Source organism: Allokutzneria sp. NRRL B-24872 (assembly GCF_002155965.1).
GTDB lineage: Bacteria > Actinomycetota > Actinomycetes > Mycobacteriales > Pseudonocardiaceae > Allokutzneria.
The window spans coordinates 57672-111856 of the sequence record NZ_MUMH01000085.1 but is presented as its reverse complement, the minus strand read 5'-3'; the positions used below and the strand labels follow the sequence as shown (position 1 = coordinate 111856).

The window sequence follows — 54185 nt, the reverse complement described above, 5'->3', positions numbered from 1 at the left end:
TCGGCGATCTGCTGCACGCTCGTCGCCCCGTAGCCGCGCGCGCCGAACAGCCGCCCCGCGACCGCGACGATCTCCGCCGTGAGCTGTTCCTGGGTCTGTCGTGGCACCCCGGCCCCCTTCCGTTGGGGGCCAAGCTACCTGACCACATGGTCAGCTTTCAACCAATCGGTCAGTCCAGAAGATCCGTTGGGCGGCGAGCCCGACGCGGACTGGTCGACGTTCGCCATGTGCCCGGTTCCGCCGAGCAACACGGCCCGCGCGGACGGGATCAGCTCCGCCGCCCGCCCGGCCGAACACCCACCGAGTCGTCCTGCTCGGTTCTCCACCGGCGACGCAGCCACAGGCTGACGTACACGAGGCCGACGAGCACCGGCACCTCGATGAGCGGGCCGACGACCCCGGCGAGCGCTTGGCCGGAGGTGACGCCGAAGACACCGATGGCCACTGCGATGGCGAGCTCGAAGTTGTTGCCCGCGGCGGTGAACGCCAACGTGGTGGTGCGCTCGTAGGTGAGGCCGCTCGCCTTGCCGAGGGCGTGGGAGCCGCCCCACATCACGATGAAGTAGACCAGCAGCGGCAGCGCGATCCGGGCGACGTCCAGCGGCTGGGAGGTGATGGTTTCCCCTTGCAGCGCGAAGAGGATGACGATGGTGAACAGCAGTCCGCAGAGGGCGATGGGGCCGATGACGGGCAGGAACTTCTGCTCGTACCAGTCCCGACCTCGCGCGCGCTCGCCGATGCGGCGGGAGAGGTAGCCGGCGAGCAGCGGGACCCCGAGGAAGACCACCACGTTTCCCGCGATCTCCCACGCGGAGAACTCGATCGCCGCGGTGTCCATGCCGAGCCAGCCGGGCAGCAGGTCGAGGTAGAACCAGCCGAGCACGCCGAACATCACGACCTGGAACACGGAGTTCAGTGCGACGAGCACGGCGGCGGCCTCGCGGTCGCCGCAGGCGAGGTCGTTCCAGATGATGACCATGGCGATGCAGCGGGCGAGCCCGACGATGATCAGCCCGGTGCGGTACTCGGGCAGGTCCGCGAGGAAGATCCAGGCGAGGGCGAACATCAGCGCCGGGCCGAGGATCCAGTTGAGCACCAACGACAGCACCAGCGTGGTCTTGTCGCGGGTGACGGTGTCGAGCTCGTCGTAGCGGACCTTGGCCAGCACCGGGTACATCATCAGCAGCAGGCCGAGCGCGATCGGCAGCGAGACCTCGCCGATCTTCACCGCCTCCAGCACGCCTTGCAGCCCGGGGACGAACCGGCCGAGCAGCAGGCCGGCGCCCATCGCCACGCCGATCCAGACCGGCAGGAACCGGTCGAGGAAGGACAACCGGTGCAGCACCGCCTCGTCGCTCAACAGGGCCTCCTGGTCGCGGTGTTCGCACGGGCACGGGCCGCGAGGTCGGCCAGGGACGAGCTCGCCCGCTCCACGACCTCGGGGCACAGGCGGTAGTAGGTGAAGCGACCGCACGGCTCGGCCCGCACCAGCCCGGCGTCACGAAGCAGCTTCAGGTGGTTGGAGACGTTGGCCTGCTTCGCGCCGGTCTCCTCGACGAGGTGGCAGGTGCACAGCGCGCCGCCGGCCAGCAGCTCCACGATCCGGGCGCGCAGCGGGTCGGCCAGCACCCGCAACAGCTCTGTATCGATTGTCATCGAATCAGAGATTACATCAGCCGAGGCTGATGAGATGGCCCGACACCGTCGGATTCCGAGGAGAACCCGCATGAGCGCCACCCCCGAGGTCCTGTTCGTGTGCGTGCACAACGCCGGCCGTTCGCAGATGGCCGCCGCGTTGTTGGAGCACTACGCGCTGGGGCGGGTGCGCGTGCGCTCGGCGGGGTCGGCGCCCGCCGACGGGGTCAACGCGGCCGCCGCCCAGGCCCTGGCGGAGCTCGGGCTGGACATCAGCGCCGAGGTCCCCTCGAAACTGTCCACCGCCGACGTCGACGCGGCCGACGTGGTGATCACGATGGGCTGCGGGGACACCTGCCCGGTGTTTCCCGGCAAGCGCTATCTCGACTGGCAGCTGGAGGACCCCGCCGGGCAGGGGCTGGACGCGGTGCGGCCGATCCGGGACGAGATCGACCGCCGGGTCCGTGCGCTGCTGGCCGAACTGCTCGACCGGGTGGCGACGGCCGACGGAGATGTGCGACGGTGAGCCGGTGGCGCCCTCACCCAGTCCCACCACCTCCAGCCGCACCGAGGAGTCGCTGACCGTCGCGCCCTTGTCCGCGGAGCGCGCCGCCTCGGCGGCCGTGGTGTTCAAGGCGCTGGCCGACCCCGCGCGGTTGCGGCTGCTGAGCATGATCGCCTCCGCGCCGGGCGGGGAGATGTGCGTGTGCGAGCTGACGGGCGGGTTCGAGCTGACCGCGCCGACGATCTCCCACCACCTCAAGGTCCTCAAGTCCGCCGGGCTGATCGACGGCGAGCGCCGGGGCACCTGGGTCTACTACCGCCCGCTGCCCGGCGCGCTCGCGGAGATGTCCGCGCTGCTGAGCCCCTGAGCGTCAGCCGCAGCAACCGCTCGGCTCCGGAGCGCGTTCGTCGAAGACACCAGATCCGCCGCACACCCCGGTTTCGGGCAGCACAAGCTCCACGCGCTCGGCGGCGGCGCGGTCCCCGGCGATGGCGGCGACGACGGAGCGGGCCTGCTCGAAGCCGGTCAACGCCAGGAACGTCGGCGCGCGACCGTAGCTCTTCATCCCGACCAGGAACACGTTGGGCTCCGGGTGGGACAGCTCCTTCACCCCGTGCGGGTAGACCGTGCCGCACGAGTGCGCGTTCGGATCGATCAGTGGCGCCAACGCGACCGGCGCCTGCAACGTCGCGTCCAGGTCGAGGCGCAGCTCCGACAGCCACGACAGGTCGGGGCGGAACCCGGTCAGGGCAACGACTTCGTCGACCGCGTCGAGCTTGTGCCCGTCGAAGGACTCCAGCAGCAGACGACCGTCCACGGTGGACTCGACGCTGGCGGCGCGGAACCCGGTCACGGTCTCAACGTGCCCCGCCTCTGCCGCGGCCTTCGCGCGCGAGCCGAGTGCGCCGCGCGCGGGCAACTGGTCGGAGTCGCCCCCGCCGAAGACCGTGCCGACCGCGCCGCGCCGCAGCAACCACACGATCCGCGTGCCAGGCGCCCGCTCGGCGAGTTCGGCGAGCGCGACCAACGCGGTGAGCGCGGAATGCCCGCTACCCGCGACCGCGATCCGCTTGCCCGCGTAGCGCTCCCGCACCGCCTCGTCGGTGAGGTCCGGCACCCGATAGGAGATCCGGTCGGCGGCCGCGTGCTCGCCGATCGCGGGCAGACCGTCTCCCCCGAGCGGGTTCGGCGCGCTCCAGGTGCCGGAGGCGTCGATGACCGCCCGCGCGGTGATCCGCTCTTCTCCCTCGGCGGTCCGCACGTGCACGGTCAGCGGCTCGCTCTCGCGCCCGGCGTCCACAACGCGATCCCGACCGCGTCGCGCGACCCCGACCACGCGCGCTCCGTAGCGAACCCGCTCCCCGAGCGCTTCGGCCAGCGGTCGCAAGTACTGCTCGGCCCACTGCCGTCCCGTCGGATAGGCGGGCCGCTCCGGGCGCTGCCACCCCGTCGGCTCCAGCAGCCGGACCGCGGCGGGATCGACCAGTTCGGGCCACGCGGAGAACAACCGCACGTGGTGCCACTGCGCCACCGCCGCCCCCGCCTGAGCACCGGATTCCAGCACCAGCACGGGGATCTCGCGCTCCACCAGGTTCGCCGCCGCGGCCAACCCGACCGGACCCGCACCCACCACGACCACGGGCAACTCGTTCACGAGCCCACTCCTTGAATAGACGGTCATCGAAGTAATGGCCCGGACTGTATCGACGAGCATCGATTGACGCAACCATCGACGCCGATCGATACTGTTCGCATGAGCGCCCTGCCCGTCGAGACGGCGACGACCTACGCCGAGTGGTTCGCCTGCCTGGCCGAGCCCACGCGCGTCCGCCTCCTGCACACCGTCGCCGTCGCCGGGCGCTCGATCTCCGTCGGGGAGCTGACCGAGCGCACCGGCATCAGCCAGTCCACGTGCTCGCACCACGTCCGCAAGCTCGCCGACGTCGGTTTCGTGCTGCTGCGCAAGGAAGGCACCACCACGCTGGTCTCGGTCAACCCGAACTGCTGCACCGGCCTCCCGCACGCCGCCGACGTGGTCATGGGCACCCTCGCGCCCCGCCCGTGCTGCCCGGGCGAGCTGCCCGCCGACGTCTCCGTCCGCGCGCTGCGCGAGCAGGACTGGGCGGCGGTGCGGCGGATCTTCCGTGCGGGCATCGACACCGGCGACGCCACCTTCGAGACCGAGGTCCCCAGCCGTTCCGCGCTGGATTCCAGGTGGCTGGCCGGACACCGCTGGGTCGCCGAACTCGACGGCGCGGTCGTCGGCTGGGCCGCCGCGTCCCCGGCCTCACGCCGCGAGTGCTACTCCGGAGTCGCCGAGACCTCCGTCTACGTCGACGCGGGCCTGCGCGGTCGAGGCATCGGGAAAGCGTTGCTGCACAAGCAGGTCACCGCCGCCGACGCCGCCGGGCTGTGGACGTTGCAGACCTCGGTCTTCCCCGAGAACCGCGCCAGCGTCGGCCTGCACCACTCAGCGGGCTTCCGCACACTCGGCGTCCGCGAACGCATCGCCCAGCAGCACGGCGTGTGGCGGGACACCGTGTTCCTGGAACGCCGCCGATCCACCGACTGAACTCCAGGAGGAGCAATGGGACGAGTGCTGCTGATCGGGCTCGATCCGGCCACGATCCCCGAGTGGGACCCGGTGCCGGTACTGGCCGCGCTCGCCAGGGGGCACGCGCGCTTCGAGAGGCACGGCATCGAGTTCGACGAGTGCCTGCTGGCGATGGAGGAGATCGAGGACGCCGACGACCTGGTCGTGCGGGCGCTGTCGGCGCGCGACTACGCGTGCGTGGTGATCGGCGGCGGAATCCGGATGCACGCGCCGCTGCTGGAGTTCTTCGAGAAGCTGGTCAACCTGGTCCGCCTGCACGCCCCGGGCGCGGCGATCGCGTTCAACAGCAACCCCGAGGACAGCGCCGACGCGGCGCTTCGCTGGCTGCGCTGACTCCGGCGCGGCGGACGCTAAGGTGGTCGCAGGTGTGCCGGGAAGTCTGGTCGGCGTCGGTGTTCACGCTGCCCTGGACGGAGTCCCGTTGTCCCCTCTCCCCTCTCGTGGTGCCGCCTCGATCTACCGGAGCGCGTCAGGGCGAGCCGCCGTCGCCGAATGGTGCCGCGGTCAGCTCGACGCCTGGCCCCTCCCCCACGAACGCGCCGTGATCACCGCACGCGGAGCGCGAACGCACGTGGTCACGGCGGGAACCGGCGAGCGCACAGTGGTGGTGGTACCGGGCACCAACTTCTGCGCGGCCTCGTGCCTGCCGCTGCTCTCCGTCCTGGCGGCGCGCTGCCGTGTCGTGGCCGTCGACCTCCCCGGGCAACCCGGCCTCAGCGCAGCCGATCGCGTTCCGACGAAAGGCCGTCTTGCCTGGTACGGCCGCTGGCTGGAGGACGCGGTCGGCCAGATCACTACTGCCCCGGTGACGGTGTTGGGGCACTCGTTGGGCGCCGCGATCACGCTGGCGTGCGCGTCCCCGCTCGTGAGCGAGCAGGTGCTGGTGTCCCCGGGCGGGTTGATGCGGCTGCACATCACGCCTCGCGTCGCGCTCGCGTCGGTGAGCTGGCTGCTCGCTCGCAGTCCCGCGGCCAGCGCCCTGCTGCTGCGCGCCATGCACGGTCGCGCTCGTCGTCCGCGGCCGGAACTGGTGGAGTGGATGACGCTCGTGGCTCGCCATGTGCGCACCAGCACCGATCCGGGCGCCGCGGTGATCGCCCGCCACGACGTCCGGCGCACCGTTGTCGTTGGGGATGAGGACGCGTTCCTCCCAGTACGGACGCTGGCCCCGGTGGTACTCCGTTCGTTCGGCGTGGAACTCGGCGTCATCGCCGCCGCCGGGCACCTCATCACCGACGAGGTTCCCGAAGCACTTGCCGACGCTGTGCTGTGAAGGACGTCCGGTCCTTCATCGTGGTGGCGGCGATCAGCGTGCGCGGGCGGGCCGTCAGGAGGTCGGCGGCAGCTTGGCGGCGACGGCGGTGGCGAGCTTGGTGGTCTGCTCGCACGCGATCGCCGCGTTCTCGGGCGTCGCCCCGTAGAAGAAGGACACCGCCTCCAGGTACGGGTGCGTGTCGTCGGCGGGCGGATCGGTCACGATGTGGCCGAGTTCGATGACGCACTGCCCCCCGCTCAGGTTCTCGGTCGCGGAGCGACCGGCGATGGTCGTCGCCCTGGTTCCCGGCATCGGCGGAAGGCGGCCCGGAACGATCATGTGCTGCACGCTGATCAGCAGGATGCCCTGGCCGGGTCCGCCGAAAGCGCACGAGAACGCGCTGACCTGCGGGCTGACCTTGAAGTCCGGGGAGTAGGCGGTCCGGACCATCTCGGGCGTGACCAGCGCGCACGGATCGAGGTTCGCGATCGAGCCGACCACGGTGAGCCGCCTGGGGATCTCCACCGACGCGGCGGCCAGCACCGCGCCGAGGGCCGTGCCGGCGGTCGCGCACGCGTCGCCCTGCGCTTGCGGGGTGCGCTTCTTCACCACGACTTGGAGCTGTCCCGTGTCGGCGTTCGCCATGCGCATGCAGGCACCGTCAGCGCTCGTGCCCTGGTAGGTGGTGGTCGCCCCCCGCTTGCCCTCGGCGAACTCGGTGGGATAGCTCTTCCTCAGCCACTCCGCGCCCTCGCTCGGCGACTTGAGGCTGAGCGTGTAGTCGAGCACGCCCAAGGTCTCCTTCTGCCCGCCGCCCACGTCCCGCTCGATGTGGATCGTCCGGTGGCAGGAGTTGATGCCGGAGGTGGAGGCCCTGTTCTCCAGTCGCCCGACCTTGCCCAGCACCTCCTTGGGGGTCAGACCGCACACGTCGATCGTGCGGACGTCGCCGAGCGCGATGACCGGCTGGCTGTCCTTGGCGCCGCTGCTCGGCGCGCCCGAGGGCTCGGCGACACCGGCGACCACGCTGGAGCAGGCCGAGGAAACCACGGCGGAAAGGGCCGCGAGGAGCACGGGAAGGCGCTGGCCACGAGTACGCACGGCGGAATACTAGAGAGCGATCCCGGCTCAACAGGCCATTTCAGTCCCGGATGAAACCTGACATTTCACAGCGCAGCAGAACACCACCCGAAAGGTTGACCTCATTTCGGAGACCTCACTCAGCAGCTGCGTTCGGAGCGCGGAACCCCAGGTCCACCTCTGGTACGCCGTACCGAACCAGCTTCCGCGAGCGACACGGGGCTGACATACCCGAATCATGAACGCAGCACATTTCATGAAATCCGTTCTGACCCTCACCACGGCGATGGCCGCCTTTTCCTCGGGCGTCACCGCGCCCGCCGCCGAGGCCGCCTACAAGTGCACGGGAAGGGCGTCCGGGTGGCCGGGCGCGTGGGGCTCGGTCTCCAAGCAGTGCGTGAACTTCGCGCCGAACGACCCGAAGTGGCGCGGCTACGTCATCGTCGGCTGGGGCGTGCAGCCGGGCACCGCCCAGCAGGCGTGCGTGGAGGGCCGGATGTCCCGGTACACCAACCCGGACAAGTGGCAGTCCCTGGGCTGCGGCAAGGGGAACAAGGCAAGGTGGCCTGGCCGAGGAACAGCGCGTCCATGCTGGAGATCAGGGTGAAGAGCGCCAGCATCGGCGTCGCGCTCGTCGAGTACGGGATCTGACGGGAGCCGGGCCCGGCCACCAGCGGTGCTGGTTGACCGGGCTCGGCGTCGCTCAGCCGGTGAACCACCCCGCGCGGAACACCGGGGCCTGACCGGCGACCGCGCGGCGGCACCAGTCGGCGACCTCGGCGCCGACCTGCTCCGGACCGAGCGGCGAGGTGTCGATGACGGTCATCGCCCACTCCGGGCCCGGGCCGCGCCCGATCCAGCGGTCCCAGCGCATCTCGGCCCAGGCGTCGTTGGTGACCGCCTCGGTGACGTGGCCGGGATCGGTGGCGTGCGCGCGCAGCCACGCGGCGAAGCCCTGGTGCAGCGGGATCAGCTCCTGCGGCTCACCGCGCTTGGCGAGGCGGGCGAGGTGCGCCCGCTCGTCGACGTCGAGCAGGCAGGCGGCGATGTCGACCCGGTCGGCGCTGGGCACGGCCAGCGCCTCGCCGAGCGGGACCGGGTCACCGGCGAAGAGCAGGTGCTTGCCCTCGGCTTCGAGGGCGATCGCCCGCACGACCGCGGCCTCCACCATCTCCTGGCGCCAGGCGACGGTGGGCACGGCCGGGATCGGGCCGAGCGTGAAGAGTTCGGCGTTCTCGAAGGTGTCGTCGAGCAGGTGCCGCGCGTGCAGACGAGCGGTGGACTTGCCGACGGCCGACGCGCCGGAAACGAGCAGTAGCACGGTTCTCCCTCAGGGAATGACTCAGGGGACGCCGAGCGCGGAGGGCGCGGCGCCGGGACTCGGAGGACGAGTCAGCTGAGGCGGAAGAAGAACTGCTGCATCATGCGGACCAACGTAGAGCCTCGCCGCGACGATCTCCACCCGGTTTCCGTTCCTGGCTACAGTCGGCTGAGTGACAGCCACGGGAAGAAAGAAGAACCTCGGACAGCACTACGAGGTCTCGGACGGGTCGATGCTGCTGCACAGCTCCGGTACCGGCGGGCCGTCAGTGGTGTTCCTGCCCGGTGGCGGGATGTTCGGGCTCTACTACTGGAACGTGCACAACCTCGTCGCCGAGTTCACCACGAGCGTGGTCTACGACCGGCTCGGCACGGGCTGGAGCGAGGCGGTGGACCTCCCGCGCACCGGCGAGCAGGTGAGCGACGACCTGCGCGAAGTGCTGCGTGCCGCAGGGGTGCCCGGCCCGTACGTGCTGGTCGGGCACTCGCTGGGCGGCCTGTACGCGCGGCTGCACGCGAAGCGCTTCCCCGATGAGGTGGCCGGACTCGTGCTGCTCGACCCGACGCACGAGGACGTCGTCGACTACCTGCCGGAGGCGGAGGCCCAGCGGCTCAGGGACTGGAACACCGACGCCCTCTCCCCCGCCCCCGAGCAGCTGGAGGCGATGCGCTCCACCTACCGGGCCGTGTTCGAGCGCGCGCTCGCCGAGTGGCCCGCCGATATCCGCGAACCCTTGCTGGAGCGGGGTTTCGACACCGAGGTCTACCGCCGCTCGCTGCTCGAAGCGAAGAACCTGCCCGAGCTGTTCGCCGAGGTGCGCGCGGCCGGACCAGAACTCGATGTGCCGACGTTCTTCTTGTCCGCCATGGGTTTCGACGCTTTCGCCGAGCACTTGGTGCCGCCCGCCGCTCGGGCGGCCGCGGTCGAGTCGCAGAAGGCAAGGCACCGCCTCTGCACGGACCTGGCCGCCGCACTCCCCCGCGGCGAGGTGCTGCGCCTGGACGACGCCGGGCACTCGGGGATCGCCTGGGTCCGGCCGGACGCCGTCGTCCAGGCGATCCGCGGTGTGCTCGCTACTTCGTCAGCGGCGTAGCGGGAGACACCTCCGCGCGGTGGACTATGACGTCGAACCACTGCGCGGGGGTGCCGCCGCTCATCGTGGAGGCGAGCCCGGCCTCGGGATAGCCGCGCGCGTGTCTCGGCGCGTCGAGCCACGCGCGCACCGCCGGGCTCGCCGGGCCGCGCAGATCGACGACGTACTGGTCACCACGGGCCTTACCCAGCTCGTGCTCGAACCACTCCGCCGGGGGCCTCGGCAGGTCGATCACGCCCTGCGCCGCCCCGTACGTGCCGTGGTGATAAGTGAATCCGACGGAGAGGTACCGGAATTCCTTGCGCAGGAAGGAACCCACGCTCGCGAAGGAGACGGGCGGGCCCTGTGGCTGCGAGATCGTGAGCGCGGGCAGGTCGGCGGTGTGCGCTGACGCCGCCCAGTACACGATCTTGCCGGTGTCGTTCTTCCGCAGCCAGCTCAGGTTCTCCGCGGCGCGCGCGTCCCGGAACGCCGGCGTCTTCGCCAGATCGACGAACGCGGAGTAGAACGACCGGATCTGCCGCGCGCCGTGCTCGGCGACCGCGTCCCCCTGGGGAAGCCCGCGCACGAGGTCGTAGAGCTGTTCTGCTTGGCGCACATAGGGTTTCTTGTCGATCTGCGCCATGTACCACCGGAGGTGCTTGCCGATGTCGTCGGACTTCGGCTTGAGCGCGGCCAGGTACGTGCGAGCCGTCGCCAGCGAGGACGGCGCGTGGCGGGCGATGTGGGCCTCGATGTCGTCGTAGACGAACGGGCGCGTCGCGTAGTACTCGACGCCGAAGAAGCGGACCTTGTCCTGGTGAGTCCGGTTGTAGTCGCGAATCCAGTCCACGAACTCGGCGATTTCCTTGAAGCGCCAACCAGAACTCATCTGGCCGATGAGCGCGTCGCGGTCGTGGCGCCTGCCGTGGACGTAGTCGTCGATCTGCGTGCCGAGGCTCCAGTCCTCCTCCCAGGCGATCGTCCTGAACCCCAGCTCCTCCACCAGGTAGCGCGCCGCTCGGTGCTTCAGCCGGGTGATCTCGGCCAGGCCGTGCGCGTGCTCACCGAGCCCGACGATCTCCGCGCTCCCGACCGTTTTCCCCAGTGCCGCAAGCTCTTCGACCGATTCACGGGGGTCGGTGCCGCGCAACGGCGTGCTCCGCGAGTCCAACCACTCCGTGACGCTCTCGTTCGCCGAGTCCGCGCCGCACCCGGCGAGCACCGCCCCCAAGGCGATCGCGGCGATCATCTTCACGATGTGTGCTCTCATGAGGAAAGCCTCGTTGTCCCAAGCACTTCGCGAATCCGTTCCCGAGCGACACCCCGCCTACGTCCGCTGACGCAGCGGCTACGGCGCGGGGGTGGGCAGGACCGCGCGGACGGTGAACGCGTCGGCGTGGGTGACCTCGAACTCGCCGTCGAGGCGCTCCACGCGGCGCCGCATCCCGCGAATGCCGAAACCCTCCACCACGGGCGAGCCGTCGTGCGGGCTGCTGATGGTGAGCGCGACGGACTCCGGCCGGTAGTCGATCCGAACACCGGCTCGCGGCTCGGCGGCGTGTTTCACCACGTTGGTCAACGACTCCTGCACGAGCCGGTACGCGACCACATCGGTGTCCGGCGGCAGGCTCCGCCGTCGGCCGGCGAAGGAGAGCGCGACGTCGACCCCGGCTTCGCGCACGCGCTGACAGGTCTCCTCCACGCGCGCGAGCCCGGGCGTGGGCGCGTGGAGGCCGCTGTCCTCGCGGGGAGCGATCGCGCTCAGCGTCGCGCGGAGTTCGGCGAGGGCGGAAGCGCTGGCGGAGCTGATGGCGCGCAAGGCCGTCCGCGCCTGCTCCGGCTTGGTGTCGGCGAGGTGCAGCGCGATGTCGGCCTGCATCTGGATCGCGGCGAGGCCGTGCCCCACGATGTCGTGCACCTCGGTCGCGAGCCGCAGGCGCTCGTCGTCGAGCTTGCGCAGCTCGGTCTCGGCGCGTTCGCGCGCCTGTGACTCCGTGACGAGTCGCCGCGCGATGCCGATCGTCAACGGCACCGCGATCCACGCGGCGGCGAAGATCATTCCACTGAGGTCGACGGGGAACTTCCCGGTGAACATGTTGACCGTGAGCGCGGCGAAGGCGACGACGCCGAGCGCGACCGCGCGGACGGTGGGCTGACGCCTGCCGATCGCGTAGACGACGACCGTCAACGGCAGGAACACCGGGCCGTAGGGGTAGCGCTGGATGAGGTAGATCGACACCGCCGCGGTCGTCACGGCCAGCGCAGCGAGCGGGAAGCGCCCGCGCACCGCAACCGGTGCGCAGGCGCTGGCCAGGAGCACGTAGCCGAGCAGGTCGACCTTCTGCTGCCCTTCGAGCCAGACGGGCAGGAACGGGGCGGAGCACAAGCAGATCGCCATCAGCGTCGCGGCGAGCGCGCCCGAGGTGATGGTGGAGCGCCGCCCTGGTCGTGTCGTCACCGGCATTCGCCCTTCCTGGGAGGACTCAGGCTCGCACACCGCGTCCCCGAAGCAGGCTCACACCCGCCGTGACGAGCGCGATCATCGACAGGACGCGGCCGAGCGGCAGCAGGATCGACGCCATGAACCACACCGTGGAGCTGATCGACAGCATCGCGGGAACGGCACCGACCCACGCGGTCACGCGCACCGCCTTCGTCCAGCCGCCCGCACGGGCCACCTCAACGAGCAGGAACACACCGAGTGCCACGACGTGCACCACGCCGCCCAGTGTGAAGCTGATGCCGCGAACGGTGCTGGCCAGCTCCGGTGAGAGCGACGGCGCGAAGCTCCCGAGCACGATCATGAGCACCGCCGTGAGCACCATCGACACCACGGCGGTCCAGCCCGCGAAGGCGCCGAGGGGCTTCGTCGAGACGCGGCGGAAGAACAGCAGAAAGCCGATCACAGAAGCGAATTGCAGGATTCCGCCGACGATCGACGACGCGCTGTTGTTCACCAGGAACTCGTAGACCTCGGGCACGGGAGCGCCGGGCAACGGCATGTCGCCCTCGCGCAGCGGCGAGGTCGCGAAGTCCACGGACAGGTAGAGGGCCAGGAAGCTCGCGGCACCGACCAGCGGGGCGGCGGGGCGGATTTCGGTGGTGGTCATGGTGGTTTCCTTTCGCTCGGCCACAACCCTCGCGAAATCGCCGCGCCGCGTCGCCGGTCCGGCCGCGTACTTCCGACTACGCCCGTGAACGTAGGAACAGGGCCGCCGTGGTGCGGATGTCGACCGCGGTCGCGTCGAGCACGATCGGACTCCTCCACCAGACCGGGAGGAAGGCTCATGTTCCCCAGGCTCTCCGCGCGCACGCGCAAACTCACGCTGACCGTGCACATCGCCGCGGCGGGCGCGTGGCTCGGCATGGACGTCGTGCTCGGTGTCCTCGTCGTCACCGCGCTCACCGCCGACCCCTTCGGCTCCGGCGCGGCGGCCGCGAGCATCGCGACCTTCGCCACGTGGCCGCTCGCCGTGGTCGGTGTGCTCACGTTCCTGAGCGGTGTCGTGCTCGGGCTCGGTTCGAAGTACGGGCTCGTCCGCTACTGGTGGGTCGCGGTGAAGCTCGTGCTCAACGTGGTGCTCGTCGTCCTCGTGCTGTTCTTGCTCGGGCCGGGCGCCACCGAACTCGCCGCGCTCGCGCGGACCGGCTCGCTGCCCGACATGTCGTCGATGCTGTTCCCGCCGCTGGTGTCGTCGACGGTCGTGCTCGTGGCGATCGTGCTGTCGGTGTTCAAACCGAGGGGCCGCGTCCGTACGATGACCGCCGTGACCACTGCGGCTGCCAAGGGAATCCGATGATCGACGTGCTGGTCGTCGACGACCAGGACCTCGTCCGGATCGGGCTGCGCACCCTGCTCGAGCACACCGACGGCTTCTCCGTCGCCGGGGAGGCGGCCGATGGGCTCGCCGCCGTGGAGGCCGCGCTGCGCACCCGCCCCCAGGTCGTGCTGATGGACATCCGCATGCCCGGCATCGACGGCCTCGAAGCCGCTCGGCGCATCTTCACCCACGCCGAGCTCGCCGAGACCAAGGTGATCGTGCTGACCACCTTCGAGCGCGACGAGTACGTGTTCGAGGCGCTGCGCGTCGGCGCGAGCGGCTTCCTGCTGAAGGACACCAAGCCCGCCGCGCTGCTGGAGGCCATCCGCACCGTCGCGGACGGCGGCGCGCTGCTCGCCCCCACCGTCACGCGGACCGTGATCGCCGAATTCCTCGCCGCGTCCCCGCGCACGCGCACCCCGCACCCGCAGCTCGGCCAGCTCACCGAACGCGAGCGCGAGGTCCTGGTGCTCGTCGCGGAGGGCCTGAACAACCACGAGATCGGCGAGCGCCTGCACGTCAGCCCCGCGACCGCCCGCACGCACGTCAGCCGGGCCATGATCAAGCTCGGTGCCCGCGACCGCGCCCAGCTCGTCGTCTTCGCCTACCAGTCCGGCCTCGCCTGAGCGCCGGGAATCCCTGTGAGAGAACAGAGAGCATGACCGACCTAGCCGCATTCCCGCTGCCCTTCCTCGTCGCGCACAAGGTGCCGGTGTCCAAGCCGAGGACGTTGCGCGAGCTGGAGATGACGCGCCTCAGCGCTGAGATCCGCTCGAAGCCGCGGTGGTTCGAGAAGATGCATGACGCCGACATCGTCGCCAGGTGGAGCCGGGAAGCGGCCGACGCGGGCCTGACGGAGGCCCAGATCCGTTACGTGCTCGCGGAACTGGCGCACTACGCCGCGCTCCGGGACGAGCGGACCGGCATCGAAGTGTCCTCAGTGGACGGCGTGTGGCAGTCGGACTCCCTGATCGACGAGGAGCTGCGATCCCGGCTGCGCGAGGCGGTCCGGGCGCTGGAGGAGGTTCCCGACGCCGAGCTGGACTGGCACCCGGGCTCCGACGAGCAGGTGCTCGACCTCGTCCACCCCTCGCTGTTCTGCCTGGTGCGCAAGGTGAGCCCGGTCGAGGACTCGGTCTGGCAGAACCCGGAGGCCGACGGAGCGCGCTACGCGTGGTCGGAGAAGTTCCAGTGGCTGCCGACGGATGTCGACGTCAACGCCGAAGGTGAGGCCGTTTTCCGTTCCTACGTCAACAACGTCCACCCCGAGGACCACCGCGACCTCGCCGACGTCCTGCCGCCGCTCTTCGCGCGCGTGCGCCCGCTGTTCGAGAAGGTGCTCGCGGACCTGCGCAGTCCTCGACCGCTGAGGATCGAGGCCGATCCCTTCTCGTGGTACTCCGACGAGCCGGTCCGACCGCCCGCCGGAGACCAGGAAGCCTTGAGCACGTACTACACGGCCATGGACGAGTGGTGGGACAACCGCCTCCCGGTACTGCCGGACGCACCCGCCTTCACCCCGCCCGGCGAGGTTGTCCCGCTCGACCTGCGCGGCCGTCAGCTCCAGGTGATCGTCAAGCTCGCCTCCATCCACCTCACCCCGGAGAAGCCCGAGTACGCCGGCGGCAGCTGGCACGTGGAGGGGATGATGAACGAGCGCATCGTCTCCACCGTCATCCACTACTGGGACAACGAGAACATCACCGACAGCGAGCTGGGGTTCCGCGCGGCGGTCGACGACCCCGACTACGAGCAGAACGACGAGCCGGGCATGCGCGAGGTCTACGGCCTCAACAACGAGGACCAGCTGAACCAGGCGTTGGGCGCGGTCGAGACCCGCGCGGGCCGCTGCCTGGCGTTCCCGAACATCCTTCAGCACCGGGTCGCCCCGTTCCGCCTCGCCGACCCGACGCGGCCGGGTCACCGCAAGGTCTTGGTCTTCTTCCTCGTCGACCCCTCCGCGCGGATCACCTCCACCTCTGACGTGCCGCCGCAGCAGCCGTGGTCGCCGACCTCGACCATGTCCTTGGCGCAGGCCAAGGAGTTCCGCGAAGAGCTGATGCGCGAGCGGAAGTTCTTCGTCGACGAGCACAACGAGGAGCTGTACGAGCGGGAGTTCTCCCTCTGCGAGCACTGAGACCACTCGATCGCGGCTCGTGCCCTCGGGTGCGAGCCGCACTAGCATGATCACATGAGATCGTCTGACCGCTCGTGGTCCGTCTTCTGGCTGATCGACGGCGCGATCGGGTTCGCGGCGGCGTGCTACGTCACCGTCGCCCTGATCAGGATGGACGAACCGATCGTCTGGTGGCACGCCGCGCTGGCCTACGGCGCCTGCCTCGCCGTGGTCGGCCTGCTCGCGCTGTGCTACTTCGCGCTGAGCCTGTCCCGTCAGGAGAAGGTGCTCGGCGAACGCTGAGCCAGCAGGGCGAGCACCGCGTCGTAGGTCTCGTCCGGGCCGAGGTCGTCGGCGTGCACCACCAGGTGTTCCGGGCGGGTTTCGAGGTAGGCGGAGAGCTGGTCGTGGATTCGCTCCAGCAGCACCGGCCCGCCGCCTCGCGCGACCACCTCGTCGACGCGGCGGTCCAGCTCGGAGGCGTTTTCCCTTGCCCGGCACGAGAACCGCTCGTGCATCCGCTGCTTGTCAACGGCCAGCACGACCTCGCGGTACTCCGCCCCGGCGCGCTCGGCGGCCGCCTCGAACTCCGCGATCTCGTGCGGGCCGGTCACCAGCTGCGGCATCACCACGTCGTGCCCCGTCCGCAGGTGCGTCTCCGCCATGCCGACCGCCAGCCGCCGCCCGGCCTTGAACGCCGTCCAGAAGTCCTCGCGCCAACCGCCGACCATGCTCACCACCTGGTCGATGTCGAGGTTGAGCACGCCCGGGTGCCGGTCGGCGTAGGCCCGCGCGAACGTCGACTTCCCGGCACCGGAGGGACCGTTCACGTGGATCAGCAGCGGCACCCCGGAAACGCTCACACCTCGTCCTCGAAGCTCGCGAGCACCTCTACCCGAAGGTCCTCGGCGATGAGGCCATCGCGAATCAGCCGCGCCAACGCGATCTGCGACTCCCAGGTGACGTTCGGGCCGATCACCGGCATCACCTGGACCTCCCACGCGAAGTAGAGGAAGTCGTCCTCGCCCGCCGCGGCGCGGACCGGGTCGGCATCGTCGTTCTCCCGCACGTCGACGTGGTTCCCGCGGAGCACGATTCGGCCGTACTCGCCGGACTCGGCGCCGTCGAGCCCTTGAAGGGCCGCGACGACCCGGTCGCCGGACGCCCCCTCGACCATGACGAGGAACTTCAGTTCGTCAACGTGGTTCATTGGCTCCCCGGTTGAGCGAGCAGTAGGGCGGTGTGTCCAACTTCCCGCCAATCCTCAGCACCGAGAACTGAACGGAGAAGGACACTCGCTCATCCACCAGCTCGATACGGTTGGCGGTGAACTCGACGCCCAGGTCGAAGGAGGATAGCTGGCCGTTCCCGCGTATCCGGGACAGCGTTCGCTTGCGCAGCTCGGTTCCGGGGCGCGCCCGCGCCAGGCACTTCTCCGCGAGCTCGAAGAAGTGCTCCTCCGCCACCCGCAGCGCGATGTCGACATCCGATCTGCCCGACCCTCGCCGTGCGCCGCACCCTGCGGCCCTGCATCACCGGGTCACCCGGTGGAAGGCGCTCCAGCCGCACCAGTTGGCGCACCGCTCTGGCGAAGGACTTGATCGTCCGCTCGGTGAACCCCTGGGGAATCGCGACGGTCACCGCTGGGTGTGGGTCACCGACCACCTTCGCTTCAGGTACGACGACCTCGCCCGTCCCGCTGATGGCGGAACGGAATCGCTTGAGGCGCTGGATGACCGAACACCGAATCGCGAACGCAGAGCGCAGGTGCTCGTTCGCCTCCACCGTGTGCGCTTCGTATTCGAGTGCGGCGGTGTCGAGGAGCGCACGAGCCCGCTCCGAGTCGGTGACGGCGTTGTCGACCAGAACGAGCACTTTCGCGACCGAACCCGGCGCAACACCCTCCCCAGAGCTTCTGGATTCTCCCGTCCACCCGGAGCTCAGCCCCGCAGCGGCGGGTCGCCGGGGGTGGGGGCGGGGGCTCGGCGTTCCTGCTGCACCTGGATCTCGACGCGGGTGCGGGCGGCTGCGGGGTACCAGATCTCCTCGAACGGGCCGAAGAACTCAGCTCCACTGCCCCGGCGGCGGACGCGGGCGGCGAGCCAGGGCAGCCCGGCGAAGGTGGCGCCGAAGGACACCAGCAGCACCAGGGGGATCACGAGGTCAGCCACGAGCCACCGCCGCGATGTCGTCGGCGAAGGCGGACCACAGGCCGGGCGGTAGGTCGTGGCCGAGTCCGGGGTGGACGACGAAGCGCGCTCCGGGGATGGCGTCGGCGGTGGCCTTCCCGGCGCGCGGCGGCTGCACGGGATCGGCGCCGCCGCTGAGCACCAGGGTGGGCGCGGTGATCGTGGCCAGCTCGGCCCGCCGATCGCCCGAGGCGCGCGCGGCGGCGGCTTGGCGGCGGGCGGCGGCGAAGTCGGTGCGGTGGGCGTGGCCCGAGCTGCCGATGCGGCGCGCCCACTGCTCGTCCTGCGGGAAACCACGGGAACCGACCAGCCGCAACACCTTCACCAGCCGCTCGCCCGAAGCGTCCGGAGTGGACGGTGCCCGCCAGGTGAGCAGTGCGAAGCGGATCAGGGTGCCGAGCTTGGAGCGCCGGAAGGAAGCGTCGGGGGCCGAGCACATCGACGTCAGGCTGAGCACGCGGTCCCGGTGTCGCGCGGCCATGACCTGGGCGATCATTCCGCCGAGGGACACGCCGACGACGTGCGCGGCGGGCCAGCCCAACGCGTCCAGGACGCTCAGCGAGTCGGCGGCCATGTCGTCGAGCGAGTAGGGCTTGGCAGCGCGAGAAGAACGGCCAGCGTCCCGGTTGTCGCAGCGCGCCACGTGGAACCCGCGTTCGACCAGGGTCGAGCAGAACCCGTCCGGCCAGCCCTGCATCGGAGCGCTCGCACCCTGGACCAACAGCAGCGGACGACCGCCGGCGGAGCCGAAGGTCTCGTAGGCGATCTCGACGTCTCCGTTGCGCGCCAAGCGAATGCTCATGCCGCGAACACAGCCTCAAGGACGCCGGTGGCAACAGCGCGCACATCTGTCTCGGCGTCCATCGCGCTGCGCAGGGCGAGGCTGCCACCGAGCGCCCCGACGAGCACGACGACCTCAGCCAGCGGCATGGTCGCGCGCACTCCCAAGCGCGAGCACGCGCGCTCCAGCATCGCGGTGATCCGCTCCTCGCGCTGGCGCTGGGCGGCGATGACAGGTGCGGCGACCTCGGGTTGCCCGGCGATCCAGGCCGTGAACTCGTAGACCGCGCGGAGCGCTCCGCCGCCGAACACCGCCCCGGCGGGCACCAGCGCGGCGACCAGAGCGTCGCGGTCGGCCACGCCGTCGAGGCGCTTCTCCAGCTCGGCGAGGTGGTCCTCGGCCTGGGCGTCGGTGATCGCCAGCCAGAGCCCTTCCCGACTGCCGAAGTGCTTGTACAGCGCGCCCCGCGTGTAACCGGCCTCGGCGACGATCTCCTCCACCGTCGCCGCCAGGAACCCCCGCCGCGCGAACACCGCCCGCCCGGCGCCGAGCAGGCGGTCGTGCGTGACCCGCTGCTGCTCGGCCCGCGTCAGCCTGACCATCCGCTCTCCCCACAAATGAGTAACACCGCGCTTCTGGAATCAGGCTACATCCAGACACGCGGTGTTACCAAGTGGGTCAGCGGTGGATCTTGAAGCTCTCCGCCTCGTTGTCGAAGCCGAAGCTGTTGAGGTTGCTGATCGGGAGGTCCGCGGCGACGACGTAGGTCGGCCCCGTGCAGCCGTCGTTGGCGTACAGGGTCACCCGGAGCGACCGGCTGTGGTTGTAGACCGCGCTGATCTCGTTGTCCCCGTTCCACCAGTCGATCTCGTGGCACTGGTCGCTCGCCTGCGCCGCGGCGTTGATGTAGCGGGTGCCGTCGAACTCGGTGTCCTCCCACATGCAGATCCGCTCGAGCTCGCAGCTGGGCTCCCCCCGCTCCGTCGCCGAGGCGGGCGCGGCACCGACCAACGCCGAGATACCGATGCCGACCAATCCGGCCGCGATGCCGCGAGCAATTCCCTTGCGCATACTTCTCCAATCCCGTTCAAACAGGACAACGGGCGGAAAGGTAACCGAGGGAAATGTGAAGACTCTTATCCGGCTCGCAAATGTCCCCGCTTTCCGGGACAGATATCAAAACCATTGAACGCAGTGCGGAAGCACATCCGAGCGGAGCAGTCGATCTGCCAGAGAAGCTGCGTCCGAATGGTGGGCGCGGATGTGGCCCGCTCGGACGAGCGTGCTCGGCGCAGTGCCGCCGAGGTAGACCGCGCCCAGGTCGCGCACGTCCAGCGACAGGTCGGGCGCACGCTCCGTGAGCACGCACCCACCCTGGCCGTCCCGCACGGTCAGCAGGTAGCGGGCTTGATCACCGAGGAACGGGTCGGTGACGTCCAGGACCAGGTCACCGTCGGTGAACCACCGGCGCGCGGCCAGGGCGCGCGGGACGTCGAGCAACCGCACCCAGAGCCATTCGGTGTGCTGGCTGGCCTCTCCTGCGCTGAAGTCGGCCAATTGCCAGCGCAGTGGGTGCTCGTGCGGAACGTGCTTGAACATCACCTGAGTGACCAGATCGTGACCGAGCGCGAACGTAACGAGAGCGGTAAAGACCGCGTCGTCGAGCGCAATTGTCTCGTCGACGGTCAAAGTGCCGTCCTGAAGTGAATAGCTCGCGTAGCCATTCGCATTCCCGTCCCCATCGCGGTGCACGGCGACATAACGCGGCGCGGCGGCGATCGGGGGTTGCCCGGCGCGCAGGGCCCACCAGCGGGGCGGGCGCGACAGCGCGCCGGGCTGCGCGCGGCGGTAGCGGTCGTAGACGTCTTCGAGGACGTCGACGCACTCGTCCCGGCGAAGCACCTCGATCGAGCCGGACGCCCCACCGCCGCCCGCCCTGGGCTCAGCGAAGACGGCGCGGTGCCGCTGCACGGTCAGCCGCCCCGTGTAGGTCGCGGGCCCGTAGCCGAAGCGGCCGTAGATCACCGGCTCGGAGGCCAGCAGGACGGAGAGGAACTCCCCTCGCTCACGCAGATCGGTGAGCTGGTGCCGCATCATCGCGCTGAGCACGCCCCGGCGCCGGTGCGAGGGCAGGACGCCGACGGAGCTCACCCCCGCCACCGGAACGACGACCCGGCCGGGCAGGGTCAGCTCGAAGGAGTAGGAGCCCGCGGTGCCGACGGGCCGGCCGTCGTCGGTCTCGGCGAGCAGGTTGCGGTCCATCTCGGTCGCCGACCACCAGCACCCGCCGCCGTCCTCGGCCGGGGTATCCGGGAAGCGCCCGAACGCGGTGTGGACGGTGGAGACGAAGACGTCGAGGTCCTCGTCGGTCGTGGCACGGATCTTCATGCTGCCGCCTCCCGGGGTGCGCGTTGTCGCGCACAGTGCAGCCCAGCGCCGGAGGGGCCTCAACCGAATTGCGGCGGATGATCAACCCGGACGGCCCAGCGCGAGCACACGATCCGGGTCTGTGCGGGCGCGCGCGGACTGCCAACAATCGAACGATGCCCGAAGAACAGGATCTCCCCAGCGTGGTGGTCATCGGGGCCGGGATGGCGGGCCTCGCGGCGGCGCGCACCCTGAGCCGGCTCGGCCATCCCGTCATCGTCCTGGAGGCGCGCGAGCGCGTCGGCGGGCGGATCTGGACCGACTCCGAGGGCGTCGACCTCGGCGCGCACTGGATCCACGGCACGGACGGCAACCCGATCACCGAGCTGGTGGAGGACCTGGGCATCCCCTACAGCTACGTGGGCGGTGACAGCGCCTACACGGGCGGTTTCGACAGCCTCGACCTCTTCGGCGCGGACAACCGCATCGCCAACCACCGCACCAAGAGCCGCACGCTGGAGCTGGCCGACGACGTGCTGCACGAGCTGGAGCAGCGCGCCGCGATCGCGCGCAAGGAACACCGGCCGGACATCTCCCTCGGCGCGGCGCTGCGCCAGATCCTCGCCGACCGACAACTGTCCACAGAGGACGAACAGGCGGTTCGCTACCACCTCAACGTGATCCTGCGCGAGGACGTCGGCGAGGACGCGGACAAGCTGTCGCTGAAGTACTGGGAGGACGGCTACCTGGTCTACGGCTACGGCGACAGCACGCTGCACCAGGGTTACCAGTCGGTGGTGGGCGCGATCGCCGACGGGCTCGACATCCGGCTGGGCCACGTGGTCACGCGGATCGACAGCACGGCGGCGAGCACGCGGATCACGACCGACCACGGGGACTTCGAGGCGGACAAGGTCCTGGTGACCCTCCCCCTCGGCGTGCTCAAGGCCGGGGCGGTGCGCTTCGAGCCCGCCCTGCCCGAGGTCAAGCGCTCGGCGATCGCGCGGCTGGGCTTCGGCACCCTCAACAAGATCGCCGTGTACTACGCGGAACCCTTCTGGCCCAAGGACCAGTACGTCTTCGGCTACCTGTGCCGCGACACCGACCGCTACCCCACCGTCGTCATCAGCATGTGGAAGTCCCACGGCAAGCCGATCCTGGTGATGCTGCTCGGCGCGTCGCTCGGCCGGGAGGCGGAGACCTGGTCGGAGGAGGAGGTCTCGGCCTACGCCACCACCGTCGTGCGGGACGTCTTCGGAGCCGACGCGCCCGCTCCGGAGCACATCTCGCGCACGGCGTGGTCGACCGACCCCTTCGCGCTCGGCTCCTACACGTGCATCGGGGTCGACGCCTCCTCCAAGGACATCGCCACCCTCGCGGAGCCCGTGGGCGACAAGGTGTTCTTCGCCGGTGAGGGCACCAACAACTACCACTGGGGCTGCGTGCACAGCGCCTACGAGTCCGGCCTGCGCGAAGCCGCGCGCATCAGCGGGAACTCCGAGGTCTACACCCCGCCGAGCGCGGGGACCTCGCGGCGGCAGAACCGCAACACCGACCGGATGCTGCGCTTCGTGCGGATGCGCATGACCCACATCAGCCAGCGCGAGCTGACCGAGCGCGTGGCCTGTCTGCGCGAGAGCGTCGACCCGCACGGCGTGCGGCTGTTCACCGCGCTCGTGGACTCCGAGCTGGAGACGCTCGCGTCGATGTTCGACGAGATCCCTTACGCCGCAGGCGATTCCCTGTTCCGGGAGGACGACGCCGCGCACGGGGTGTTCCTCGTCGTGAGCGGTCAGGTCGAGGTCGACTTCGGCGGGATCTACGAGCGCGCGGTGCTCGGGCGCGGCGCGCTGCTGGGCCACCACGACCTGTTCTTCAACGCCCGCACCACCTCCGTCACCGCGCTCACCGACGATGTCGTGGTGTTCTACCTGGACCACTACCGGTACCAGAGCTTCCTCTACGCCTTCCCCGACGTGCTGATGCTGATGATGTCGGACCTGGTGACGCGGTGGGAGCAACTGGAGACCGCGCTCGGCTCGGAGACGCTGGCCAGGGCCCGCCGCGACACCGGAGCCGCCTGATGGGTCGAAAGTGGTATTTCTCCGGTCGCCGCCCCGTCGCGGTGCGGCGACGTGATGGGCTGAGCCGGTGAAGATGACGTCAGCGCCCGCGCTCCGCGCGCGTCAGCACGCGCGCTTGGTGGCACCACGCCCCGGCGACGTCCTCCTGTGCAGCTCGATCGGGCCTTCCGGCGAGGTCATCGCGCTGTGGGCGGCGGAGGAGGCCACGTCCGACGCGTGCGTGACCGTACAGGCCAGGGGAACGACCACGACGACACCGATCGCGTGGCGGCCCGTCGCGTTCCCTTCGGTGCAACCGCTGCCCGACGGCAAGGTCCTCGTCGTCGGCGCGCGCTGCCGGTGGCGCCCGGAAGGCCCGGAGCGCAACGCGATCGTCTACGACGCCCGCGGCTCGGCGGTGCTCGAACAGACCCTCGGGGACGGCATCTCCCACGTGCTCACCACGCCTCGGGGTGAGGTCTGGGTCGGCTACTTCGACGAGGGCGTCTACGGCAACTACGGCTGGGGCAATCGCGACAGCGCTCCCCCTGTCGGGCGGCACGGGCTGTCCCGGTGGTCCTCCGATCTCGACCTGCGGTGGCAGTACCCCGCGGGCGAATGGGGTGCGATCAGCAGCTGTTACGCGCTCAACGTCCACGACGACACCGCGTGGGCCTACTACTACACCGACTTCCCGGTTGTGCGCGTCGATGGTGACACCGTGACCGGGTGGCACAACGACGTCAGCGGGGCGAGCGCCCTCGCCGTCGACGGTTCGACCGTCGCGTTCTTCGGCGGGTACGGGCCCGACCAGGACAAGCTCATCACCACTGTGCCGCTGGAAAATCGCCTGCTCGTGACCGGAGAGCACCGGGTCGTGCAACCTGACGGCCGACCGCTGCCGGGCAGTGCGCGCGTCGTCGGCAGGGGCGGCGAGCTGAACTTCCTCGTCGAGGACCGCTGGCTGCGGCTCAGCGTGCAGGACCTTCCCCGCCCGTGACCTCCAGGATCGCCGGGATCACCTGGTCCCAGGTCGACGGCGGAGGCACCTCGTGCCCGACCTCGCGCAGCGGCAGCAGGCTCGCACCCGGCAGCGCGGCGGCCAGCGCCCGGCCGTGCGGGAACGGGAACAGCGGGTCGGCCGTTCCGTGGATCACCAGTGCCGGCACGGAGATCTCGCCGAGCCGGTGCTCGGACGGCCCCTCCTCCTCGGCGATCACCTGCCAGTGGTTGCCGCTCGACGCGACGCTCACCGAGCGGTCGACCACCCGCTCCGCCAGCTCGCGCAGCTCCGCCTCGGTGGCACCGGCGGGACCGGAGTATGGCGCCCAGTCGGCCACCAGGTGCTCCACCACGGCCGCCCGGTCGGACCAGTCCGGCGGAGCGGGCGCGGCGGCGAACTTCGCGCTCAGCTCGGGCACCGCTCGCGGCAGATCCGGCCCACCGGCGTAGAAGGTCGTCGACATGACGGTCAGCGAGGCGACCCGGTCCGGGTGGCGCACGGCCAACTCCTGCGCGATGGCGCCGCCCGAGGACATCCCGGCCAGGTGTGCGCGGGCCACGCCCACCGCGTCGAGCAGGCCGAGCGCGTCATCGGTCAGCGCCTGCGCGGTGTAGGACGGCCGTCCCGGCTCGTCGCAGGTCGACGCGCCCGTGTCGCGGTGGTCGTAGCGGATGACGAACCGCCCGGCGGCGGCCAGGCGCGCGCAGAACTCCGCCGCCCACCAGTCCATCGAGGTGGCGGCGCCGGCGATCAGCAGGATCACCCGGTCAGCCGGGTCGCCGAAGGTCTCGGCGCACAGCTCGATCCCGTTGACCCGCACCGTTCTCATCCGATCTGCTCCGCCAGCGCGACGATGACGCCCGCGGGTCCGCGCAGGTAGCAGAGCAGGAAGACGTCCTCGAACCGCGCGATCTCGCCGAGGAGTTCGGCGCCGTGCGGGCGCAGGCGGGCGACGGTGTCCTCGATGTCGTCGACGGCGAACATGACCCTGTGCAGGCCCAAGGTGTTGGGCGGCGGCCATTCCCGGTCGGCGCCAACGGCTTCGGGGGTGTGGTACTTCGTCAGTTCGAGCTTGCTGTGCCCGTCCGGGGTCCGCATCATCGCGATCTCGCTGCGGAGGCCGTCGATGCCCACGGTGAGCTCGGCGAAGCGGCCCTCGACCGCCATCCGGTTCTCCAGCTCCATCCCCAGTTCTCTGAAGAACGCGACGGCCGCGTCCAGGTCGTCGACGACGACGGCGACGTTGTCCATCCGCTGGATTCCCATGCGCACGAGCATAAGCAGTGCCGCGAGGCGGTACGCGAATTGTCGGCGCGCGGGCGTCCGCCTACCATTCGCCTGCCCACGAGGCCCGAACACCAGAGGTGGTGACGTGAACACCGACATGAGCACCAACGTCGTGCTCTTCCAGTCGTCCCCGGAGATCGAGCCAGCGCTCGCCGCCGGGACCGCCCGCGACGAGAACTGCCTGCAGCAGGCGTGGGCCGAGCTGACCAGCCGCCAGCGCTTCCCCGCGACCGAGGTGCGGCGAGTGCACAGCGAGTGGGAGCTGTCCGAGGCCGACCGCGAGTTCGTGGACCGGACCTTCCCGAACATCGAGGTGGTCACGCACAACTTCGCGCGCCCCGAGCCGCACCGCTGGGCGGAGGCGATCGAGGAGGCCAGGATCTCGCTGGAGCAGGAGATCGAGGACCGCGCGTTCGACGAGATCACCAAGGGGATCGAGGGCGTGCTGCTGCCGATCATGCGCACCGGCGACGTCAACGACGCCGGGCCGGTTCCGGTGGCGCAGTTGATCCCCGGGCAGCTCTACCTCGTGCTCGCCACGGTCACCCCGACCCAGGACGGGCTCACCGTCGCCGAGGTCGGCAACCTCGACGTGGCGGACACCGACGACTTCCTCGCCAAGCTGGAGACGGCGCGGGGCAACCTGCGCGACGGGCTCAAGTCCGTCTACTCCGACGCGCCCGGCGTCGCGGGCGGCATGGTCGAGGTCAGCCGCGCCAGGGGCTTCGCCGCCTCCATGGTCGCCACCCCGGGCTTCCTCGGCCGCATGATCGACACGATCGGCACCCGCAGGCTCGTCGCCGCCCTGCCCAGCCAGCACGAGCTGGCCTTCGCGCCCGCGGACTCCGGGTGGGCCAGCGAGCTGCGCGAGCGGGTCGAGCGCTCCGAGGCCCGCCCCGGATTCCTGCCGACGCTGATGCTCTTCGAGCCCGACGGGATGAGCGTGCTGTTCCAGAAGAGCGGATGAAAACGATTCCACCCGCCTTCACGACAATGGTGAGGCTAACCTAATCGTTGCGTCGCCAGAACACACGATCGGTTTCCCGACCTGCGACGATGGGGTTTCCGTGATGGGGTTCGGGGTATTCGGTTCCGCATACCGACCCGAACTGAACGAGTTTTCCGGACTGCGATCGGATGTTCGAAGGAGTCTGCGATGACCACCACGGAAATGCCCGCCGTCAGCGAGTGCACGGTGACGAGCTGTTCCTACAACGACCACGGCTGCCACGCTTTCGCGATCACCGTCGACGGCCGCAACGGCACGGCGGACTGCGCGACCTTCGTGCCGCTCACCGCGAAGGGCGGCCTGCCCGCCGCCGTGTCCCAGGTCGGCGCGTGCAAGCGGGCCGACTGCGTGCACAACGAACACCTGGAGTGCACGGCCGCGAACGTGCGCGTCGGCATGGGCGAGGGCGACCACGCGGCGACCTGCCTGACCTACCGGGCCGGATAGCCACCCCAGCACGCGGCGCGGGCGGGACCGACGTGGTCCCGCCCGCGCTGTGCGTCCGGGGGCTACAGGAAGTTGTTCGGCCAGATCATCGTGCGCCACATGTGCGCGACGGGAGAACCGTCGAACCCGAGCCCTTCGGCGGGCTGGCGGAAGTGGCGGCCGATGACGTCCTCGAACTCGGCGATGTCGATGTCCTCGTCATCGGTGAAGGTGTAGACGTCGTTGATCGCGACCAGCCGCGCGGACATGTACCACCGGTGCGACCGCACGTCCCGGTAGGCGTCGCGGACGTGCTCCGGCGGGTCGTACTCCGGCCCGAAGAAGGAGTCGTAGGCGTCCGGGTAGTCGTAGCCGACGGACGGATCGGCGAAGAAGCGCACGATCTCGTGCTGGCGGATCGCCCAGGCCACTTCCTCGGAGACGTAGGGGGCGAGCAGTTGGGCGCCCCAGTGGCCGTGGTGGCTGCGCAGCAGACCGCCGACGGCGATGTCGTGCAGCAGGCAGGCGAGCACGATCGGCTCGTCCAGGCCGAGCAGCTGGGCCCGCCGCGCGCTGTGCAGCATGTGCCGCATCGTGAAGGGGTCGAGCCCGAGCCGCAGGCGGAAGAAGTCGGCGATCGTGGGCCGCTTGGGCATCTTGGGCAGGGCGGGGTTGTCGCCCATCATGAACACCTTGCCGGGCCCCAGTTGGGCCAGGTGCTCGTTGCCGCTGCGGTGCTCCTCGGTGCCCAGGGTCGCGATCGCGGGCAGGACGGTCATCCGCTCCACACCGTGCTGCGCGTGGTGGTGATGGTGGTGGTGCTGATGATCGTGGTGGTGCTGCGAACCGGCAGGGGTGGGGGCTGCTGGACTCGGCGCTAACGGGGGCGCTGAGTGCGTGGCTGTCAACGACGCTCCTGGAGAATCGGCTTGTCCCGCAAGGAAGTCCACAGAGGACTGTGCGGGTGTCGCCGTTCTCTTCGGCAGAGCGCGGTCATCCCTGAATGATCTTTCACCTCCCCGGTCGGAGCGCTCCGGCAGGCGCCGACGGCGTTTGACGATCCGTCACCGACACGCCCGCAGCGCTCCCCCTGAAGGTGGTCAGCCGGAGAGTGAACCGACCGCCAGCTCCCAGCGCACGTAGCGCAGCCCCGGCTCGAACCCGGCCTTCTCGAAGACGCCCGGCGCCCCGGACGCGCTCGCCGAGTCCACGCTGAGGCTGGCGCGGTGGTAGCCCTGCTGGGCGGCGGCCCGCAGCGCGTGCGCGATCACCGCGTTGGCCACACCGCGCCCGCGGTGCTCCGGCACTGTCCCGATGACCATGAAGTGCGCGTCGCGGACGCCGGTGGCCGCGGTGTCGGCCTCCCAGCTCATGGTCACCAGCAGGCCCACGGCGGCGCCGCTGGCCTCGTCGCGGACCAGGAAGCTCGTCTCCGGCTTGAACGTCTGGTTGGTGATCTTGTTCTGCCAGCCGTCCACCGGCAGCGGCGCCGCGCCCCAGTGATCGGCGAAGGAAGCGTTGCGCACCAGGCGGAAGTCCTCGTCGGTGCGCTGCGACCACGGCTCGATCCGCAGCCCATCGGGCACCGCCGCGTCCCCGATCGCCGCGCCGAGCGGGTGCTCCATGCGCTGGTAGTAGCGGACGGGCGCGAAGCCCTGGGACCGCACGAGATCGGCCAGCCCCGGGATGTGCTCGGCCTTGTGGACGTCGACGACGAGGTCGAGCCCCGGGTGGTGCTCGGCGTGCAGCACCTTCGCCGCCTCGATCCCCGTGCGCACGAGCGTCGCGCCGATGCCGCGTCCCCGGTGTCCGGGGTGGACCCCGCCGTCCAGGAGGACCCGGTGGACCTCGTCCGCGACCGGCTTGTAGCGGATCTTCATGTAGCCGACCAGCTCGTCGCCGTCGAGCGCGGCCAGGCTCCCGCGTTCCAGGTCGGTGTACGGGTCGACCAGTTCCTGGAGGGTGTCCGCCTCGACGTAGTTCTCGCCGATCTTGTCGACGGTCTCGATCGCGTTGAGCAGGTCCGCCGACGCCTTGGCGTCCGCTGTCGTGAGCGGCCGCCACGTGAGTTCGCGCATGCGGGAGGAAGCTAGGTCAGGGCGTGCGGGTTGTCGCCTGATTTCCCGTCGCCTGAAAGCGCGAGAGCGCGGCCGGTGACCGCGCTCTCGCCGTGCTTCACCTTCAGCAGGTCCGGTTGTCGTAGTAGGCCCCGGTGATGTAGGGCCAGACACCGAGAAGGGTGTCGCCGGGCCGGACGCACTCGAACTCGTCGCTGCCGACGGCGTAGGTCTTCCTGATCCAGACGTTCCCGCTGCCGCAGTGGTTGTACCAGGCCTGAACGGCGGGCGTGCCTTCCTTGTGGAAGCCGCACTTCGCGGCGGCCACGACCTCGTCCGCACCGGCCGGGACGGCCGTCAGGCTGATCGCGGCCGCCATCAGGGCGAGGGTTCCGACGACGGTCCTGGCGGTTCTGCGCATGTGCTCCCCTTGCTCGTGCACTCGTTTGCTTGCACGTGCAAGCTAATCGCGCGACGGGGGGATCTCCCGCGTTTCAGGTCGGGGTGAATCCGGTGATCAGCAGGTCCGGTTGTCGTACACGGCGTCGTTGATCTCCGGCCAGACACCGAGGCTGGTGTGGCCGGGGCCGACGCACCAGAAGGTGTCGTCGCCGAAGGTGTGGAAGACCTTGATCCAGACCTTCCCGCCACCGCAGTGGTTGTACCAGGCCTGAACGGCCGGCGTGCCCGCCCGGTAGTAGCCGCACTTCGCGGCCCGCTCGACCGGGGCGGCGTCGGCCGGGACGGCCGCCAGACTCGCCGTGGCCGCCATCGCGGCGATCGCTGCGACAAGGCCCTTGACGGTGGTGCGCATGTGTTCCCCTTTGCCCGTTGGTTGACCGGGAGCGTCATCCGCATTTCCGGCAGCGAGCAAATTCGAGCAGTTTTCGAATTGGGCGAGAATCGCTGCGCACCTCGCGCGGATCACCGTCTCCGCTGGTCTCGGCGAGGAGGAGCACGCACAGCCGAATTGCGGCGCCGAGCCGTTCGTCACCGTTTTCGGCGGCAGCACTGTCCCCGCAGCACCGCCTCCCGGTAGAAAGTGCGTGATCACCAACGGCTCCGGAAGGCGTGAGGTCGAGGCTGTGGAAGAACGTGTCGCGTTGCTGGACGTCCTGACGCAGGTCCCCGCGGTGGACCACCACTGCCACGGGGTCGCCAAGGACGAGGTCAGCGCGGAGGGCTTCCGGAAGCTCGCGACGGAGTCGGACCTGCCGCAGGGCCCGGCGGGCGAGGTGTTCGACAGCCCGGTGGGCGTGGCGATCCGGGCGGAGTGCGCGCCGCTGCTGGACCTGCCACGCCACGCCGACGCGGAGAGCTACCTCCGCAGGCGGGCCGAGCTGGGCCAGCAGGAGGTGACGCGGCGTCTGCTGACGGCGGCGAACATCTCCACCTACCTGGTCGACACGGGGTTCTGCGCCGACGAGATCACCTCGCCCGACGAGCTGGCGGGCGTGTCGGGGGCACGGGGGTTCGAGATCGCCCGGCTGGAGTCGCTTGCCGAACGCCTTGCTGGGGAAGGTGTTGGCGCGCAAGGGTTTCACGATGCGTTTCAGGCTGAGCTGGAATCGGCGCTGCGCACGGCGGTGGGCGTGAAGTCGATCATCGCCTACCGGCACGGCTTCGACTTCGACCCAGCGCGCCCCACCGAGGCCGAGATCCGCTCAGCGGCTGATGCCTGGCTGAGGTCCCAGCAGCGGCGGCTGAGCGATCCGGTGCTGCTGCGCGCGCTGCTCTGGGCGGCGGTGGACGCGGGCAAGCCGATCCAGATGCACGTGGGCTTCGGTGACTCCGACATCGTGCTGCACCGCTGCGATCCGACGCGGATGACGGAGTTCCTGCGGGCGACGGCCAGCACGGGCACGCCGATCATGCTGCTGCACAACTACCCGTTCGTCCGCGAGGCGGGCTACCTCGCGCACGTCTACCCGCACGTCTACCTCGACACCGGCCTGGCGGCGGGGTTCTCCGGTGCCTCGGCGACCTCGATCGTGCGCGAGTCGCTGGAGATCGCGCCGTTCACCAAGGTCCTGTTCTCCACCGACGCGTACGGGCTGCCCGAGCTGTACCTGGTCGGAGCGCTGCGGCACCGCCTCGCGCTGGCCAGCGCGTTCGGCGACTGGCTGGCGGCGGACGCGATCGGCGAGGCCGACGCGAGGCGGTACCTGGAGCTGCTGATGGGCGGAAACGCCCAGCGCGTCTACGACCTGACCCCGCACCAGTCGGCGGCGACCAGGGCGTAGGTCCTGGCGGCGAGCAGCATCTCGTCGAGGTCCACGTACTCGTCGTTGGCGTGGGCGACGCGCAGGTCACCGGGGCCGAGCACGACCGACGGGATGCCGAGCTTCTTCAGCACGGTGGCGTCGCACCCGCCGTAGAACCCGGTGAACGTCGGCTCCGGAGCGAACCGCGTGCCCACGGCGGCTTCCTTGTAGGCGGCGGCGAGCGTGGTGTTGATGTCGGCGCCGGGCTCGATCGAGTACGGGTCCCACTGGAGCTTCCACTCGCACACCGGGCGGTGCTTGCGCAGCCACGGGTCGGAGTCGGCGGCGCGGTCGATCACGCCCTGGATCTCCGCGCGCACGTCCGCGCCGTCGCGCTCCGGGTGGAACATGGCGGTGTACTCGATCGTCGCGGAGTCCGACAGCGCGAAGGGCACCGCGAGGTCGCCGGGCGCGCCGCGGATCACGCCGGGCAGCAACGAGAAGTGCCCGTCGTAGAAGAGCGGGTGCCGCTGCGTCTGCACCCACTCCTGCTCAAGACCGCGCAGCGCCTGGTAGATCGTGAAGATCTTGTCGATGGCGTTGACGCCCAGTTCCTCGCCGGCGCGGTGCGGGTGGATGGTCTCGCCGCGCATCGAGCAGTGCACCTTGATGCCCTCGACGGTGACGGAGAACCACAGCAGCCCGGGACTCACCACGGCCAGCGACACCGGCGTCGGCGGCGCGCTCGGCTCGGAGACGATGGCCGCCTCGGCGGTGTAGCCGCGCTCGACGATCGCGCCGGTCCCGCAGGTGTAGTCGACGGTCTCCTCACCGACTGCGCACTGGAGCTGGAGCTCACCCGCGAGCTCGATCCCCGCGCGGCGCAGCGCGATGGCCGCGTAGGCCTGGCCGATGAGGCCGGACTTCTGGTCGGTGGTGCCCCGGCCGTACATGCGCGAGCCCACGACCTCACCGGCGAAGGGCGGGGCGACCCGCCACTCGCCCGGGTCCCCGCCGGGGACGACGTCGACGTGGCCGTTGAAGATCAGCGAGCGGCCCTCGCCGCGCCCGCCGAGCCTGCCGACCGCGTTCTCCCGGCCCGCCTCGACGGCGAACAGCTCGACCTCGGCCCCGGCGCGCTCGTAGAGCTCGGCCAGCACCGCGCTGCCCTCGCCCTCCCGGCCGACGTGCTCGCGGTATTCGACACCGGGGTACTTGGGGTTCACCGAAGGAACTCGAACCAGCCGCTGCAGCGATGTGACCATCTCGTCGCGGAGGCCGTCGACGGCGGCGAGAATGCGCGCGCGGACATCGTCGGTGGGTGGCCCAGCGTTCATTGTGCGACTCCATTCACCGTGCGACCCAGCAGAGCGGGGCGGCTGGGGGGCGTCGATGATCGCATGATCGAATTTTCGGTATCGACCTGCCTGTCCCGTCCTGGGCGGAACACCCGTTTCGGCAGGTGAGGCATTTGCGGCCGCGCATTCAAGCCCCCGGTCGAGTGATTCACGCACGACTTGAGCGGATGCCGCTCCCCGCTGCGGTTTGGCGCACGGACGACGCACTTCACCGACGCGCGGCGGCCCCCGCTCCCGGCGTCCGGCCAGGCGGTCCGGCACGCCTGGCTCCCCCGTCCGGGCGGCGGTGGGCGAGGAGGCGCTGCTCAGCGGGACCGGCACCGGGCCGGCCGCCGTCCAGAAGCGCCGCGAACACCTCGGTTCACGGCGAAGGACACATCGAAATCCGACATTTGACAGGCGATCACTATCGTGTGCTACACCTACTCGCCGTCCCGGTGCCGAGCGGAAATCATGGTGCCGCATTTATCTCAGCACGTGAAACATCATGATTTCCACCGATGCGGCAGGCGAATTCTCGCAGCCGGAAAGAATGTTTTTCGCGATTGACAGCCGGGCTCGCCCAGGGAGAATTTCGACCATGAAGACCAGCAGCGGTTCGGCGGGCACCGCGGTGGCGCCGCGCCCCCAGGTGCTCGACGCCGATCCGGACGCCGGCGCCGCGCTCACCGAGCGGCTGGCCGCCGCGGGTGTCCGCGCGGTGGCCATGACGAACGTCGACAACGGCGGCGTCACCCGGGTGAAGCTCGTCCCGGTGCGCAGGCTGGCCAGCGTCCTGCGCGGCGGGATCGGCTTCTCGGTCGTGTGGTCGATCTCGGGCACCGACGACAGCTTCGCCATGGTCGCCCCGTTCGACAGCCCCGCGGGGGACCTCCGGCTCTTCCCCGACGCCGGTGCCCTGGAGCGGCTGAACGGCTCCCCCGGCACGGCGTGGGTGCCCGCCGACCTCTACACGCAGGAGCTGGAGGTCTCCCCGTGCTGCCAGCGCTCGGCGCTGCGCCGGGTGATCGAGCGCGGCCAGGCGGCGGGCGTGGAGTTCAAGGCGGCCTTCGAGGTCGAGATGTCGCTGCTGCGCGCCGACGGCTCCCCCGGGCACGACGGGCCGGGCTACAGCGCCTCCGCGCTGCTGGAGGTCGAGCCGTTCGCGCTGGACCTGCTGGACGCGCTCACCGAGCACGGCATCGAGCCGGAGCAGCTGCACCCGGAGTACGCGCCGGGTCAGGTCGAGTTCTCCTGCTCCGCCCGCGACCCGCTCGCCGCCGCCGACCAGCTGGTGCTGAGCCGGGTGCTGGCCCGCCGGGTCGCGCGGGCGCACGGCTTCGACGTGAGCTTCGCGCCGAGCGTGCGCCCCGGCGCCGTCGGCAACGGCTGCCACCTGCACCTCAGCGCGTGGCGCGACGGCGTGAACCTCATGCAGGGCGGTACTGACGAGAAGACCGGCGGGATGTCCGAGGACGGCGCGGCCTTCGTCGCCGGGATGCTCGACGCGCTGCCGGAGCTGATGGGGGTGCTCGCGCCCAGCGTGCTCAGCTACGCCCGGCTCCAGCCGCAGATGTGGTCCGGCGCCTACGCCTGCTGGGGCGTGGAGAACCGCGAGGCCGCGCTGCGCGTGGTGCCGGGAACGATCACCTCGCGGGCCACCGCGGCCAACGTCGAGGTCAAGCCGCTGGACGGCTCGGCCAACCCCTACCTGGCGGCGGCGGTGCTGCTCTCGGCCGGGCTCGACGGCCTGGACAAGGCGGCGACGCTGCCCGCCCCGGTGCAGCGCGACCCGCACACCATGACCAAGGCCCAGCGCAGGAAGGCGGGCGTCGAACAGCTCCCGTCCTCGCTCGGGGAGGCGATCGAGCTGCTTACGGGCAGCGAGACGGTGGCCAGGGCGCTCGGCGACGAGCTGCACCAGGCGTTCCTGGCCGTGCGGCGCCAGGAGTGGGAGACCCACGGCAAGCGCGACCACGCCGAGCTGGCCCCGGTGTACCGGCTGAGGTACTGAATCTTTTCTCCTCGGGGTGTCGAATGGCGTCGAGCCCGTTCGTGGACAAGGTGAGACGCAGTCCACCCCGAGGGAGTCCGCCGTGAAGAAGTACCTGCTCGCCGTCCAGCTCGACGAGACCGCGCCCGCGCCCTCCGACGAGGAGTTCCACGCGCAGATGGCCCGGACCGAGAAGGTCACCGACGAGATGCGCGCGACCGGGTCGTGGGTGTTCGTCGGTGGCCTGCGGTCCTCGCACGCCACCACGGTCATCCGCCCCCAGGACGGCTTCAGCACCACGATCACCGACGGCCCGTTCGCCGAGACCAAGGAGCAGCTCGGCGGCTTCTGGGTGCTGGAGTGCGCCGACCTCGACCAAGCGCTGCGCTGGGCCGAGAAGTGCGCGTTGGCCTGCGGCTGCCCGATCGAGGTGCGCCCGTTCGAAGACGCGCAGTGGGCCTGAGCGTGGCGCGGCTGGACGAGGTCTACCGCGCGGAGTACGGCCGCTGCGTCGCCACGCTGACGCGGGTGCTCGGCGACATCGGGCTGGCCGAGGAGGCCGTGCAGGACGCGTTCGCGGTGGCCGTGCAGAAGTGGGGCGAAGCGCCGCCGCCCAATCCCGGCGCGTGGATCGTGACCACCGCCCGCAACCGGGCGATCGACCGCCTGCGCCGCGAATCCACCCGGGAGGCTCGCCACGCGCAGGCGCAGCTGCTGCACCAACCCGATGAGCCGGAGGAGGTGGGCCCCGTGCGCGACGACCAGCTCCGCCTGATCTTCACCTGCTGCCACCCGGCGCTGGCCCCGCTCGCGCGGACGGCGCTGACGCTGCGCCTGCTCGGCGGGCTGGGGACGGCCGAGATCGCGCGGGCCTACCTGATCCCGGAAACCACTGTGGCGCAACGGATCGTGCGCGCGAAGAAGAAGATCCGCGATGCGGGCATCCCCTACCGCGTGCCCGAGGCCGCGGAGCTGCCCGACCGCCTGTCCTCGGTGCTCGCCGTGCTCTACCTGGTGTTCAACGAGGGGTACGCGGCCACGTCGGGGCAGCTGCTGCGCACGGATCTGAGCCAGGAGGCGATCCGCCTGGCGCGGTCGCTCGCGGAGCTGATGCCCGATGAGCCGGAGGTGATCGGGTTGCTCGCGCTGCTGGTGCTCACCGAGGCGCGGCGCCCGGCGCGGGTGGGGCGCGACGGTGAGCTGGTCGTGCTCGCCGAGCAGGACCGGGCGCTGTGGAACCGGGAGCTGATCGCCGAGGGGCACGCGCTCGTGCGCCAGTGCCTGCGGCGCGGCCAGCCGGGGCCGTACCAGGTGCAGGCCGCGATCAACGCCGTGCACACCGACGGTCCGGCCACCGACTGGACGCAGGTGCTGGCGCTCTACGACCAGCTCTTGGAGCTCACGCCGACGCCGGTCGTGGCGCTCAACCGCGCGGTCGCCGTCGCCGAGGTGCACGGCCCCGCGCTCGCGCTGGCCATCGTGGACGAGCTGGACCTGCCGGGCTACCACCTGCTGCACGCGACGCGCGCGGACCTGCTCACCCGGCTCGACCGCTCCGTCGAGGCCGTCGCGGCCTATGACGAGGCGATCGCGTTGGCCACCAACGACACCGAGCGGAGCTTCCTGGAGGCGCGCAGGCTCACAGCGTCGCGGCCGCCGTGCTGAGCGCGTCCAGCACGGCGGCGACGGCGGGCGGATCGGGCGGGTCGCCGTAGGTCGCGGCGTAGATCTCGCGGCGTGAACCGACGATCTCGGCGGCGTGCACGCCGGGATGGCGGTGGGCTCGCAGCGCAAGGCCCGGCAGTGTCGTGACGCCCGCGCCCGCCGCCACAAGTGCTTGCACCACAACCATGTCGTCGCTGTGCGAGGCGATGCGGGGCACGAAACCCACTCGCCCGCACGCCGCGTTCAGCTCCGCCAGGCACCGCTCGCAGCCGCCGATCCACGCGGAGTCGCGGTGGTTCGCGAGGCTGTCATCGGGTCGCGTGCTGATCAGGTAGATCGAGTCCTCGCCGACGTGGACGCGGCGCAGGCCGTCCTCCTCGTCGTTGACAGAGTCCTTGGGGCGGAAGGCGAGCGCGACGTCGATCTCGCCGTGCCGCAGCATCCGCGCCGAGTCGTCGGGGTGGCGGTCGAACAGGCTCAGCTGGAGCCCGGGGTGCGCTCGCGCCAGCGCGGCCGTCGCCTTCGGCACGATCGTGCTCAGCGCGGAAGCGTTGGCGGCCAAGCGAACCCGGCCCGCGCGCAGGTCGACGTGCGCGGCCAGCTCGGTGCTCGCGGCGTCGACCCGCCCGACGATCTCGGCGGCGCGGTTGGCCAGCAGCACGCCCTCCGGGGTCAGGCGGATGCCGCGGCCGACCCGCTGCACCAGCTTGACCCCGGTCGCCGCCTCCAGCCGGGCCAGGTGGTGGCTGACCGAGGGCTGCGAGTAGTGCAGCTGCCTGGCCGCCTCCGTCACCGAGCCGTGCCGGGACACCGCGGCCAGGACCTTGAGGTGGACCAGGCTCAACATCCATCAATGCTATCTATGGATCGCGTGCCGGATTGGCATTGGACGTCATGTCGCGCCTGCTCGATGCTGTGCCGATGACGACGCGCACAGGCAAGGTGACCTGCGATCTCTCCGTTTCTCTCGACGGGTTCTCGGCCGGGCTCAACCAGACCGAACAGCGCCCGTTCGGCGAGGACGGCGGCGACGGCTGGGGCGACAAGCTGCACGCCTGGTACGTCGAACCGCGCGAGCTGCACGAGGTCGAGCTGGGCCGGATGGCCAAGTCCAAGGCGTTCATCATGGGCCGCAACATGTTCGGCCCCGTGCGCGGTGAGTGGGACCGGGCGTGGAAGGGCTGGTGGGGCGACAACCCGCCCTACCACGCCGACGTCTTCGTGCTCACCCACCACGCGCGCGAGCCGCAGCTGATGGACGGCGGCACCACCTTCCACTTCGTCACCGAGGGCATCCACGCCGCCATGGAGCGCGCGCGGGAAGCGGCCGACGGCGGTGACATCTCCATCCACGGCGGAGCGAGCACCGTGAACCAGTACCTCGCCGCCGGGCTGATCGACGAACTGCGGCTGCACATCGTGCCCATCACGCTCGGCGCGGGCACGCGGCTCTTCGACGGCGTGCCCCCGCTCAACCTCGAACAGCTCGAATCGCGCCCCACCGACTCCGTCACGCACCTCGTCTACCGCGTGGTCCGCTGAGCCCCCGCCACCAACGGCTCTAGACGAAGTCGGTGACGCCGTCGTAGGAGGCGGTTCGGGCGGCGCCCGTGGTCTCGTAGCGCAGGAGCAGCAAGCCTTTCGGGGTCACTTCGTGCTCGACGAGGTGGAGGCCGACCGGGGCGCCGGAGTCGAGCAGGCGTCGTCCGGAGCCGATGACGACCGGGGCGACGACGAGCCGGAGCGCGTCGACGAGGCCAGCCGACAGCAGGGCGTTGGCCAGGCGCGAACTGCCGTGGATCTGGAGTTCGCGGCCGGGGCGCGCCCTCAGCTCGGCGACGGTCGCGAGGGGGTCGCCGCGCAGGACGGTCGTGGGGTTCCACGCGCCCTCGGTGAGGGTGTTGGTCACGACGTACTTCGGCAGCGAGTTCATTCGCCCGGTGTACGGGTCGTTCGGGTCGGTGATCTCCGGCCAGTCGCGCGCGAAGGCCTCGTAGGTCCGCCGCCCGAACAGCAGGCCGTCCGCCTGGTCGAGCCACTCCGAGGTGCGCTTGACGAACACCTCGTCGATGTGGGGCACGAGCCAGCCGCCGCGGGTGAAGCCGTCGCTGGTGTCCTCCTCCGGCGAGCCGGGGCCCTGGCTGACGCCGTCGAGGGTGACGAACTCGGTGATGACGATCTTCATCGGACGACCACACCCTCCGCGACAGCGGCCAGCTGAGCGGTGACCGAGCCCCAGCCGTCGAAGAAGCCGAGCTCGTGGTGGCGCTCCCGGGAGGACGGGTCGCCGTGCCGGACGACGATCCGGTAGTCGGTGCCGTCCGGGTGGTCGGCGAGGGTGATCTCGGCCGTCATGTGCAGCGGCGCGGGGGCGACCGGGCGCCACTCGCTGTCGATGGTGTTGGTGAAGACGATGCGCTCCAGCTCGTCCACGACGAGGAAGCTCGCGTCCATGTGCGGCTGGAAGTCCACGCCGTCCTCGCTCATCCGCGTGACGAGCCCGCCGCCGGGCCGGACGTCGAGGCGGTCGACGCGGCAGACGGTCGGCGCGGGCAGCCACCACTGCGCGAAGCTGGACGGCTCGGTCCACGCGCTCCACACGACGGCGCGGGGAGCGCGGATGACGCGGTCCAGGACGAGGTCGAGATCGGGGTTCACGGCTGTTCCTCTTTCTTTTGCTGTGCTTGGTGGCCGGTGACGAAGCTGTCGAGCCGGTCGGTGCGCTCTTCCCAGACCCGGCGCTGCTCCGTGAGCCAGTCGTCGACGACGGCGAGGCGGTCGCGGTCCAGCGTGCACGTGCGCACGCGACCCCGCTTGGCGGTGCGAATGAGGCCGCTGTCCTCCAGCGTCCGCACGTGCTTCATGAAGGACGGCAGGGTCATCGGGAACTCGCGGGCCAGCTCGCCCACGCTCGTCGGACCACGACCGAGGCGTCGGATCACCTCTCGCCGGGTCGGGTCGGCGAGCGCGACGAACACGCCGTCCACCTCCGCCGAATACTGTGCCATGCGGCTAAGTATGACTCGGCAGGAAACTTAGCGCAAGGGCTAAGTGTTGAGCGTCAGATCACGTAGGTGCCGATCCAGCACCGCGGCGACCGCGTCGGTGCCGGGCGGCTCAGGCGCGAGCAGGACGTGCAGGGTGAGGCCGTCCAGCAGCGCCCACAGCCGCTCGGCCTCCACGTCGACCTCGCGCCCGGCGCCGAGCAGCCCGAGCCCGTCGAGATCGCTGACGCACGTGCGGCACAAGCCCTTCACGCCCTCGTCGGCCTCCTGGCGAATCCCCCGGGCCTCGGGATCGGTGGTGCCGTGCGCGGTGAAGGCGAACCACACGCGCGCCTCGGTGAGCCGGTCGGCGTCCAGCGGGAGCACCTGCTTGAGCAGATCGACCCCGGCGGCGATCGGATCGCCCTCGCCGACCTCGCGCGTGCGCCACTCGACCCCGGCCTGGACGCGGCGCTCGGCCCGGCTGACGACCTCCCGCATCGCGAAGCGCAGCAGCTCGTCCTGGGTGGCGAAGAAGTAGCGCACCGAGCCCGTCGACAGCCCGGCCTCGCGGGCGACGCCGCGCACGGAAGCCGCGGGCACCCCCTCGCGCAGCACGATCCGCCAGACGGCGTCGGCGAGGTCGGCGCGGCGCTGGTCGTGGTCGATCGGCATGCCCAACTCCTATCACAGCTGTGCTAGCTTCGCTCTATCACAGCTGTGCTAATTACTAGGAGGAGATGTGCATGCATGCCGTTGAGCAGCGGTTTTCCGGTCTTTCCCCGACGCTCGCCTGCTGTTTCGCGGGCCTGCTGGCCAGTGGGGTTCCCGCGGCGCTGAGCGATTCGAGCTGGTCGGCCGCGGTCGGCGTCGCGGGCACGGCGACCCTGCTGCTGATGAGCGCGGTCCCCGCGTGGGGCACCGCGAGGCCGCTCCTGCTGCTGTTCGCCGCGACATCGGTCTTCGGCTGGCTGACGTCGCTGATCACGTCGCTACCCGGGGTGACGGGGGCGCTCACGAGCCTGCCGATCCCGGTCGCGTTCCTCGCGGTGAACAGCGTCAAGCTGGTCTCGGTCGGCCTCGCCGCGCTGCTCGCCCGGCGGCAGCGGTGGTCACTGGAGGAGCTGCACCTGCGTCCCGGTTCACCGCGCGCGGGCGGCTGGCTGATCTTCGGCCCGCTGTTGTGCCTGCTCGTGCCGGGCCTCTTCCTCGCGGAGCTGCCTTCCGGCGCGCTGGCCCACCTGCCATCGGTACTGCCGTGGCTGCCCGTGATGCTGGCGGGCTGCCTGATCAACGCGGCGGCCGAGGAGTTCCTGTACCGCGGCGCGGCGTTGCGCGCGGCGCGCGAGGTCATGCCGCTCGCCCCGGCGCTGGCGCTGGGCTCGGCGGTGTTCGGGTTGAGCCACCTCGGCGGGAACCCCGGCGGCTGGCTCGGCGTGCTCACCTCGGCCGCGTTCGGGCTGGTCTGCGCCTTCGCGATGCTCAGCGCGCGCGGCTTCGTCTGGAACCTGGCCGTGCACGTGTGCGCCGATCTGGGCATCGTCGCTTCGCTGACACTCGCCCAGATGGGCGTGTGAGTACGGCCACCCGCTCGGGCGCAATACCCCTCACGGCTTCTTCTGTCTGTGAATACTGTTGCTCGCACCGCATGCCCGGGTTGTGCTTCGTGAGCGTTCCTCACGTGCCCCACCGGGGCCGATGACGAGGGCGGCGCGGCGCGAAGGAGGGCCTGGGCGCGATGACGGCAAACCCGGACGAGAAGGTCCGTCTCACGGCCACGACCAGCCACGACCCCAGAACGACGGACGTGGCGACGCTCCTCGCGAAATGTCGCGCGGCGGTCGAGCCCACGGTGCGCGCGGCGGTGGACACGCTGCCGGAGCCGGTGCGGCGGGTCGCCGCCTACCACTTCGGCTGGCAGGACGAGCACGGCCGGCCGCGCGCCGACGACAACGGCGGCAAGTGGCTCCGCCCCGCGCTGGCCCTGTTATCGGCCCGAGCGGTCGGAGGCGCCACGGAGGACGCGGTGCTCGCGGCGACGTCGGTGGAGCTGGTGCACAACTTCTCCCTGCTGCACGACGACATCATCGATGGCGACAAGACGCGCAGGAACCGGCCGACCGCGTGGGCGGTCTTCGGGGTCCCGTCGGCGATCCTGGCCGGGGACGCGTTGTGGGCCTTGGCAATGCGGGTGCTCACCGACGGCGGTGGCACGGCGTCGGTCCGAGCCGTGCGAACGATGGCGCTCACGCTGTGCCGCCTGATGGACGGCCAGAGCGCGGACACCGACTTCCCCGGGCGCGAGCGGGTCAGCATGGCCGAGTGCCAGGCCATGGCCGCTGGCAAGACCGCTGCCGTGCTGGGCTGCGCGTGCGCGCTCGGCGCGGTGACCGGCGGCGGCAGCGACGCGCAGGTGGACGCGTTCCAGCGGGTGGGCGAGCACCTGGGCATGGCCTTCCAGGTGGTCGACGACCTGTTGGGCATCTGGGGCGATCCGGACGTGGTCGGCAAGCCGGTCGGCAGCGATCTGGCGAACCGCAAGAAGTCCTTGCCCGTGGTGGCGGCGCTGGACTCCGGCACCGCCGCCGGGGCGGAGCTGGCCGAGCTGTACCGGCTCGACCGCGCCCTCACCCCCGCCGAGGTCGAGCGCGCCGCGCACCTGGTCGAGGTGGCGGGCGGCAGGGACTGGGCGCGCCAAGAGGCGCAGCGCTGCGCGCAGGCCGCCCTGCACGCGCTTGAGGAGGTCGGCCCCGAACCGGTCGCTGGCGCCGAGCTGCGCGCGCTCTTCTCACTCGTGACGGGCCGCGACCACTGAAGATTTTTTGGAGCGCGTGTCCATGCGGCGGTACGCCGTTCGTAGTGAAGGCATGACGAACACAATCTGGACTCTCGTGCACGCCGAACGCGCCGCGCTCATCGACGACCTCGCGCAGGTCGACGCGGCCCTGTGGGACAAGCCGTCGCTCTGCGCGGGGTGGTCCGTGCACGACGTCGTGGCCCACCTCATCGACTCCGCGCGGACCACGCGCATCGGCTTCGTGGCCGGGCTCGTGCGGGCTCGGTTCGACTTCGACCGCCAGAACGCGCGCGGTGTCGCGCGGGAGCGCGGTGCCTCACCGGAGGAGACGTTGGCGCGGCTGCGCCAGGTGATGACGCGGACCACCACTCCCCCGGCTCCGCTGGACACCCGCCTCGTCGAGGAGATCGTGCACGGCGAGGACATCCGGCGGCCGTTGGGGCTGACCCGCGCCTACCCGCACGAGGCCGTCGCGCGAGCCCTCCGCCTCCAGACGCGCACCGCGGCGTCGTTCGGCGGGGCCAAGGAGCTGGTCGCCGGAGTGCGGCTGACCGCGACCGACACGGACGTCGTGATCGGCGAGGGCCCGGAGGTGCGCGGCACCTCGCTGTCATTGCTGCTGGCCGTGTCTGGGAGGCAGGACGCTTTGGCCGAACTCACCGGACCGGGTCTCTCAGCGCTGACCGTGTGAGGTGGGCGCCGAGGACCACGAACCAGAGCTGCGTGGTGAAGAGGGCGAAGCGCTCGCTGCCGCCCATGCCGAGCGGACCGTAGCTGTGCGAGAAGTGCAGCCAGGTCGCGACGATCGCGATGACGGCGGCGGCGACGGTGATCACGCGGAGCGCGGCGAACGGGTTGCCGCGCCCGGAGAACGCGCTCAGGGCCAGGCCGAGGTTGCCGACGCCCATGATCAGGAACGCGCCCACGACGTGGAGGTCGAGGTCGACGTCGGCGGGGGCGAGCCCGGCGAGCACGAAGCCGGAGCCACCCCCGGCGAGGAGGACGCACGCGAGCGCCGCCACCCAGGAACGCCGCCACAGCACCGGTGACAGCGCCAGGCCGACGATCAGCAGCACTCCGCAGAGCACGGCCGAGGTGTTCAGCAGCTCGTGCAGCGGTGAGCAGATGTAGCGCGAGACGCCGTCATCCGATACCTGGCAGCGCACGTTGCCCAGGTCGCTGATGTTGTTGTGCGCCAAGCTGTACGGCGTCGTCCACGCGAGCTGGGCGACGACGTTGGCCGCCGCGAACTGCACGGGTCCGACGATCAACGCCGCCGCCGCGAACAGCTGTCCTCTTTGCGCCATCACGGTTGTGGTCCTCCTCGGTGAGCTGCGCACGAGTCCACCAACCGCCCGGCCCACCGGGCACTACGAGCACCCGCCCACTTCGAGGTATGCCCAGCCCTACCTCAGAACTACGACCAGACACCTGGGCGGTCGCCGCACCGCCCGTCTACCGTCCGTTCCATGAGTGCCCCACCCATCGACGCACCGCTGAAATCGCTTGCCAAGGCGCGATTCCTGTTCTCCGCCTGGCCGTGGCGAGCCCTGGCGCACGTGCTCACCACGCCCTTCGCCGCGGCGGCCGCGATCGCCCTGCTGGCCTTCCCCGCACTGCCCTGGATCTTCCTCGTGGCCAGCAAGAAGGTGGAAACCCTTACCTCAGCGGCACTTCTCGCGGCACTCGGCGCCGTGCTGGTCGGCCTGTTCGGCGCGCTGCTCGCGCCACCGCTGGCCGAGTTCGAGCGCAGGCGCCTCGGGCTGCTGGACCGGCGGCCGATCGTGTCGGGGCATCGCGGCGTGCAGTCCCCCGGGCTCGCCACGTGGCTGCGGACGCGCTACACCGAGGCGGCCACGTGGCGCGAGCTGGCCTACGTGCTGCTCCTCGCGATCGTGGCACCCATGCTCTACGGCGCGCTGGCGGTGCTGGTGCTGATCGTGGTGGTGATCGCCGCGAGCCCGCTGCTGCTGAAGACCGACGTGACGCCGCTGTCCTTCGGCACCATCCAGCTCACTTCGGTCGCGGAGGCCACGCCGTACGCGATCGGCGCCCTCGTGCTGGTGCCCGCGCTGCCGTACCTGTGGACGGCGTTGGCCGGCGCGCACGCCTCGGTGGCCCGGCACCTGTTGTGCGGGGCCGCCGAGGACGAGCTGCGCGTGGAACTCGCCGAGGTCTCGCGCTCGCGGGCCAGGCTCGTCAACGCATTCGAGGTCGAGCGGCGGCGCATCGAGCGCGATCTGCACGACGGCGCGCAGCAGCGGCTCGTCAGCCTCACGTTGCAGCTCGGGCTCGCCCGCATCGACCTCCCGGCGGGCTCGGCGGCCGCGCAGAGCGTCGGCGAGGCGCACGACCAGGCCAAGCAGCTGATGACCGAGCTGCGCGAGCTGATCAACGGCATCCACCCCCAGGTGCTGACCGACCGCGGACTCGTCGCGGCGCTCCAGGAACTGGCCAGCCGCTCGGGCATCCCGGTGACCGTCGACGCCGACGTGCCGACCCGCCCGCAGCCCTACGTCGAGGCGACCGCGTACTTCGTCGTGGCGGAGGCGCTGGCCAACGTCGCCAAGCACAGCGGGGCCAGTGCGGTGACCGTGCGCGTCCGGCAGCTCGGCGGGCGCCTCGAAGTGGTGGTCAGCGACAACGGCCGGGGCGGGGCGGACCCGCGCGCGGGCACCGGCCTGACCGGCCTCGCGGACCGCGTGTCGGTGATCGACGGCACGATGACGATGTCCAGTCCCGTTGGCGGCCCGACCGTCCTGACCGTGGAGTTGCCGTGCACGTGAAGAAGCGACTCGTCCTCGCCGAGGACGGCGTCCTGCTCCGCGAGGGCTTGGCGGGCCTGCTGAGCCGCTTCGGCTTCGACGTGGTCGCGGTCGTCGGCGACGGCGAGGAGCTGAAGGCGGCCGTTGCCGAGCACGGCCCCGACCTCGTCGTCACGGACATCCGCATGCCCCCGGACTTCACCGACGAGGGCCTGCGCGCCGCCGTCGAGCTGCGTCGGACCCGGCCGGACCTCGCGGTGGTCGCGCTCAGCCAGTACGTGCAGCTCAGCTACGCCGCCGAGCTGCTGGACTCGCACGACGGGCGCGGGGTCGGCTACCTGCTCAAGGACCGCGTGGTCGACGTGGAGGAGTTCATCGACACCCTGCACAAGGTGCTCGACGGCGGCACGGTCGTGGACCCCGCCGTCGTCCGCCAGCTGCTGACCCGCAGGGCCAACCCGCTGGAACGGCTCTCCCCGCGCGAGCGCGAAGTCCTCGCCCTGGTGGCCCAGGGCCACTCCAACACCGCGATCGCCGCCGACCTGGTGGTCTCGGAGGCCGCGGTCGGCAAGCACGTCGGCAACATCCTGGCCAAGCTCGACCTGCCGCCGACCGAGGACACCAACCGCAGGGTGCTCGCCGTCCTGACCTACCTCAGGGCAGGAGGGGGTTGACCTTGCCCCAGGGGCAGGGTTGAAAGCTGGGGGCGTGGACGGTTCGAGGGTTGACCGGGAGACGCTGCGGGCGCTCGCGGACGAGGGCAACGAGACGGCGCTGGACCGGCTGGCGGATCTCGCGGACGCGCGCGGGGATGTCGACGAGCTGAGCGAGCTGTTGGACGAGGGTTGCGAGCGCGCCGGGCGGCTGCTGACCCGGCGCGCGGTCGCCGCGAGGGATCTGCTTGAGCTGCAACGGATCTCCGACGCGGGGTGCGCGGAGGCCGAGGTGGAGCTGGAGCGGTTGCTGGCGGCGCCCGGGGAATGAGGTTGGTACCGGCGGGGTCGGTCGGCCACGATGCCCTGGTGCTCGAGGACGCGGTCACCACAGCTCGCTTGATCTTGCGGATGCCGACGCAGGCGGATTCGCAGGAGGTCTTCGACCTGTACGCCGACCGGCGCGTGTGGGAGTCGGACCCGGTGAGCCGCCACCGCACGATCGACCAGACCGAGCGGATGATCGAGAACTGGCGCTCGGCGTGGCACCGCGACGGGCTCGGCATGTGGATCGCGCGAAGCCATCAAGGGGTCTTCGTCGGCATCGGGGGCTGCTTCGTCCGCTACGGCGTCGCGTGGAACGTCGGCTTCCGCCTCGAACCCCGCTGGTGGGGCGCGGGGTACGCCCAGGAGATCAGCGCGGCGGCTCGGGGCGCGGCCCAGCGCCTGCGCCCGGAGCTGCCGCTGACGGCCTACGTGCTCGACGGCAACGAGCAGTCCCGCCGAGCGGTCGAGCGTCTGGGTCTGGCCTTCGCGTGGCGCGGGCCCGACGCGGGAAACCCTGATCTCTCAGCCGTTCGCCTGCTCTACAGCGATCGGCCGCTGTCGCAGGATGTCCTCCGGGCCTTGACTGAGCGCTGACGCCGTGTCAGTCGAGGTGCGCTCGCCGGACGGCCTGCTGCGGGTGGTCGTCGCCGTGGTGGACGGGCGCCTCCGCTACGAGGTCGCGCGCCGTGGCCGGGTCTTGGTGGCTTCCTCCGGGCTCGGGCTCGACCTGGCGGGCTGGCCGTCACTGACCGGCGGCTTGGTCTTGGAGTCCTTGCAGCACAACACGATCGACGAGTCATGGCGTCCTACCTGGGGCTCCGACGCGATCGTCCGCAACCACGCCAACGAGTGCGTGCTGCGAACTGTGCGGCCGACGAGCGGGTTGCGCCTGGAGCTGGTCGTCCGCGTGTTCGACGACGGCGTCGGCTTCCGCTACCGCCTGCCCGCGCAGTCCGGGCTCGACGCCTACACGGTCACCGCGGAGCACACGGAGTTCGCGCTGCCGCCGACCGCGACGAGCTGGTCGTTGGAGGCGGGCAAGGACTGGAACGCCGACGAGCGGCACTACCGGCGAGCGCCGCTGGCCGACGTGCGCACCGCACAGACTCCACTCACGTTGTCCACTGTGGACGGACAGCATCTCGTGGTGCACGAGGCGGCACTGGTCGACTACCCCAGCATGACGTTGGCCGCGATCGGGCCCGGTACCTTCACCAGCGAGCTGATCAGCCTGCCCGACGGCGCGAAAGCCCGGCTGCGCGGCGAGTTCCGCACGCCGTGGCGCACGCTGACCATCGGTGACCGCCCTGGCGATCTCGCGGAGTCGCACCTGATCGAGAACCTGAACGAGCCGTGCGCGCTCGCGGACACGTCGTGGATCACCCCCGGGACCTACGTCGGCGTGTGGTGGGAGCTGCAACGGCGGCACACGACCTGGACCGCCGGGCCGCATCACGGAGCGACCACCGCGCGGACCAAGGAGTACATCGACTTCGCGAAGGAGATGGGCGCGGGCCACGTGCTCGCCGAGGGGTGGAACAGCAACTCCGGCGGCACTTGGTCCGGCCAGGATTTCCTGACGCCGCAAGAAGATTTCGACCTCGCGGAGGTGCTCCGGTACGCGCGGGCCAAGGGGGTGGGGTTCGTCGCGCACAACGAGACCCGGGGCTTCGTCGACGACTACGACCGCTCGTTGGAGACGATCTTCGCGCGGTACGCGGAGCTGGGTATCAGCGCGGTGAAGACCGGCTACGCCACCAAGTTCGTGCTCGGCGGGGTGCACCGCAGCCATTTCGACCAGGAGGCGGTTCGGCACTACCAGCGGGTGGTCGACGTGGCGGCCCGCAACCGGCTCATGATCATCGCGCACGAGGCGATCAAGCCGACCGGGCTCTCCCGCACGCACCCGAACCTGATGAGCGGCGAGGGCGTCGCGGGGATGGAGCAACAGCACTACAAGGGCGAGCACGGGAATCCACCGGAGCAGGCGACGATCCTGCCGTTCACCAGGTTCGTCGGCGGCCCCGCCGACTACACGCCGGGCGTGCTGAACGTGACGTGGGACCCGGCCGGGCTCGGCACCCGCGTGCAGACGACGGCGGCCGCGCAGCTCGCGCTGTGCACGCTGTTCTTCAGCCCCGCGCAGATGCTGGCCGACACCCCGGAGAACTACCGCGCACATCCGGGAACTGAGTACCTCCGGGGACTTCCGACCACCTGGGACGAGACTCGGTTCCTGGACTGTGGGATCGGGGACCACGTGGTATCCGCACGCCGGAAAGGCGGGACGTGGTACCTCGGCGCGATCACCGACGAGCACGAGCGGACGCTGCGGGTGCCGTTGAGCTTCCTCGGGCCGGGGCCGCACCTCGCCGAGATCTTCCGTGACGCACCGGGTACCAGTTGGCACCACGACCCACTACCCGTCGATGTCCGCACCGAGGCGGTGGACGCCTCCAGCACGCTCGCGCTGCGGCTCGTGGCCGGGGGTGGCGCGGCGATCCGACTCACACCCTCATGAGCAAAGAAGTTGTTGCGCGTAATATACCGGAGTGAAAGAGTTGGCGCAGCCTCCGAGGGGACAGCCATGAACCACGAGCACGTGTTCGAGCGCGCCTGGGCCGAGCCCGGCCACACCCGCTCCACCCTGCCGCCGGTCGAGGTCAACAGGGTGCTCGCCGAGCGCTACGAGCTGGACGAACCACTGGTGTTCACGCGAACCATGTTGTGGGACAACGAGGTTCGCAAGGCTCGACGGCCCGATCTGTTCATCCCGTACGTGGTCGAGGCGGGCAGCGCGGCGGCGTGGGGCGGCGAGGACGAGTTCGTCCGGCGCTCCCGGCAGCGGCTCTGGCTGGAGCCGTCCACCTCCGGGCTGGTGCTGGAGCGGACCCGGCTCGACCACGCGCGCCAGGCCGTGACCTTCATCGGGACCGCCGAGTGCGCCGCCGAGGACGGCTCGACGCTGCGCGCCGACACCCGCCAGCCGCTCTTCCACGTCGAGCACGCCGTCGCCGGCTCGGAGGAACAGCCGCTGAACCTGTGGCGCATCGTCCACCTCACCGAGGCGCCGGACCCGCGCCTGGTCGAGGTGTTCGAGCGCATCGCCGCCTCGCCGTGGCTGCCCGAGTTCGTCGAGATCTACGTCCGCGACGTGCTCGGCCGCGCCCTCACCCGCCGCTGAGTGCGCGGACGGACCGCGCGAAAGGGAAAGGCGAACTGCCTGAAGGGTGACCCGCCGGTGGGGTTCGGTCCTCGTGGATCGCGACGACGGTTCCGGGGCTGACATGTCCGCGTGACGGAGGGGAACCCCGCTCTGGCACGACGTTGTCTCGCCACCGCGATGGGAGCGGTGCTCGCACCGGCCTCGCTCGTGCCGGTGACAGCCAGCGCCGCACCTTCGGCATACCCGAAGCCGGTGCGGCTGGCGGCGAAGAAGTACCCGACGTTCCACGGCGGCTACCGGACCGCCGCGGGGTTCCAGTCCTTCACCCACGTTGCCGCGGCGGCCTACCCCGCGCTCGCGCGGCGTGTCGAGTACGACAGCTCCTGGCAGAAGACCCAGAACCCCAACGCGGGCAGCACGCTCGAAGCGCTGTGCATCACCGCCAACGCGGCGAGCGGGTGCAGGACCGAGCCAAACTCCGCGAAGCCCCGTTTTCTGCTCATGGCGCAGATCCACGCGCGCGAGATCACCACGAGCGAGCTGGCGTGGCGCTTCATCACCGCCCTCGTCGACGGCTACGACGTCAACGCCGACCTGACGGCGCTGCTGGACAGCACTGAGGTCTGGGTCGTGCCGCAGGTGAACCCGGACGGCATCCAGTGGGTGGAGTCGGGGTTCACCGGGCCGACCATCGGCGACTCCGCCTTCCACCGCAAGAACCGCGACAACAGCAACGAGACCACGCCCTGCGCCAACAACGGCGACTCGCAGCCCAGCATCGACCTCAACCGCAACTGGAACTCCTACTGGGGCGGGGCGGGCACCTCCGCCGATCCGTGCAACCTCGCCTACCGGGGGCCGAGAGCCGCTTCCGAGCCCGAGGTCTCGCAGCTGGCGTCGCTGATCGGCGAGCTCTTCCCCGACCAGCGGGGACCGGCCCTGACCGACGCGGCGCCCGCGACCACCAAGGGCGCGATGATCACCCTGCACACGTACTCGAACTTCGTGCGGCGGGCAACTGGGGGCCGTTCACGACCACCTGGCTGCTCAACCGCTGAGCGGGTCGCTGGCGCTGGCGCTCCTGCGCGGCACCAGCATCAGCGCCGCCGCCAGCACCACGAACGGCAACCCGGGACGGAGTACCAACCAGAACCCGCCCAGATCGCGGTACCAGTCCCACGTCCACGTGAGGTACAGCGCCGCGATGCCACCGCACTGGACGATCAGCGTCCACCACAGCCGCCGCTCGCGATCGGCCGTCATCGACGACGCCTCGGCGGTCGCCTTGCCCACGGCGGACAGCAGCGCGAACCCGCCGACGGCCACGGCCGCCACCGCCACGACGGCCACCGGGAGGAGCCCGGCGAGGAGGAAGATGATCAGCAGTTGTCCTCCGACGACCGCTTGCAGCGTCCCGACCAGCCAGACGCCGATCAGCTGCTTGGCGATCACCGTGACGCTCCCCCACATGCGGCACACCCTGGCCCGCCTCCCCGGATCGGGCAAGCACGGCGGCTAGCATGCTAGATTGCTAGCATGTCTCCGGCCGACAAGCGGCAGTTCAACGTCTACCTGCCCGCCGACCTCATCCGGCGGGTGAAGCTCGCCGCCGTCAACGCCGACGAGTCGCTGTCCTCCTTCGTCGAGCAGGCGTTGGAGCAGTACCTGCGATCCGGGGAGGACCGGTCCTGATGCGCGTGATGCCGATCCGCTACACCCGTGACGCCGAGGCCTTGACGCGCTTCTACCGCGCGCTCGGCCTGGAGCTGGGGCCGGTCTCACGCCCCGGCGGCTGGCTCGAACTGCCCGGCGACGGCGGCGTGCTGGCCATCCACCGCAGCACCGCCGAGGACGCTGGCCGGTGCGAACTGGCTTTCGCGGCCGACGAACCGCTCGACGACGTCGCGGAGCGCTTGCGGGCAGCCGGGTTCGCGCCCGAGCCGCCGGTCGACGAAGCTTTCGGGCACTCGATGCGCGTTCAGGACCCCGACGGCGTGTGGGTGCAGATCAACCTCTACGACCGGCAGCTCTACACATGAGCCGGGCCGGTCCACTGCTGCTCGCGATCGGCGTCGTCGCGATCGAGTTCGCAGCGGCGGTGACCGGCTTCGTCGCCTCGACCCTGCTGCCCGTCGTCTCGGTGGACCTGGCCGCCAAGGACCAGCTCGCGCTGCTCATCGCCGGGACGACGCTGGGGTTGTTCGTCGCGCTTCCGCTGGCCAGCCGCGTGCTGAGCCGCTTCGGCGCTCGGGGCACGCTGGCCGTGGGGATGTTCGCCTACCTCGGTGGGCTCGCGCTCGCGGCGACGGCCCAGACCGCGTGGGTGTTCGCCCTCGGCCAGTTCTGCACCGGGACCGCGAGCGGGCTGCTCGGGGTTTTCGGGATCAGCGCGGCGATCCAGCACCTCGACGACCGGCTGCGCGTGCGCGTGGTCGCGGCGTCCTCGGCGATGTGGATCGTGCCCGCTCTCGTCGGCCCCGCCGCGACCCTCGGCCTGGAACGGCTCGTCGGCTGGCGGTGGACCTTGCTGCTGCCCGTGCCGTTCGTCCTCATTGGACGGTTGCTGGTCGTGCGCGCGGTCCGCTCCCCCGTCGACGCCGCGCCGCGCCCGCTGGGCAGGACGTTGCTGATTCCCTTGGGCGCCTTGGGCGTGGTGCTCAGCTCGGGGTGGTGGCCGCTGGCGATCGCCGGGGCCTCCGTGACCGTCGTCGGGATGCTGTCGCTGATGCCCGAGGGGACCGCGCGCCTGCGACCCGGAACGCCCGCGGCGCTCGGCGCGATGCTGCTGTTCGGGATCGGGTACTTCGGCGCGGACAGCCTGATCACCGTGCTGCTGACCGATGGCTTCGGGATGGGCCTCGGCCAAGCCGCGATCGTCCTCAGCGCCGCCCCGTTGGGCTGGGCCGTCACGAGTCTCGTCGCCGCACAGGTGAAGTCGCCCCATCTCCCGGCGATCGGGCTCGGCATGACCGCGCTCGCCACGGCGGTGGTCGCGTTCGGCGGCTCGTTCCCCGTGCTGCTGATCGCGTGGGGGCTGGGCGGGGTCGGCGTCGGGCTCGCCTATCCCGGGCTGTACGTCAGGGCCACCACCGCGGGCTCAAGTGGTTTCACCGCAACGGAACTGGCCACTGCGGTGATCACCGCCGAGTGCACCGGCCAGCTCCTCGGTCGCGCCGTCGGCGGAGCGCTGTCCTCCGCGAGCACATGGGGCCTGTTCGCCTCCTACGCCGTCTTCGCGCTCGCCCTGGCCGCTGCCGCGCTGGCCGCCCGGGCTTCCGCTTAGCATCGTGGGCGTGGAGATCGTGGAAGACGGGTGCGACGAGTTCGACGTGGTCCTGCTCGACGTCCCAGCGGCGCGGACACCGGTCCTCAAGATCGTTCGGGAAGCGACGGGTTGGAGCATCGCGGAGGCGCGGGAGAAGATCGAGAACGCGCCGGTGCTGCTCGTCGAGGCGACGTCCAAGCAGCGGGCCGACGAGCTGAAGCGCCGGTTGACGGAGGTCGGGGCAACGGCCGAGGTCCACGGCTCCGCCTAGACCGACGGTCCACCTCCAACTCCTGGGCGGCGGTGGGTCACAGGTAGCGCAGGGCGGGCCAGAGCGTGGACCACGGTTCGCGGCGGCCTTCGCACAGCCACACGGGGGTGCCCTGCGCGTTATTGCGGACGCCGAGACCGTTGTCCACGGTGGCGACCTGCCGGACGCTGGTGAAGTGGCGGGCGAGATCGGCCTGCGAACCGCCGACATAGAGGGTGGTCGGGGATTCCGGTGGTGTGCCGAAGTACCAGAAGCCGCGATGCGGGCTGTGCACGCCGGGTAGTCCCCGGGACAGGCCGTAGAAGGCCAAAGCGCTTGCGGGCCAATAGGTGTGAGCGACAATGGAGGTACCCGCAGGAGCTGCACGATAGGCAGTGGCGACGGTGTCGACGAGCTGGGGCCACCCGACGCTCTCGGTGTTGACGGCGTTGGCGGCACCGCCCTTGTCGGCGAGGCTGCTCACGGGTTGGACGGGAAGCAGCACGACCACCATGGCCACCGACAACGCCGCAGCGGGCCACGCGGCCCAAGGCACCCAACGGAACCGGTCGAGCGCGACGGCGCCAACGGCCCAGAGCGCGGTGAACATGCCCGCCAGGTAGTAGCCGTGGCCGAACGCGAAGAACACCACCACGGCGAGGATCACGAAGGCAGCGCCGAGGAAGCGGTGCGACTCCGAGCGCAGCGAGGACCACAGGCCATAGCCGAGCAGGGCGGCACCGAGGACACCGGCGGAGGCGAGCAACAGCAGGAAGAAGCCGGGATCGGGTTGTGCGGCGAGGACCGCGCCCATGCCGAGCTGGGGCCAGCCGTGGCTCGCCTGCCACACCAACGCGGGAACGGAGGTGAGCACCGCGATCGCCGCACCGAACCAGAAGTGCTTGCTGCGCAAGGGCTCGCGCGGACCGAACACGAGCAGCGCGGCGCCGAGGGCGAGCCAGAAGAAGACCACGAGGTACTTCGCTTGGAGCGCGATCGCGGTCGTCAGACCCAGCCACAGCAGCAGCGAAGGCGTCCGCAGGCGCAGCCACCGCACCACCAGCCAGCTGAGCACGATCCACAGGAACGAGTCGACGACGGTCGTGGTCAGGACGTGGCCGCCGGTGGCGAGCACGGGCGAGCCGACGACAGCGGCGGCTGTCAGGACCTGGGCTCGACGGGAACCGCCCAGCTCGCGCGCGGTCAACGCCGCGAAGAAGACCCCGCCGACAGCGAAAGCGATGGCGGGCAAGCGAAACGCCACGAGCGAGCCGGGGAACAGGGAGTCCATGAGGCGCGCGAGCAGGGGCAGCAGCGGCGGCTGATCGGCGTAGCTCCAGTCGAGGTGCTGACCGGCCGCCCAGAAGTACAGCTCGTCGCCGTGGTAGCCGTAGCGCCCGCTCGTGAGCAGCAACAGCACACCGAGACCGGCGGCGAGAAGCGAGACGAACCTCATCGTTTTCCTTTGCGCGCCAACGGGATCACTGGCACCAGGCACAGCGCCACGACCACGAGGGAGACGGTGAAGGCCGAGGCGAAGGCGTCGGCGGCCGTACCGAGCGCGGCCACACGCGAGCCGGGGTCGGCGATGGCCCGGGTGGCGGCGAGCTGGCCGTCAGCGGTGGCAACGCCGAAGCCGGTGGCGAGCAGCCCAGCGAGCACCATCGACATGACGGCCGAACCGATGGCGCCGCACACCTGCTGGAGGATGTTGAGCGCCGTGGACGCCATGGCGGCCTTGGTGGTGGCCAGCGCACGCAACGCCTCGGACATCAACGGGATCATGGTGGCGCCCATACCGAGTCCCATGAGGAACTGAGCACCGAGCAACAGCCAGTACGGGGTGTCGGCGCCCACGGTGGTGAACACGCCCATGCCGCTGAGGATCAGCACGAGGCCGGGCAGCACCACCCGGCCGACGCCGAAGCGGTCAGCCAGCCCACCGCACACCGGCACGGTGAACAGGGCCGCGAGCCCACTTGGTACCAGCAGCAGTCCTGCGGTGAGCGTGGTTTCTCCGCGCACCACGAGGAAGTACGCCGGGAACAGCACCGCCGAGCCCAGGAAGCCGATCACGAACAGCGCGAGTGCTGTCACCGACAGCCGGAACGACCGGTCGCGGAACAACCCCAGATCGATCAGCGGCGAAGGAATCCTGTTGGCGCGCAGCACGAA

General features: G+C 70.7%; 66 protein-coding genes (2 of these 66 cut by a window edge). 34 read left to right on the top strand and 32 right to left on the bottom strand.

Going from position 1 to position 54185, the window contains the following annotated elements; genetic code table 11:
- The 3 genes from CCN37_RS22325 to CCN37_RS22315 all read right to left on the bottom strand — a co-directional run.
- Positions 1-107, bottom strand: the start of a protein-coding gene (locus CCN37_RS22325) for a TetR/AcrR family transcriptional regulator (protein WP_086824234.1). Its footprint begins 412 nt before the window's first position; the window shows 107 of its 519 coding nt (coding positions 1-107); its start codon is at positions 105-107; the stop codon falls past the left edge of the window.
- Positions 108-268: 161 nt separating this feature from the next.
- Positions 269-1360, bottom strand: a complete 1092-nt coding sequence (gene arsB / locus CCN37_RS22320) for an ACR3 family arsenite efflux transporter (protein WP_305764717.1) — start codon at positions 1358-1360, stop codon at positions 269-271.
- The gene (locus CCN37_RS22315) at positions 1357-1656 is read right to left on the bottom strand and encodes a helix-turn-helix transcriptional regulator (protein WP_086824232.1); all 300 of its coding nucleotides are present in this window, start codon (positions 1654-1656) and stop codon (positions 1357-1359) included. The genes arsB and CCN37_RS22315 overlap by 4 nt, the downstream gene beginning before the upstream one ends.
- Positions 1657-1726: 70 nt before the next feature.
- Here CCN37_RS22315 and CCN37_RS22310 point away from each other — a divergent pair, with 70 nt between their 5' ends.
- Positions 1727-2161, top strand: a complete 435-nt coding sequence (locus CCN37_RS22310; protein ID WP_086824230.1) for an arsenate reductase ArsC — start codon at positions 1727-1729, stop codon at positions 2159-2161.
- A gap of 4 nt (positions 2162-2165) precedes the next feature.
- Complete coding sequence (locus CCN37_RS22305; RefSeq protein ID WP_246843224.1) at positions 2166-2507, top strand: helix-turn-helix transcriptional regulator; 342 nt, start codon at positions 2166-2168, stop codon at positions 2505-2507.
- A gap of 3 nt (positions 2508-2510) precedes the next feature.
- On the opposite strand, the gene CCN37_RS22300 is transcribed toward CCN37_RS22305, so the two are convergent.
- Positions 2511-3794 carry an NAD(P)-binding domain-containing protein gene (locus CCN37_RS22300; RefSeq protein ID WP_086824225.1) on the bottom strand — a complete coding sequence of 428 codons (1284 nt, stop codon included), beginning with the start codon at positions 3792-3794 and terminating at the stop codon, positions 2511-2513.
- Positions 3795-3893: 99 nt separating this feature from the next.
- Here CCN37_RS22300 and CCN37_RS22295 point away from each other — a divergent pair, with 99 nt between their 5' ends.
- From CCN37_RS22295 to CCN37_RS22285, 3 genes are all read left to right on the top strand, one after another.
- Positions 3894-4712 carry a metalloregulator ArsR/SmtB family transcription factor gene (locus CCN37_RS22295; RefSeq protein WP_086824223.1) on the top strand — a complete coding sequence of 273 codons (819 nt, stop codon included), beginning with the start codon at positions 3894-3896 and terminating at the stop codon, positions 4710-4712.
- 15 nt (positions 4713-4727) lie between these two features.
- A complete protein-coding gene (locus CCN37_RS22290; RefSeq protein WP_086824221.1) occupies positions 4728-5087 on the top strand; it encodes a hypothetical protein in 360 nt (119 codons plus the stop codon).
- 208 nt (positions 5088-5295) lie between these two features.
- Positions 5296-6027 (top strand): alpha/beta fold hydrolase, encoded by a 732-nt coding sequence (locus CCN37_RS22285; RefSeq protein ID WP_210408149.1) that lies wholly within the window; start codon positions 5296-5298, stop codon positions 6025-6027.
- A gap of 54 nt (positions 6028-6081) precedes the next feature.
- Here CCN37_RS22285 and CCN37_RS22280 read toward each other — a convergent pair whose 3' ends face one another.
- Entirely contained in the window at positions 6082-7110 is a 1029-nt protein-coding gene (locus CCN37_RS22280; protein WP_143261737.1) for a hypothetical protein, read from the bottom strand.
- A 235-nt stretch (positions 7111-7345) separates the two neighbouring features.
- On the opposite strand from CCN37_RS22280, the gene CCN37_RS39140 reads away from it, so the two are divergent.
- A complete protein-coding gene (locus tag CCN37_RS39140) occupies positions 7346-7696 on the top strand; it encodes a hypothetical protein (protein ID WP_143261736.1) in 351 nt (116 codons plus the stop codon).
- Between the two features lie 96 nt (positions 7697-7792).
- On the opposite strand, the gene CCN37_RS22275 is transcribed toward CCN37_RS39140, so the two are convergent.
- Positions 7793-8410: a hypothetical protein gene (locus CCN37_RS22275; protein WP_086824217.1), complete on the bottom strand. Its 618-nt coding sequence runs from the start codon at positions 8408-8410 to the stop codon at positions 7793-7795.
- A 172-nt stretch (positions 8411-8582) separates the two neighbouring features.
- Between CCN37_RS22275 and CCN37_RS22270 the strand changes: the two genes are divergently transcribed.
- Positions 8583-9503, top strand: coding sequence for an alpha/beta fold hydrolase (locus CCN37_RS22270; protein WP_143261735.1), 921 nt, complete (start codon positions 8583-8585; stop codon positions 9501-9503).
- Here the strand turns inward: CCN37_RS22270 and CCN37_RS22265 are convergent.
- From CCN37_RS22265 to CCN37_RS22255, 3 genes are all read right to left on the bottom strand, one after another.
- Positions 9484-10755, bottom strand: coding sequence for an erythromycin esterase family protein (locus tag CCN37_RS22265; RefSeq protein ID WP_086824213.1), 1272 nt, complete (start codon positions 10753-10755; stop codon positions 9484-9486). The genes CCN37_RS22270 and CCN37_RS22265 overlap by 20 nt on opposite strands.
- Before the next feature lie 78 nt (positions 10756-10833).
- Entirely contained in the window at positions 10834-11943 is a 1110-nt protein-coding gene (locus CCN37_RS22260; protein WP_168200799.1) for a sensor histidine kinase, read from the bottom strand.
- A 25-nt stretch (positions 11944-11968) separates the two neighbouring features.
- Entirely contained in the window at positions 11969-12595 is a 627-nt protein-coding gene (locus CCN37_RS22255; RefSeq protein WP_086824208.1) for a hypothetical protein, read from the bottom strand.
- Between the two features lie 177 nt (positions 12596-12772).
- On the opposite strand from CCN37_RS22255, the gene CCN37_RS22250 reads away from it, so the two are divergent.
- From CCN37_RS22250 to CCN37_RS22235, 4 genes are read left to right on the top strand one after another with little or no spacing between them, the layout of a single operon-like run.
- On the top strand, positions 12773-13285 hold the full coding sequence (locus tag CCN37_RS22250; RefSeq protein ID WP_086824206.1) for a hypothetical protein: 513 nt from the start codon (positions 12773-12775) through the stop codon (positions 13283-13285).
- Entirely contained in the window at positions 13282-13932 is a 651-nt protein-coding gene (locus tag CCN37_RS22245; protein WP_086824204.1) for a response regulator transcription factor, read from the top strand. Before CCN37_RS22250 ends, CCN37_RS22245 begins: the two co-directional genes overlap by 4 nt.
- Positions 13933-13964: 32 nt before the next feature.
- Complete coding sequence (locus tag CCN37_RS22240) at positions 13965-15443, top strand: DUF4246 domain-containing protein (protein ID WP_086824202.1); 1479 nt, start codon at positions 13965-13967, stop codon at positions 15441-15443.
- 54 nt (positions 15444-15497) lie between these two features.
- Complete coding sequence (locus CCN37_RS22235; protein WP_086824200.1) at positions 15498-15725, top strand: hypothetical protein; 228 nt, start codon at positions 15498-15500, stop codon at positions 15723-15725.
- Here CCN37_RS22235 and CCN37_RS22230 read toward each other — a convergent pair.
- From CCN37_RS22230 to CCN37_RS22200, 8 genes are all read right to left on the bottom strand, one after another.
- A complete protein-coding gene (locus CCN37_RS22230) occupies positions 15698-16285 on the bottom strand; it encodes an AAA family ATPase (protein WP_168200798.1) in 588 nt (195 codons plus the stop codon). The genes CCN37_RS22235 and CCN37_RS22230 overlap by 28 nt on opposite strands.
- Positions 16282-16632 (bottom strand): hypothetical protein, encoded by a 351-nt coding sequence (locus CCN37_RS40060; protein WP_168200797.1) that lies wholly within the window; start codon positions 16630-16632, stop codon positions 16282-16284. The genes CCN37_RS22230 and CCN37_RS40060 overlap by 4 nt, the downstream gene beginning before the upstream one ends.
- Positions 16619-16888 (bottom strand): hypothetical protein, encoded by a 270-nt coding sequence (locus CCN37_RS22225; protein ID WP_086824195.1) that lies wholly within the window; start codon positions 16886-16888, stop codon positions 16619-16621. The genes CCN37_RS40060 and CCN37_RS22225 overlap by 14 nt, the downstream gene beginning before the upstream one ends.
- Before the next feature lie 474 nt (positions 16889-17362).
- Positions 17363-17593 carry a hypothetical protein gene (locus CCN37_RS22220; RefSeq protein ID WP_246843223.1) on the bottom strand — a complete coding sequence of 77 codons (231 nt, stop codon included), beginning with the start codon at positions 17591-17593 and terminating at the stop codon, positions 17363-17365.
- On the bottom strand, positions 17586-18413 hold the full coding sequence (locus CCN37_RS22215) for an alpha/beta fold hydrolase (RefSeq protein ID WP_086824193.1): 828 nt from the start codon (positions 18411-18413) through the stop codon (positions 17586-17588). The genes CCN37_RS22220 and CCN37_RS22215 overlap by 8 nt, the downstream gene beginning before the upstream one ends.
- Positions 18410-18994: a TetR/AcrR family transcriptional regulator gene (locus CCN37_RS22210; protein WP_086824191.1), complete on the bottom strand. Its 585-nt coding sequence runs from the start codon at positions 18992-18994 to the stop codon at positions 18410-18412. The genes CCN37_RS22215 and CCN37_RS22210 overlap by 4 nt, the downstream gene beginning before the upstream one ends.
- Before the next feature lie 76 nt (positions 18995-19070).
- The gene (locus tag CCN37_RS22205; RefSeq protein ID WP_086824189.1) at positions 19071-19463 is read right to left on the bottom strand and encodes a peptidase inhibitor family I36 protein; all 393 of its coding nucleotides are present in this window, start codon (positions 19461-19463) and stop codon (positions 19071-19073) included.
- Positions 19464-19568: 105 nt separating this feature from the next.
- Complete coding sequence (locus CCN37_RS22200; RefSeq protein ID WP_086824187.1) at positions 19569-20780, bottom strand: GNAT family N-acetyltransferase; 1212 nt, start codon at positions 20778-20780, stop codon at positions 19569-19571.
- 155 nt (positions 20781-20935) lie between these two features.
- Here CCN37_RS22200 and CCN37_RS22195 point away from each other — a divergent pair, with 155 nt between their 5' ends.
- Both CCN37_RS22195 and CCN37_RS22190 read left to right on the top strand, forming a co-directional pair.
- Positions 20936-22843, top strand: a complete 1908-nt coding sequence (locus CCN37_RS22195; protein WP_086824185.1) for an FAD-dependent oxidoreductase — start codon at positions 20936-20938, stop codon at positions 22841-22843.
- A gap of 67 nt (positions 22844-22910) precedes the next feature.
- Positions 22911-23822 (top strand): hypothetical protein, encoded by a 912-nt coding sequence (locus CCN37_RS22190; RefSeq protein ID WP_086824183.1) that lies wholly within the window; start codon positions 22911-22913, stop codon positions 23820-23822.
- On the opposite strand, the gene CCN37_RS22185 is transcribed toward CCN37_RS22190, so the two are convergent.
- The gene (locus CCN37_RS22185; RefSeq protein WP_086824181.1) at positions 23794-24654 is read right to left on the bottom strand and encodes an alpha/beta fold hydrolase; all 861 of its coding nucleotides are present in this window, start codon (positions 24652-24654) and stop codon (positions 23794-23796) included. The genes CCN37_RS22190 and CCN37_RS22185 overlap by 29 nt on opposite strands.
- A complete protein-coding gene (locus CCN37_RS22180) occupies positions 24651-25091 on the bottom strand; it encodes a VOC family protein (RefSeq protein ID WP_086824338.1) in 441 nt (146 codons plus the stop codon). The genes CCN37_RS22185 and CCN37_RS22180 overlap by 4 nt, the downstream gene beginning before the upstream one ends.
- A 106-nt stretch (positions 25092-25197) precedes the next feature.
- On the opposite strand from CCN37_RS22180, the gene CCN37_RS22175 reads away from it, so the two are divergent.
- Both CCN37_RS22175 and CCN37_RS22170 read left to right on the top strand, forming a co-directional pair.
- Entirely contained in the window at positions 25198-26079 is an 882-nt protein-coding gene (locus CCN37_RS22175) for a hypothetical protein (protein ID WP_086824179.1), read from the top strand.
- Between the two features lie 189 nt (positions 26080-26268).
- Positions 26269-26568, top strand: coding sequence for a DUF1540 domain-containing protein (locus CCN37_RS22170; protein ID WP_086824177.1), 300 nt, complete (start codon positions 26269-26271; stop codon positions 26566-26568).
- A 62-nt stretch (positions 26569-26630) separates the two neighbouring features.
- On the opposite strand, the gene CCN37_RS22165 is transcribed toward CCN37_RS22170, so the two are convergent.
- The 4 genes from CCN37_RS22165 to CCN37_RS22150 form a co-directional block, all read right to left on the bottom strand.
- Complete coding sequence (locus tag CCN37_RS22165; RefSeq protein WP_086824175.1) at positions 26631-27326, bottom strand: hypothetical protein; 696 nt, start codon at positions 27324-27326, stop codon at positions 26631-26633.
- A gap of 321 nt (positions 27327-27647) precedes the next feature.
- Positions 27648-28625, bottom strand: a complete 978-nt coding sequence (locus CCN37_RS22160) for a GNAT family N-acetyltransferase (RefSeq protein WP_086824173.1) — start codon at positions 28623-28625, stop codon at positions 27648-27650.
- 103 nt (positions 28626-28728) lie between these two features.
- Positions 28729-29025 carry a DUF6355 family natural product biosynthesis protein gene (locus CCN37_RS22155; protein ID WP_086824171.1) on the bottom strand — a complete coding sequence of 99 codons (297 nt, stop codon included), beginning with the start codon at positions 29023-29025 and terminating at the stop codon, positions 28729-28731.
- Positions 29026-29121: 96 nt separating this feature from the next.
- Positions 29122-29418, bottom strand: a complete 297-nt coding sequence (locus tag CCN37_RS22150) for a DUF6355 family natural product biosynthesis protein (protein ID WP_086824169.1) — start codon at positions 29416-29418, stop codon at positions 29122-29124.
- A 271-nt stretch (positions 29419-29689) separates the two neighbouring features.
- Here CCN37_RS22150 and CCN37_RS22145 point away from each other — a divergent pair, with 271 nt between their 5' ends.
- Positions 29690-30847, top strand: coding sequence for an amidohydrolase family protein (locus CCN37_RS22145; protein ID WP_086824336.1), 1158 nt, complete (start codon positions 29690-29692; stop codon positions 30845-30847).
- On the opposite strand, the gene CCN37_RS22140 is transcribed toward CCN37_RS22145, so the two are convergent.
- Positions 30805-32145: a M20/M25/M40 family metallo-hydrolase gene (locus tag CCN37_RS22140; protein ID WP_086824167.1), complete on the bottom strand. Its 1341-nt coding sequence runs from the start codon at positions 32143-32145 to the stop codon at positions 30805-30807. The two genes, CCN37_RS22145 and CCN37_RS22140, sit on opposite strands and share 43 nt — an antisense overlap.
- Positions 32146-32746: 601 nt before the next feature.
- Between CCN37_RS22140 and CCN37_RS22135 the strand changes: the two genes are divergently transcribed.
- The 3 genes from CCN37_RS22135 (at position 32747) to CCN37_RS22125 (ending at position 35803) form a co-directional block, all read left to right on the top strand.
- Positions 32747-34159, top strand: a complete 1413-nt coding sequence (locus CCN37_RS22135; protein ID WP_168200796.1) for a glutamine synthetase family protein — start codon at positions 32747-32749, stop codon at positions 34157-34159.
- Between the two features lie 82 nt (positions 34160-34241).
- A complete protein-coding gene (locus tag CCN37_RS22130; protein ID WP_086824163.1) occupies positions 34242-34601 on the top strand; it encodes a YciI family protein in 360 nt (119 codons plus the stop codon).
- Positions 34592-35803 carry an RNA polymerase sigma factor gene (locus CCN37_RS22125; RefSeq protein WP_246843222.1) on the top strand — a complete coding sequence of 404 codons (1212 nt, stop codon included), beginning with the start codon at positions 34592-34594 and terminating at the stop codon, positions 35801-35803. Before CCN37_RS22130 ends, CCN37_RS22125 begins: the two co-directional genes overlap by 10 nt.
- Here the strand turns inward: CCN37_RS22125 and CCN37_RS22120 are convergent.
- Positions 35778-36650, bottom strand: a complete 873-nt coding sequence (locus tag CCN37_RS22120) for a LysR family transcriptional regulator (RefSeq protein ID WP_086824161.1) — start codon at positions 36648-36650, stop codon at positions 35778-35780. The two genes, CCN37_RS22125 and CCN37_RS22120, sit on opposite strands and share 26 nt — an antisense overlap.
- Before the next feature lie 74 nt (positions 36651-36724).
- Between CCN37_RS22120 and CCN37_RS22115 the strand changes: the two genes are divergently transcribed.
- Positions 36725-37345: a dihydrofolate reductase family protein gene (locus CCN37_RS22115; RefSeq protein ID WP_086824332.1), complete on the top strand. Its 621-nt coding sequence runs from the start codon at positions 36725-36727 to the stop codon at positions 37343-37345.
- 19 nt (positions 37346-37364) lie between these two features.
- On the opposite strand, the gene CCN37_RS22110 is transcribed toward CCN37_RS22115, so the two are convergent.
- The 4 genes from CCN37_RS22110 to CCN37_RS22095 are packed head-to-tail and all read right to left on the bottom strand — an operon-like array spanning position 37365 to position 39462.
- On the bottom strand, positions 37365-37988 hold the full coding sequence (locus CCN37_RS22110; RefSeq protein WP_086824159.1) for a dihydrofolate reductase family protein: 624 nt from the start codon (positions 37986-37988) through the stop codon (positions 37365-37367).
- The gene (locus CCN37_RS22105) at positions 37985-38461 is read right to left on the bottom strand and encodes an SRPBCC domain-containing protein (RefSeq protein ID WP_086824157.1); all 477 of its coding nucleotides are present in this window, start codon (positions 38459-38461) and stop codon (positions 37985-37987) included. The genes CCN37_RS22110 and CCN37_RS22105 overlap by 4 nt, the downstream gene beginning before the upstream one ends.
- Positions 38458-38811 carry a helix-turn-helix transcriptional regulator gene (locus CCN37_RS22100; RefSeq protein ID WP_086824155.1) on the bottom strand — a complete coding sequence of 118 codons (354 nt, stop codon included), beginning with the start codon at positions 38809-38811 and terminating at the stop codon, positions 38458-38460. Before CCN37_RS22100 ends, CCN37_RS22105 begins: the two co-directional genes overlap by 4 nt.
- Positions 38812-38850: 39 nt before the next feature.
- Positions 38851-39462 carry a TetR/AcrR family transcriptional regulator gene (locus tag CCN37_RS22095; RefSeq protein WP_086824153.1) on the bottom strand — a complete coding sequence of 204 codons (612 nt, stop codon included), beginning with the start codon at positions 39460-39462 and terminating at the stop codon, positions 38851-38853.
- 71 nt (positions 39463-39533) lie between these two features.
- Here CCN37_RS22095 and CCN37_RS22090 point away from each other — a divergent pair, with 71 nt between their 5' ends.
- The 3 genes from CCN37_RS22090 to CCN37_RS22080 all read left to right on the top strand — a co-directional run bounded on the left by CCN37_RS22090 (position 39534) and on the right by CCN37_RS22080 (position 42275).
- Positions 39534-40364, top strand: a complete 831-nt coding sequence (locus tag CCN37_RS22090) for a CPBP family intramembrane glutamic endopeptidase (protein ID WP_168200795.1) — start codon at positions 39534-39536, stop codon at positions 40362-40364.
- Between the two features lie 161 nt (positions 40365-40525).
- Positions 40526-41602, top strand: a complete 1077-nt coding sequence (locus CCN37_RS22085) for a polyprenyl synthetase family protein (protein WP_086824149.1) — start codon at positions 40526-40528, stop codon at positions 41600-41602.
- A 52-nt stretch (positions 41603-41654) separates the two neighbouring features.
- A complete protein-coding gene (locus tag CCN37_RS22080; protein ID WP_086824147.1) occupies positions 41655-42275 on the top strand; it encodes a maleylpyruvate isomerase family mycothiol-dependent enzyme in 621 nt (206 codons plus the stop codon).
- Here CCN37_RS22080 and CCN37_RS22075 read toward each other — a convergent pair.
- Positions 42241-42891 carry a DUF998 domain-containing protein gene (locus CCN37_RS22075; protein WP_086824145.1) on the bottom strand — a complete coding sequence of 217 codons (651 nt, stop codon included), beginning with the start codon at positions 42889-42891 and terminating at the stop codon, positions 42241-42243. The two genes, CCN37_RS22080 and CCN37_RS22075, sit on opposite strands and share 35 nt — an antisense overlap.
- A 162-nt stretch (positions 42892-43053) precedes the next feature.
- On the opposite strand from CCN37_RS22075, the gene CCN37_RS40055 reads away from it, so the two are divergent.
- The 11 genes from CCN37_RS40055 (at position 43054) to CCN37_RS22025 (ending at position 52031) form a co-directional block, all read left to right on the top strand.
- Positions 43054-44370 (top strand): sensor histidine kinase, encoded by a 1317-nt coding sequence (locus tag CCN37_RS40055; RefSeq protein WP_168200794.1) that lies wholly within the window; start codon positions 43054-43056, stop codon positions 44368-44370.
- Positions 44367-45023 (top strand): response regulator transcription factor, encoded by a 657-nt coding sequence (locus CCN37_RS40050; protein WP_168200802.1) that lies wholly within the window; start codon positions 44367-44369, stop codon positions 45021-45023. The genes CCN37_RS40055 and CCN37_RS40050 overlap by 4 nt, the downstream gene beginning before the upstream one ends.
- A 34-nt stretch (positions 45024-45057) precedes the next feature.
- The gene (locus tag CCN37_RS22065) at positions 45058-45333 is read left to right on the top strand and encodes a hypothetical protein (protein ID WP_086824142.1); all 276 of its coding nucleotides are present in this window, start codon (positions 45058-45060) and stop codon (positions 45331-45333) included.
- A 38-nt stretch (positions 45334-45371) separates the two neighbouring features.
- Positions 45372-45923, top strand: a complete 552-nt coding sequence (locus tag CCN37_RS22060; RefSeq protein WP_168200793.1) for a GNAT family N-acetyltransferase — start codon at positions 45372-45374, stop codon at positions 45921-45923.
- Positions 45924-45927: 4 nt separating this feature from the next.
- Complete coding sequence (locus tag CCN37_RS22055) at positions 45928-47850, top strand: glycoside hydrolase family 97 protein (RefSeq protein ID WP_086824138.1); 1923 nt, start codon at positions 45928-45930, stop codon at positions 47848-47850.
- 66 nt (positions 47851-47916) lie between these two features.
- Positions 47917-48513: a hypothetical protein gene (locus CCN37_RS22050; protein WP_086824136.1), complete on the top strand. Its 597-nt coding sequence runs from the start codon at positions 47917-47919 to the stop codon at positions 48511-48513.
- 111 nt (positions 48514-48624) lie between these two features.
- Entirely contained in the window at positions 48625-50022 is a 1398-nt protein-coding gene (locus CCN37_RS22045) for a M14 family zinc carboxypeptidase (protein WP_143261734.1), read from the top strand.
- A 9-nt stretch (positions 50023-50031) separates the two neighbouring features.
- Positions 50032-50187, top strand: a complete 156-nt coding sequence (locus CCN37_RS22040) for a CopG family transcriptional regulator (protein WP_086824132.1) — start codon at positions 50032-50034, stop codon at positions 50185-50187.
- Complete coding sequence (locus CCN37_RS22035) at positions 50187-50534, top strand: VOC family protein (protein WP_086824129.1); 348 nt, start codon at positions 50187-50189, stop codon at positions 50532-50534. Before CCN37_RS22040 ends, CCN37_RS22035 begins: the two co-directional genes overlap by 1 nt.
- On the top strand, positions 50531-51778 hold the full coding sequence (locus tag CCN37_RS22030) for an MFS transporter (protein ID WP_086824126.1): 1248 nt from the start codon (positions 50531-50533) through the stop codon (positions 51776-51778). Before CCN37_RS22035 ends, CCN37_RS22030 begins: the two co-directional genes overlap by 4 nt.
- Positions 51779-51788: 10 nt before the next feature.
- On the top strand, positions 51789-52031 hold the full coding sequence (locus CCN37_RS22025) for a ribosomal protein L7/L12 (protein ID WP_168200792.1): 243 nt from the start codon (positions 51789-51791) through the stop codon (positions 52029-52031).
- A gap of 37 nt (positions 52032-52068) precedes the next feature.
- On the opposite strand, the gene CCN37_RS22020 is transcribed toward CCN37_RS22025, so the two are convergent.
- Positions 52069-53466, bottom strand: coding sequence for a glycosyltransferase family 39 protein (locus tag CCN37_RS22020; RefSeq protein ID WP_086824121.1), 1398 nt, complete (start codon positions 53464-53466; stop codon positions 52069-52071).
- Positions 53463-54185, bottom strand: partial view of a DHA2 family efflux MFS transporter permease subunit gene (locus tag CCN37_RS22015; RefSeq protein ID WP_210408148.1) — the end only. The gene runs 732 nt beyond the window's last position; the window shows 723 of its 1455 coding nt (coding positions 733-1455); its start codon lies beyond the right edge, outside the window; it ends in the stop codon at positions 53463-53465. Before CCN37_RS22015 ends, CCN37_RS22020 begins: the two co-directional genes overlap by 4 nt.

Excerpts from the sequence above, each read along its gene's own strand:
- CCN37_RS22315 (WP_086824232.1), bottom strand. The coding sequence starts at position 1,656 with ATGACAATCGATACAGAGCTGTTGCGGGTGCTGGCCGACCCGCTGCGC.
- CCN37_RS22310 (WP_086824230.1), top strand. The coding sequence starts at position 1,727 with ATGAGCGCCACCCCCGAGGTCCTGTTCGTGTGCGTGCACAACGCCGGC.
- CCN37_RS22295 (WP_086824223.1), top strand. The coding sequence starts at position 3,894 with ATGAGCGCCCTGCCCGTCGAGACGGCGACGACCTACGCCGAGTGGTTC.
- CCN37_RS22290 (WP_086824221.1), top strand. The coding sequence starts at position 4,728 with ATGGGACGAGTGCTGCTGATCGGGCTCGATCCGGCCACGATCCCCGAG.
- CCN37_RS39140 (WP_143261736.1), top strand. The coding sequence starts at position 7,346 with ATGAAATCCGTTCTGACCCTCACCACGGCGATGGCCGCCTTTTCCTCG.
- CCN37_RS22265 (WP_086824213.1), bottom strand. The coding sequence starts at position 10,755 with ATGAGAGCACACATCGTGAAGATGATCGCCGCGATCGCCTTGGGGGCG.
- CCN37_RS22255 (WP_086824208.1), bottom strand. The coding sequence starts at position 12,595 with ATGACCACCACCGAAATCCGCCCCGCCGCCCCGCTGGTCGGTGCCGCG.
- CCN37_RS22250 (WP_086824206.1), top strand. The coding sequence starts at position 12,773 with ATGTTCCCCAGGCTCTCCGCGCGCACGCGCAAACTCACGCTGACCGTG.
- CCN37_RS22245 (WP_086824204.1), top strand. The coding sequence starts at position 13,282 with ATGATCGACGTGCTGGTCGTCGACGACCAGGACCTCGTCCGGATCGGG.
- CCN37_RS22240 (WP_086824202.1), top strand. The coding sequence starts at position 13,965 with ATGACCGACCTAGCCGCATTCCCGCTGCCCTTCCTCGTCGCGCACAAG.
- CCN37_RS22235 (WP_086824200.1), top strand. The coding sequence starts at position 15,498 with ATGAGATCGTCTGACCGCTCGTGGTCCGTCTTCTGGCTGATCGACGGC.
- CCN37_RS40060 (WP_168200797.1), bottom strand. The coding sequence starts at position 16,632 with ATGAACCACGTTGACGAACTGAAGTTCCTCGTCATGGTCGAGGGGGCG.
- CCN37_RS22215 (WP_086824193.1), bottom strand. The coding sequence starts at position 18,413 with ATGAGCATTCGCTTGGCGCGCAACGGAGACGTCGAGATCGCCTACGAG.
- CCN37_RS22210 (WP_086824191.1), bottom strand. The coding sequence starts at position 18,994 with ATGGTCAGGCTGACGCGGGCCGAGCAGCAGCGGGTCACGCACGACCGC.
- CCN37_RS22205 (WP_086824189.1), bottom strand. The coding sequence starts at position 19,463 with ATGCGCAAGGGAATTGCTCGCGGCATCGCGGCCGGATTGGTCGGCATC.
- CCN37_RS22200 (WP_086824187.1), bottom strand. The coding sequence starts at position 20,780 with ATGAAGATCCGTGCCACGACCGACGAGGACCTCGACGTCTTCGTCTCC.
- CCN37_RS22195 (WP_086824185.1), top strand. The coding sequence starts at position 20,936 with ATGCCCGAAGAACAGGATCTCCCCAGCGTGGTGGTCATCGGGGCCGGG.
- CCN37_RS22185 (WP_086824181.1), bottom strand. The coding sequence starts at position 24,654 with ATGAGAACGGTGCGGGTCAACGGGATCGAGCTGTGCGCCGAGACCTTC.
- CCN37_RS22180 (WP_086824338.1), bottom strand. The coding sequence starts at position 25,091 with ATGGGAATCCAGCGGATGGACAACGTCGCCGTCGTCGTCGACGACCTG.
- CCN37_RS22170 (WP_086824177.1), top strand. The coding sequence starts at position 26,269 with ATGACCACCACGGAAATGCCCGCCGTCAGCGAGTGCACGGTGACGAGC.
- CCN37_RS22165 (WP_086824175.1), bottom strand. The coding sequence starts at position 27,326 with ATGACCGTCCTGCCCGCGATCGCGACCCTGGGCACCGAGGAGCACCGC.
- CCN37_RS22160 (WP_086824173.1), bottom strand. The coding sequence starts at position 28,625 with ATGCGCGAACTCACGTGGCGGCCGCTCACGACAGCGGACGCCAAGGCG.
- CCN37_RS22155 (WP_086824171.1), bottom strand. The coding sequence starts at position 29,025 with ATGCGCAGAACCGCCAGGACCGTCGTCGGAACCCTCGCCCTGATGGCG.
- CCN37_RS22150 (WP_086824169.1), bottom strand. The coding sequence starts at position 29,418 with ATGCGCACCACCGTCAAGGGCCTTGTCGCAGCGATCGCCGCGATGGCG.
- CCN37_RS22140 (WP_086824167.1), bottom strand. The coding sequence starts at position 32,145 with ATGAACGCTGGGCCACCCACCGACGATGTCCGCGCGCGCATTCTCGCC.
- CCN37_RS22135 (WP_168200796.1), top strand. The coding sequence starts at position 32,747 with ATGAAGACCAGCAGCGGTTCGGCGGGCACCGCGGTGGCGCCGCGCCCC.
- CCN37_RS22120 (WP_086824161.1), bottom strand. The coding sequence starts at position 36,650 with ATGTTGAGCCTGGTCCACCTCAAGGTCCTGGCCGCGGTGTCCCGGCAC.
- CCN37_RS22115 (WP_086824332.1), top strand. The coding sequence starts at position 36,725 with ATGACGACGCGCACAGGCAAGGTGACCTGCGATCTCTCCGTTTCTCTC.
- CCN37_RS22110 (WP_086824159.1), bottom strand. The coding sequence starts at position 37,988 with ATGAAGATCGTCATCACCGAGTTCGTCACCCTCGACGGCGTCAGCCAG.
- CCN37_RS22100 (WP_086824155.1), bottom strand. The coding sequence starts at position 38,811 with ATGGCACAGTATTCGGCGGAGGTGGACGGCGTGTTCGTCGCGCTCGCC.
- CCN37_RS22095 (WP_086824153.1), bottom strand. The coding sequence starts at position 39,462 with ATGCCGATCGACCACGACCAGCGCCGCGCCGACCTCGCCGACGCCGTC.
- CCN37_RS22090 (WP_168200795.1), top strand. The coding sequence starts at position 39,534 with ATGCATGCCGTTGAGCAGCGGTTTTCCGGTCTTTCCCCGACGCTCGCC.
- CCN37_RS22085 (WP_086824149.1), top strand. The coding sequence starts at position 40,526 with ATGACGGCAAACCCGGACGAGAAGGTCCGTCTCACGGCCACGACCAGC.
- CCN37_RS22080 (WP_086824147.1), top strand. The coding sequence starts at position 41,655 with ATGACGAACACAATCTGGACTCTCGTGCACGCCGAACGCGCCGCGCTC.
- CCN37_RS22075 (WP_086824145.1), bottom strand. The coding sequence starts at position 42,891 with ATGGCGCAAAGAGGACAGCTGTTCGCGGCGGCGGCGTTGATCGTCGGA.
- CCN37_RS40055 (WP_168200794.1), top strand. The coding sequence starts at position 43,054 with ATGAGTGCCCCACCCATCGACGCACCGCTGAAATCGCTTGCCAAGGCG.
- CCN37_RS22050 (WP_086824136.1), top strand. The coding sequence starts at position 47,917 with ATGAACCACGAGCACGTGTTCGAGCGCGCCTGGGCCGAGCCCGGCCAC.
- CCN37_RS22040 (WP_086824132.1), top strand. The coding sequence starts at position 50,032 with ATGTCTCCGGCCGACAAGCGGCAGTTCAACGTCTACCTGCCCGCCGAC.
- CCN37_RS22035 (WP_086824129.1), top strand. The coding sequence starts at position 50,187 with ATGCGCGTGATGCCGATCCGCTACACCCGTGACGCCGAGGCCTTGACG.
- CCN37_RS22030 (WP_086824126.1), top strand. The coding sequence starts at position 50,531 with ATGAGCCGGGCCGGTCCACTGCTGCTCGCGATCGGCGTCGTCGCGATC.
- CCN37_RS22020 (WP_086824121.1), bottom strand. The coding sequence starts at position 53,466 with ATGAGGTTCGTCTCGCTTCTCGCCGCCGGTCTCGGTGTGCTGTTGCTG.